Annotated in this window: 55 protein-coding genes (2 of these 55 cut by a window edge); 6 read left to right on the forward strand and 49 right to left on the reverse strand. The window is 46.2% G+C overall.

The window, feature by feature from the left end:
* The 5 genes from ACHA8N_RS08990 to ACHA8N_RS09010 form a co-directional block, all read right to left on the reverse strand.
* On the reverse strand, positions 1-147 hold the 5' end (the start) of the coding sequence (locus ACHA8N_RS08990) for an HNH endonuclease (protein WP_147511871.1). 480 nt of this gene lie to the left of the window's left edge; the window shows 147 of its 627 coding nt (coding positions 1-147); it begins with the start codon at positions 145-147; the stop codon falls past the left edge of the window.
* Between the two features lie 20 nt (positions 148-167).
* Positions 168-1067, reverse strand: coding sequence for a deoxyribonuclease IV (locus tag ACHA8N_RS08995; protein WP_393965474.1), 900 nt, complete (start codon positions 1065-1067; stop codon positions 168-170).
* A gap of 118 nt (positions 1068-1185) precedes the next feature.
* Positions 1186-2538 carry a DEAD/DEAH box helicase gene (locus tag ACHA8N_RS09000; protein WP_147511873.1) on the reverse strand — a complete coding sequence of 451 codons (1353 nt, stop codon included), beginning with the start codon at positions 2536-2538 and terminating at the stop codon, positions 1186-1188.
* Positions 2539-2606: 68 nt separating this feature from the next.
* Complete coding sequence (locus ACHA8N_RS09005) at positions 2607-3560, reverse strand: sugar ABC transporter substrate-binding protein (protein ID WP_147511874.1); 954 nt, start codon at positions 3558-3560, stop codon at positions 2607-2609.
* Positions 3557-5305 carry an ATP-binding protein gene (locus tag ACHA8N_RS09010; RefSeq protein ID WP_393965475.1) on the reverse strand — a complete coding sequence of 583 codons (1749 nt, stop codon included), beginning with the start codon at positions 5303-5305 and terminating at the stop codon, positions 3557-3559. Before ACHA8N_RS09010 ends, ACHA8N_RS09005 begins: the two co-directional genes overlap by 4 nt.
* 159 nt (positions 5306-5464) lie before the next feature.
* Here ACHA8N_RS09010 and ACHA8N_RS09015 point away from each other — a divergent pair, with 159 nt between their 5' ends.
* Positions 5465-6412 (forward strand): 4-hydroxy-3-methylbut-2-enyl diphosphate reductase, encoded by a 948-nt coding sequence (locus ACHA8N_RS09015; RefSeq protein ID WP_393965476.1) that lies wholly within the window; start codon positions 5465-5467, stop codon positions 6410-6412.
* Positions 6413-6455: 43 nt separating this feature from the next.
* Here the strand turns inward: ACHA8N_RS09015 and ACHA8N_RS09020 are convergent, their stop codons facing one another.
* The 21 genes from ACHA8N_RS09020 to rpsU form a co-directional block, all read right to left on the reverse strand.
* A complete protein-coding gene (locus ACHA8N_RS09020) occupies positions 6456-7568 on the reverse strand; it encodes a Nif3-like dinuclear metal center hexameric protein (RefSeq protein ID WP_393965477.1) in 1113 nt (370 codons plus the stop codon).
* Positions 7568-8284 (reverse strand): tRNA (adenine(22)-N(1))-methyltransferase, encoded by a 717-nt coding sequence (locus ACHA8N_RS09025; RefSeq protein ID WP_147511878.1) that lies wholly within the window; start codon positions 8282-8284, stop codon positions 7568-7570. The genes ACHA8N_RS09020 and ACHA8N_RS09025 overlap by 1 nt, the downstream gene beginning before the upstream one ends.
* 130 nt (positions 8285-8414) lie before the next feature.
* Positions 8415-8756: a cytochrome c550 gene (gene cccA / locus ACHA8N_RS09030; RefSeq protein ID WP_147511879.1), complete on the reverse strand. Its 342-nt coding sequence runs from the start codon at positions 8754-8756 to the stop codon at positions 8415-8417.
* A 153-nt stretch (positions 8757-8909) separates the two neighbouring features.
* The gene (gene rpoD / locus ACHA8N_RS09035) at positions 8910-9995 is read right to left on the reverse strand and encodes an RNA polymerase sigma factor RpoD (protein WP_012369736.1); all 1086 of its coding nucleotides are present in this window, start codon (positions 9993-9995) and stop codon (positions 8910-8912) included.
* A 31-nt stretch (positions 9996-10026) separates the two neighbouring features.
* On the reverse strand, positions 10027-11820 hold the full coding sequence (dnaG, locus tag ACHA8N_RS09040; RefSeq protein WP_393965478.1) for a DNA primase: 1794 nt from the start codon (positions 11818-11820) through the stop codon (positions 10027-10029).
* A 137-nt stretch (positions 11821-11957) separates the two neighbouring features.
* On the reverse strand, positions 11958-12767 hold the full coding sequence (locus tag ACHA8N_RS09045; RefSeq protein ID WP_147511881.1) for a pyruvate, water dikinase regulatory protein: 810 nt from the start codon (positions 12765-12767) through the stop codon (positions 11958-11960).
* A gap of 14 nt (positions 12768-12781) precedes the next feature.
* Positions 12782-13411, reverse strand: a complete 630-nt coding sequence (gene ccpN / locus ACHA8N_RS09050) for a transcriptional regulator CcpN (RefSeq protein ID WP_147511882.1) — start codon at positions 13409-13411, stop codon at positions 12782-12784.
* A gap of 19 nt (positions 13412-13430) precedes the next feature.
* Positions 13431-15491, reverse strand: coding sequence for a glycine--tRNA ligase subunit beta (glyS, locus tag ACHA8N_RS09055; RefSeq protein WP_393965479.1), 2061 nt, complete (start codon positions 15489-15491; stop codon positions 13431-13433).
* Entirely contained in the window at positions 15484-16374 is an 891-nt protein-coding gene (gene glyQ, locus ACHA8N_RS09060; protein WP_012369731.1) for a glycine--tRNA ligase subunit alpha, read from the reverse strand. The genes glyS and glyQ overlap by 8 nt, the downstream gene beginning before the upstream one ends.
* A gap of 286 nt (positions 16375-16660) precedes the next feature.
* The gene (gene recO / locus ACHA8N_RS09065; protein WP_147511884.1) at positions 16661-17410 is read right to left on the reverse strand and encodes a DNA repair protein RecO; all 750 of its coding nucleotides are present in this window, start codon (positions 17408-17410) and stop codon (positions 16661-16663) included.
* 3 nt (positions 17411-17413) lie between these two features.
* Complete coding sequence (gene era / locus ACHA8N_RS09070) at positions 17414-18322, reverse strand: GTPase Era (protein WP_026833632.1); 909 nt, start codon at positions 18320-18322, stop codon at positions 17414-17416.
* Positions 18315-18713, reverse strand: a complete 399-nt coding sequence (locus ACHA8N_RS09075; protein WP_147511885.1) for a cytidine deaminase — start codon at positions 18711-18713, stop codon at positions 18315-18317. Before ACHA8N_RS09075 ends, era begins: the two co-directional genes overlap by 8 nt.
* A 49-nt stretch (positions 18714-18762) precedes the next feature.
* Complete coding sequence (locus ACHA8N_RS09080; RefSeq protein WP_147511886.1) at positions 18763-19113, reverse strand: diacylglycerol kinase; 351 nt, start codon at positions 19111-19113, stop codon at positions 18763-18765.
* Positions 19110-19586, reverse strand: a complete 477-nt coding sequence (gene ybeY, locus ACHA8N_RS09085; RefSeq protein ID WP_147511887.1) for an rRNA maturation RNase YbeY — start codon at positions 19584-19586, stop codon at positions 19110-19112. Before ybeY ends, ACHA8N_RS09080 begins: the two co-directional genes overlap by 4 nt.
* On the reverse strand, positions 19583-21640 hold the full coding sequence (locus ACHA8N_RS09090; protein ID WP_393965480.1) for an HD family phosphohydrolase: 2058 nt from the start codon (positions 21638-21640) through the stop codon (positions 19583-19585). The genes ybeY and ACHA8N_RS09090 overlap by 4 nt, the downstream gene beginning before the upstream one ends.
* A 41-nt stretch (positions 21641-21681) precedes the next feature.
* Positions 21682-22644, reverse strand: a complete 963-nt coding sequence (locus ACHA8N_RS09095) for a PhoH family protein (RefSeq protein WP_147511889.1) — start codon at positions 22642-22644, stop codon at positions 21682-21684.
* A 226-nt stretch (positions 22645-22870) separates the two neighbouring features.
* On the reverse strand, positions 22871-23338 hold the full coding sequence (locus ACHA8N_RS09100; protein ID WP_147511890.1) for a hypothetical protein: 468 nt from the start codon (positions 23336-23338) through the stop codon (positions 22871-22873).
* Between the two features lie 13 nt (positions 23339-23351).
* The gene (gene floA / locus ACHA8N_RS09105; RefSeq protein ID WP_147511891.1) at positions 23352-24335 is read right to left on the reverse strand and encodes a flotillin-like protein FloA; all 984 of its coding nucleotides are present in this window, start codon (positions 24333-24335) and stop codon (positions 23352-23354) included.
* Positions 24332-24823, reverse strand: coding sequence for an NfeD family protein (locus tag ACHA8N_RS09110; RefSeq protein ID WP_393965481.1), 492 nt, complete (start codon positions 24821-24823; stop codon positions 24332-24334). The genes floA and ACHA8N_RS09110 overlap by 4 nt, the downstream gene beginning before the upstream one ends.
* Positions 24824-25030: 207 nt before the next feature.
* Complete coding sequence (locus tag ACHA8N_RS09115) at positions 25031-25477, reverse strand: GatB/YqeY domain-containing protein (protein WP_026828988.1); 447 nt, start codon at positions 25475-25477, stop codon at positions 25031-25033.
* A 21-nt stretch (positions 25478-25498) separates the two neighbouring features.
* A complete protein-coding gene (gene rpsU, locus ACHA8N_RS09120; RefSeq protein WP_012369719.1) occupies positions 25499-25672 on the reverse strand; it encodes a 30S ribosomal protein S21 in 174 nt (57 codons plus the stop codon).
* 309 nt (positions 25673-25981) lie between these two features.
* Between rpsU and ACHA8N_RS09125 the strand changes: the two genes are divergently transcribed.
* On the forward strand, positions 25982-27235 hold the full coding sequence (locus ACHA8N_RS09125) for a dicarboxylate/amino acid:cation symporter (RefSeq protein ID WP_393965482.1): 1254 nt from the start codon (positions 25982-25984) through the stop codon (positions 27233-27235).
* Between the two features lie 67 nt (positions 27236-27302).
* Here ACHA8N_RS09125 and pulA read toward each other — a convergent pair whose 3' ends face one another.
* From pulA to ACHA8N_RS09190, 13 genes are all read right to left on the reverse strand, one after another.
* The gene (gene pulA / locus ACHA8N_RS09130) at positions 27303-30215 is read right to left on the reverse strand and encodes a type I pullulanase (RefSeq protein ID WP_393965483.1); all 2913 of its coding nucleotides are present in this window, start codon (positions 30213-30215) and stop codon (positions 27303-27305) included.
* 179 nt (positions 30216-30394) lie between these two features.
* On the reverse strand, positions 30395-31318 hold the full coding sequence (locus ACHA8N_RS09135) for an LCP family protein (protein ID WP_393965484.1): 924 nt from the start codon (positions 31316-31318) through the stop codon (positions 30395-30397).
* A gap of 11 nt (positions 31319-31329) precedes the next feature.
* Positions 31330-32520, reverse strand: a complete 1191-nt coding sequence (locus ACHA8N_RS09140) for a DHHW family protein (RefSeq protein WP_393965485.1) — start codon at positions 32518-32520, stop codon at positions 31330-31332.
* 15 nt (positions 32521-32535) lie between these two features.
* Entirely contained in the window at positions 32536-33924 is a 1389-nt protein-coding gene (locus ACHA8N_RS09145; protein WP_393965486.1) for an MBOAT family O-acyltransferase, read from the reverse strand.
* Positions 33914-34408 (reverse strand): hypothetical protein, encoded by a 495-nt coding sequence (locus ACHA8N_RS09150; protein ID WP_393965487.1) that lies wholly within the window; start codon positions 34406-34408, stop codon positions 33914-33916. Before ACHA8N_RS09150 ends, ACHA8N_RS09145 begins: the two co-directional genes overlap by 11 nt.
* Positions 34405-35514, reverse strand: coding sequence for a non-hydrolyzing UDP-N-acetylglucosamine 2-epimerase (wecB, locus tag ACHA8N_RS09155; RefSeq protein WP_393965488.1), 1110 nt, complete (start codon positions 35512-35514; stop codon positions 34405-34407). Before wecB ends, ACHA8N_RS09150 begins: the two co-directional genes overlap by 4 nt.
* 14 nt (positions 35515-35528) lie before the next feature.
* A complete protein-coding gene (tagH, locus tag ACHA8N_RS09160; RefSeq protein ID WP_147511900.1) occupies positions 35529-36359 on the reverse strand; it encodes a teichoic acids export ABC transporter ATP-binding subunit TagH in 831 nt (276 codons plus the stop codon).
* A gap of 11 nt (positions 36360-36370) precedes the next feature.
* Entirely contained in the window at positions 36371-37171 is an 801-nt protein-coding gene (locus tag ACHA8N_RS09165) for an ABC transporter permease (protein ID WP_147511901.1), read from the reverse strand.
* A complete protein-coding gene (locus tag ACHA8N_RS09170) occupies positions 37168-38460 on the reverse strand; it encodes a nucleotide sugar dehydrogenase (protein ID WP_147511902.1) in 1293 nt (430 codons plus the stop codon). The genes ACHA8N_RS09165 and ACHA8N_RS09170 overlap by 4 nt, the downstream gene beginning before the upstream one ends.
* Before the next feature lie 302 nt (positions 38461-38762).
* On the reverse strand, positions 38763-40001 hold the full coding sequence (locus ACHA8N_RS09175) for a glycosyltransferase (RefSeq protein WP_393965489.1): 1239 nt from the start codon (positions 39999-40001) through the stop codon (positions 38763-38765).
* Positions 39998-41203: a glycosyltransferase family 4 protein gene (locus ACHA8N_RS09180; RefSeq protein ID WP_393965490.1), complete on the reverse strand. Its 1206-nt coding sequence runs from the start codon at positions 41201-41203 to the stop codon at positions 39998-40000. The genes ACHA8N_RS09175 and ACHA8N_RS09180 overlap by 4 nt, the downstream gene beginning before the upstream one ends.
* Positions 41204-41214: 11 nt before the next feature.
* Positions 41215-42216 (reverse strand): class I SAM-dependent methyltransferase, encoded by a 1002-nt coding sequence (locus ACHA8N_RS09185; protein WP_393965491.1) that lies wholly within the window; start codon positions 42214-42216, stop codon positions 41215-41217.
* Positions 42216-44858, reverse strand: coding sequence for a glycosyltransferase (locus ACHA8N_RS09190; protein ID WP_393965492.1), 2643 nt, complete (start codon positions 44856-44858; stop codon positions 42216-42218). Before ACHA8N_RS09190 ends, ACHA8N_RS09185 begins: the two co-directional genes overlap by 1 nt.
* 273 nt (positions 44859-45131) lie before the next feature.
* Here ACHA8N_RS09190 and ACHA8N_RS09195 point away from each other — a divergent pair, with 273 nt between their 5' ends.
* Positions 45132-45293: a hypothetical protein gene (locus tag ACHA8N_RS09195; RefSeq protein WP_393965493.1), complete on the forward strand. Its 162-nt coding sequence runs from the start codon at positions 45132-45134 to the stop codon at positions 45291-45293.
* A 67-nt stretch (positions 45294-45360) separates the two neighbouring features.
* Here the strand turns inward: ACHA8N_RS09195 and ACHA8N_RS09200 are convergent, their stop codons facing one another.
* Positions 45361-46359, reverse strand: a complete 999-nt coding sequence (locus tag ACHA8N_RS09200) for an NADP-dependent oxidoreductase (RefSeq protein ID WP_393965561.1) — start codon at positions 46357-46359, stop codon at positions 45361-45363.
* Positions 46360-46545: 186 nt separating this feature from the next.
* Between ACHA8N_RS09200 and ACHA8N_RS09205 the strand changes: the two genes are divergently transcribed.
* Entirely contained in the window at positions 46546-47607 is a 1062-nt protein-coding gene (locus ACHA8N_RS09205) for a PTS sugar transporter subunit IIC (RefSeq protein ID WP_393965494.1), read from the forward strand.
* Positions 47608-47652: 45 nt separating this feature from the next.
* On the opposite strand, the gene ACHA8N_RS09210 is transcribed toward ACHA8N_RS09205, so the two are convergent.
* The 3 genes from ACHA8N_RS09210 to ACHA8N_RS09220 all read right to left on the reverse strand — a co-directional run bounded on the left by ACHA8N_RS09210 (position 47653) and on the right by ACHA8N_RS09220 (position 49444).
* Positions 47653-48279: an HAD family hydrolase gene (locus ACHA8N_RS09210; protein ID WP_393965495.1), complete on the reverse strand. Its 627-nt coding sequence runs from the start codon at positions 48277-48279 to the stop codon at positions 47653-47655.
* Positions 48280-48291: 12 nt separating this feature from the next.
* Positions 48292-48876 carry a DedA family protein gene (locus ACHA8N_RS09215; protein ID WP_147511910.1) on the reverse strand — a complete coding sequence of 195 codons (585 nt, stop codon included), beginning with the start codon at positions 48874-48876 and terminating at the stop codon, positions 48292-48294.
* Positions 48877-49009: 133 nt separating this feature from the next.
* Positions 49010-49444 (reverse strand): YkvA family protein, encoded by a 435-nt coding sequence (locus ACHA8N_RS09220; protein ID WP_147511911.1) that lies wholly within the window; start codon positions 49442-49444, stop codon positions 49010-49012.
* Between the two features lie 172 nt (positions 49445-49616).
* Here ACHA8N_RS09220 and ACHA8N_RS09225 point away from each other — a divergent pair, with 172 nt between their 5' ends.
* Positions 49617-50366 carry an SDR family NAD(P)-dependent oxidoreductase gene (locus ACHA8N_RS09225; RefSeq protein ID WP_147511912.1) on the forward strand — a complete coding sequence of 250 codons (750 nt, stop codon included), beginning with the start codon at positions 49617-49619 and terminating at the stop codon, positions 50364-50366.
* Between the two features lie 322 nt (positions 50367-50688).
* A complete protein-coding gene (locus tag ACHA8N_RS09230) occupies positions 50689-51918 on the forward strand; it encodes a murein hydrolase activator EnvC family protein (RefSeq protein ID WP_393965496.1) in 1230 nt (409 codons plus the stop codon).
* A gap of 47 nt (positions 51919-51965) precedes the next feature.
* On the opposite strand, the gene ACHA8N_RS09235 is transcribed toward ACHA8N_RS09230, so the two are convergent.
* The 6 genes from ACHA8N_RS09235 to rluF all read right to left on the reverse strand — a co-directional run.
* On the reverse strand, positions 51966-53615 hold the full coding sequence (locus tag ACHA8N_RS09235; protein ID WP_147511914.1) for a methyl-accepting chemotaxis protein: 1650 nt from the start codon (positions 53613-53615) through the stop codon (positions 51966-51968).
* Complete coding sequence (locus ACHA8N_RS09240; RefSeq protein ID WP_393965497.1) at positions 53612-54589, reverse strand: BMP family lipoprotein; 978 nt, start codon at positions 54587-54589, stop codon at positions 53612-53614. The genes ACHA8N_RS09235 and ACHA8N_RS09240 overlap by 4 nt, the downstream gene beginning before the upstream one ends.
* A 154-nt stretch (positions 54590-54743) precedes the next feature.
* Positions 54744-55409: a deoxyribose-phosphate aldolase gene (deoC, locus tag ACHA8N_RS09245; RefSeq protein WP_026833666.1), complete on the reverse strand. Its 666-nt coding sequence runs from the start codon at positions 55407-55409 to the stop codon at positions 54744-54746.
* 75 nt (positions 55410-55484) lie between these two features.
* Positions 55485-56369, reverse strand: coding sequence for an EamA family transporter RarD (gene rarD / locus ACHA8N_RS09250; protein WP_393965498.1), 885 nt, complete (start codon positions 56367-56369; stop codon positions 55485-55487).
* A gap of 22 nt (positions 56370-56391) precedes the next feature.
* The gene (gene rarD, locus ACHA8N_RS09255) at positions 56392-57267 is read right to left on the reverse strand and encodes an EamA family transporter RarD (protein WP_393965499.1); all 876 of its coding nucleotides are present in this window, start codon (positions 57265-57267) and stop codon (positions 56392-56394) included.
* Between the two features lie 65 nt (positions 57268-57332).
* Positions 57333-57671, reverse strand: the final stretch of a protein-coding gene (gene rluF, locus ACHA8N_RS09260; protein WP_393965500.1) for a 23S rRNA pseudouridine(2604) synthase RluF. Its footprint extends 357 nt past the window's final position; only the last 339 of its 696 coding nucleotides appear in the window; the start codon falls outside the window, past its right edge; its stop codon occupies positions 57333-57335.

A 57671-nucleotide genomic window follows, 5' to 3' on the forward strand; every position in this document is an offset into this window, starting at 1 on the left:
GACGATTCCATCCGGGGTCGCCAAGAACACTTCTTCCCCCTCCGCTAATTCCGCCGGTAAATAAAACGGTTCTTTCGTTTCGTAATACAAGACGACCGCTTGACGTAAGGCAAACTCCGATTCATCAATGACTAGTAGATGACACACGCGGCAGACACCTCTCTCGTTTAAATGGATGTACCAATCAGCGGTAAACGCCACTCGGCATCAAAATTTCCAGAGCGTAACATCGCAATTTCTTCTTGATACGGGGCAACTTTCTTTTTCGGATCCAGTCCAATGTAGGGTGTCTCAAGGATTTTAGGCAAATGTGCCAAATCCCGGTGGTGCACAATCCGATGAAGCGGATCAAAACCGATTTCACCGAATCCAATGTTCTCATGACGGTCTTTTTTGGCTCCGCGGACGTTTTTGGAGTCATTGACATGAATGACACCGAGACGATCCAAACCGACAATCCGGTCAAACCGTTCCAAAACGCCATCCAAGTCATGGACCAAATCATAACCAGCATCATGGACGTGACACGTGTCCAAACAAACGGATAGACGATCGTTATGGATTACACCCGCGATGATTTCCGCAATCTCTTCAAACGTTTTTCCAATCTCCGATCCTTTACCGGCCATTGTCTCGAGAGCAATCTTAACCTGTTCATCACCGGTCAAGACCTCATTGAGTCCTTCGATGATTCGTTTAATTCCGACTTCTTCCCCGGCGCCGACATGCGCTCCTGGATGAAGAACAATATGCTTGGCTTTTTCGAGTGCTTCCGCACGGCGAATTTCTTCACCTAAAAATGAAACAGCCAGTTCGAACGTTTCCGGCTTCGTCGTATTGCCTAAATTGATGATATACGGCGCATGAACGACGATTTCTTCGATTCCATTTGCCTCCATGTGTAACAAAGCTTCTGGAATCCGTAAATCAGAAATCGGTTTTCGTCTTGTATTTTGGGGAGCACCCGTATAGACCATCATCGTCGTCGCTCCGTAGGACGCTGCTTCCTCACTTGCACCAAGCAACATCTTTTTTCCCGATAAGGACACATGTGAACCAATTTTCATTCTGTCTCTCCACCCTTCTTCTCACTACTAGTGTACCAAACACGAAAAAACAAAGTCCACGATGGATCGCGTGAACTTTGTTGAGAGAAATCCGTTTCGGTATCAAACCACAAATTCCTTATTTCGATTTACTTGCATTTGCTTTACGCTCAGCACGCCCGATTCCACGCTGTTCTTTGATTCGTTCGCGTTTCGCTGTTTCTTTCAACTTATACTGGTGTTTCTTTTTATAACCTGGTTTAACACGTTTTTTCGCTTTAGCCGCTTCACCTGATAGTCGACTGTGAGCTGTTTTCGAAACTGCCGTCTTCATGTGTGGTTTCGCGCGACGGCGTTCTTTGACTTCGCTGACTTGACCACTTTTGACATCCACGTTGATGAATGCAATGCCACGATCCTCGAGACGGTTGATGGAACCATTCTCGTGATCTTCAAACAATGTGTAGGCCAATCCGTCTTGATCGACACGACCCGTCCGACCGACACGGTGAACATAAAAGTCGAGATCTTTCGGAATCCCGTGGTTGATGACGTGGGAGACACCTGAAATATCGATACCGCGTGCAGCAAGATCCGTTACGATGACATACTGATATTTGGCTTCATTGATTTCTTTAATGGCTTGTTTCCGACGACGGGCCGGCAAGTCACCGTGAAGCGAACCGACGTTTAGTCCCGCTTCAAGGAAGAGAGCTTCGAGTTCGATGGCTTCTGTTTTCGTATTCGTAAAGACAAGACAGATATACGGGTTGAGGGCTTTCGCCAGCTTCAACGTCAAATCAGAACGATCGCGGTGTTTGACCGGAACCGTATGGTGTACGATTTTTTTCGCCGTCTGTTGTTTTGGATCCACATGCGCATAACGTGGATTGTTCATATATTTTTTCAAGAACGGTTGTAATTTTTCAGGAATCGTTGCAGAGAACACCATCATCTGTAACTTCTCAGGAAGCGCTTGAGCAATCCGGTCAACTTCCGGCAAGAATCCCATATCGAGCATTTGATCCGCTTCATCGATGATGTAATGTTTCACGAAATGCGGTTTCAATGCTTGTTCTTTAAAGAGATCCAAGATACGTCCAGGTGTTCCAATCACGATTTGTGGTGAGACTTTGACACGTCCGATTTGACGTTCACGATCCATTCCACCTGTGATCAGACTCGTCTTGATATAGTCCGGTTGTTTGACGAGGATTGATTTCAATTCCTCGTGAATCTGCCAAGCGAGTTCACGCGTCGGCGCAACGATGATGGCTTGCATTTCTTGAAGTTCCGGATTGACATTTTGAACGATCGGCAGGAGGAACGATAACGTTTTCCCAGTCCCTGTCTGTGATTGTCCGATGATATCCCGCCCTTTGAGCGCTGCAGGAATAATCCGGGATTGAATATCGGTTGGTTTTTTAATACGTGCGTCTTCGAGTGCTTCGACGACGAACGGGTGCAAATCAAAATGGCTGAATCCATTCATATTTGTCACCATCCTTTCTGTTTCTTTAACAATTAAAAGCGAATCGTCCGCCTTCACCATCTATTTCTTTAGTTCAACATGGGTATTGGTCTACTACCGTCATACAAATATGAATACGTATAGAATCGATCGGGAATTTTTTTGTTTTTCGTATGAAGCTTCAACGCGCTGAAGGCGACTTCCATCATCTCTTCAGCGGACTGGACGACCGTCGCGTCCATCGATTTCATGTCAACAGCTTCTAATATAGCACGATTCCCATCGATTCCGACAACTATTTTTCCGGAAATGTTTGCTTTTTTCAATGCTTCAAGCACGCCCATCGCAATATCGTCATTGTGACAGTAGACCGCATCAAAGGCGATCCCGGAATCAATGACCTGCCGCATGACACGTTCCGATGTCACCGGATCATAGTTTCCGCTGGCGGACGCGACGACCGACAGGCTTGCCTCATTTTCAATTCCGTTTACAAATCCACGATGGCGTTCATTTGTCGTATAAACATTTGCTGTGCCTGTAATCTCGACGATTCGTCCTGTGGACTGACCGGTACGTTTAATTAATTCGTTTTTTATATAAGAAGCCAGTTGTTCCCCGATCAACTGATTATTAGATGTCACAGAACTGACGACTGCATCGGACCGAATCATCCGATCAATCGCAAAGACGGGAATTCCGGCTCTTTTGGCTTCTTCGATCGCACTGCCGATATAGACATCGTCAAGTGTTGTAATGAAAATGGCATCCACTTTCAGTTGAATGAACTCGCGGATCTGCTCGCGTTCACTGATTCGTGAATTTTGTGACGTCGCTACCAGCGCTTCATACTTATTTGCTTTCGCTTGTTCTTTAAACGCATTGATCAGACGCTGTGCGAATTCATGTTTGTCATTAACGATCGTGAAGGCAACAACGTTTTGTTTCGGACTCGTCTCTGTTTGAACAAACATATTAGAAATGATGAGAACAGATGAAATCCAAACGATCAAGACGAACAGCCAGGACTTATTGAATCTCATGCTTTTTCCTCCCGTCTCGGGAAAAACAATTGAATCGTTGTTCCGACACCGACCTTACTGTCGACTTCGATACGCCCATTGTGCTGACGGATTACTTGACTCGACATAAATAACCCTAAGCCGTTTCCATCCATTTTTGATGTATTGAACGCTTGACCAATCAAACTGATTTGTTCTTCATTCATTCCAACTCCGTTGTCTTGAACGATAAACACAAATTGATCCGGATAGATATGCAGATGTACGTGACAAATCCCATCTGCTCCTTTCGATTCAACAGCATCCAGCGCGTTACCGATACAATTCGACAACACCTGTAATAAGCCGGCTTCAGATGCATAGAGTTGCGGCATGTGTGCGGGCGTGTATATTTTACAATCCGCCTTATACAGATGTGATTTTGATTCAAGAATGAACGTCAGTTTTTCCATCATTTTTTTCATATCAATCTGTGCCATCACTAGTAATGCTTTATCATTTTTAGGTAAATCAAGCATCGTCTGAATTAATTGATTGGCCCGGTCGAGTTCAGATAAGGCTGTCTCAATCATATCCGGATCGTTTTCCTTGTTTTCTGACAGCAGTTGTAATGCCATCTTGACCGGTGTCAATGGATTTCGAATCTCGTGGGCAATTCCTGCCGCCAGTTGTCCGAGAGATGCCAGTTTTTCTTGATGCAGGATGACTTGTTGCTGACTTAATTGTTCGACTCGGGAATGCTCCATTCGTTGGGCATATTCGTTGTATGCTGAAATCAATGTCTTGACTTCGTTGGAACCAGAACGTTCCAATGAAATGGGTTGTGGCGTCGTACTTTTTTCGATTTTTTGAACAAGCTCAAGCAATGGTGCTGTCAATTGACGCGACATTAAATAACCGACAATCAGACTAAGAACTAACGTCAATGCCGCAATGACGAGATATTGTTGACGTGTTGTATAAACAGGCTCATAAAAGACACTCCGCGGAGTTCTGACCAATATTTTCCAATCTGTCACTTTTAGATCCCGGGCAAAGTAGTACATATCTTTATTTGTACTAAAAATCTCATACGGTTTATTACTCTCAAAAGCACGGTCGACAACACTTCTCGTCAATAAACGCTCTTTATCCGTCACAAGGTTTCTTGATGTCGCAAGCGGCTCTCCCTGACTGTTAAAAAGGTACGCCATCGTATCATCGTCAAATGACTCCAATGAGTTACGAAATACGACGGAGTTCATTAAACTAAGTCCTCCACCAAATACGCCGACCCGCTCATTTCCGTTCCGAACAGAGACATACATATAACTTAAAGAGTCGTTTTCTATGTCGTACCGTTCGCTCATATGAAAATCTGTACTCGTTAACGCTTGCAGAAACGCATCATCTTGTCGAATCAGCGAATTTTCGACCCGACGATCTTCACTCGAGAACCAAGTAATCTTGTCCGTCTTCCGATCGTAATAAAAGAAACTTTTAAAACCGGTATCGATATCAAGTAAATTTGAATCTCGGATCGCCTGATCCAGATTTTTCATATTCGTCACATTAAGTTGTAAACCCATAATTTTTTCGTGTAGATTTCCGACACTGTCACGGAGCGCATTGCTTGATACTTCAACACTTTTCTCACTTTGCTTTTCCGTTTGTTGTTCGACCCGGGAAATCGTGACACGATCCGCTGTAAAGGCTAATGCCGAGATGACAAGACAAATGAGAATAAATAAAACAGCCGTGATTTGGAAAAAATAGGACCGCATCATCTTTTTCGCCTCCATCTTTTCACCTCTCCTTCATTTATTGGCAACTCAAACAGTATATCATGTTATCTGCTTCAGGCAGACTCCTCTATTTTCATTCAGCTGAAATCAATGGTACACTCTAAATAATCATTCTTTCTATACTAAAGGAGAATCCAGACTATGCTTGTTAAAAAAATTAGCCCCCGCGGATACTGTTACGGTGTCGTTGATGCCATGAAGCTCGCACAACAAGCGGCAATGAATGATAGTTTACCGCGCCCAATCCATATTCTTGGCATGATTGTTCACAATGCCCACGTTACCCGTGAATTTGAACGGATGGGTGTATTAACTGTTGACGGTCCCGATCGTCTTGAAGCCCTTGAAACCATCCAACAAGGAACTGTTATTTTTACAGCCCATGGTATTTCCCCTGCCGTCTACGCACGTGCCGCGGAAAAGAACTTAACGGTCGTTGACGCCACTTGCCCTGACGTCACACGGACGCATGATTTGATCCGTACGGTCGTCGCGGATGATTACGAAGTCATCTATGTCGGAAAACACGGACATCCAGAACCAGAAGGTGCTGTCGGTGTTGCACCGGAACATGTTCATTTAATTGAAAAGGTTGAAGACATCGATGCCCTTCCGGCTCATTTGGCTTCTAAAAAAATCATTGTCACGAACCAGACGACGATGAGTCAATGGGACGTTCAGGCGTTGATGGAACATGTCCGTAAAAAATATCCGCATGTCGAAGTGCATAATGAAATTTGTAATGCGACACAAGTTCGTCAAGAAGCCGTTGCCGAACAAGCCGGTGATTGTGATTTAGTCATCGTTGTTGGTGATCCGCGTTCGAACAACTCTAATCGCCTGGCTCAAGTATCCTTTGATATTGCTGAAACACCGGCTCATCGAATCGGTGATTTAACGGAACTCGATTTGAACTGGCTCAAAGGCGTTCAGCAAGTTGGTGTAACATCCGGTGCTTCAACACCAACACCTATTACTAAAAAAGTAATCGATTTCTTACAACAATATGATCCTGCTGACATCAGCACACACGATAAGACACCATTCCTCGAATTGCGTCGGATTTTACCAAAAGTCAAAATTCTTTAATCGTTAAAAAATCCCTGACTGCTTTATGCAGCCGGGGATTTTTTTAAAGAAAGTGAAACGGATTGGTATTTGCCGTGGAGATAAGCACGTCCACATCTATCTTTTGATCATGGAACCGTTTGGTCAAGAAATCAGCGACTCCTTGTTTCATGACAGATTCGACATGATGACCCGGATCAACGACCGCCAATCCGAGTGCCATCGCATCATGTGCGACATGGAAATACAAATCACCTGTCACTAAGACGTCCGCTCCTGCAAAAGCTGCCGTCGATACGTATTTGTTGCCGTCTCCACCTAATACGGCAACTTTTCGGACCATTTGCTTTTCATCTCCGACAAAACGCAGATTATCGACGGCAAAAACTGTCCGTACATGTTCTGCAAATGCTTTTAATGGCATTGCTTCTTTGAGATATCCAATTCGTCCGAGACCAAGGGAAGGCGCGTTGATTTCTTCGCGAATCAGGTCGTATGCTACTTCTTCGTAGGGGTGTGCTTTTTTCATCGCCCGAATGACTTGTTTTTGATTTAATTCCGTCACGACGGTTTCAATGCGTACTTCCGTCACACGCTCCAACTTTCCAGCCTGCCCAATATAAGGCGTTGTATCTATCGCTGCTTTAAATTGTCCTGTTCCCGTTGTGTGAAACTGACAATCGCTGTACGCGCCGATATGCCCTGCTCCTGCTCTGCTTAATGCTTCCGATACTTGTGCAACCGCTTCTTCCGGAACGAAGACTACCAGTTTATATACCGTGTTTTCAAACGAAGGAACCAAAACGGTCGTATCGGTCACACCCAATGCTTGTGCCATCAAATCATTGACACCACCTTCTGCCACATCCAAATTTGTGTGGGCAGCATAGACGGCAATATCATGTTTGATACACTTCATGACGATGCGCCCTGCTGCTGATTGATCTGTGACTTTTGGTAACTTACTGAAAATCGGTGGATGGTGGGCAATGATCAAGTCAATCTCTTTTTCAATCGCTTCATCGACGACAGATTCCAGTACATCCAGTGTGACGAGAACACGTTTGATCTCTTTATTAAGTGTTCCGATTTGCAAGCCGATTGGATCTCCTTCAAAGGCGAATTTTTTCGGAGCAAATGTCTCAAACTGCTCGATGACTTGTTGACCGTTTGCCATCAGTTCGTCACCTCTTCCATTTTTTGAATCAACCGTTCGATGTTCGCAATTTTTTCCTGTAAGACGTCCGAATCATTCCCACGCTGCATTTGTTCGAGGATGTATTGTCGTTTTTGTTTTTCAGTCTGCCATTTTTCAATGAATGCCGGCGCCTTTTCCCTTGCCAATTGCGGACCAAAATACAATTCCCATCCTCGTTGCTCGACATCATCCGAATATAACGATTCTTCTCCTTTTTCCGCAACCAGAATTTCATAAATCTTCTCATTTTCTTTGACAATCGCTTCCGACAATAAAGAATAGCCGTTAGCGAGCAACCACTTCCGAACATCGACTGCATCGACATTCGGTTGCAAAATCAATCGTTCTTCTCCCGATAAGTGATGTTTGCCCTCTTCTAGGATCGAAGCAATCAAGGTACCGCCCATTCCGGCAATTGTCACAGCCGTCACTTCACCCGGTGTCAGAACGGTCAGACCGCTTCCGAGGCGGACATCAATCTTGTCTTCTAATTGAACAAGCGCAACCTGTCCTTGGGCCGCTTCCATCGGTCCCACATTGACTTCACCAGCAATCGCTCGTTCGATTAAGTTTTGTTGGATACAGTAACAAGGCACAAAAGCATGATCGGATCCAATATCCGCGAGTACTGCTCCTTGTGGAATATAGGACACGACTTTTTGTAGACGTTGGTCGAGTATGACGTTCGTTTGCATGTATTTCATCCTTCCTGATTCATGTTCTCATTTAAAAATAGCGGACTTGACGTAAAAAAGAAACAGTCGTTTCTCTAAAATTCACTACAAAAAAACATCCATCTCGGAGAAGAGACGGATGTTGATTCACTTATTTCTTTGCAGCGAGCCATTTTGCTAACATAGTGGCTTCTTCATCATTCGCAAGACCGCCAGGCATTTGCCCTTTACCGTTGATTACGATTTCTTTAATTTCTTCTTCTTTCAGCTTCGCGCCGATCTTTGTTAAGTTCGGACCGACTCCACCTTCAAGATTTCCACCGTGGCATCCTGTACATCCTTTAGATGCAAACAGATCTTCCGGCTTCATTTCAGCTGTTGATGGACCTTTTTCAGCTTGTTTTACCTGATCGACCCCAAAGTATGACAATGAAATCATGGCGATGATGGCGATGATCGCAATCGATGCGAACGGTACTAACGGATTACGCATTTGGATTCCCCCCCATATTCTCTACCCAACCAAGTTGGTGACTGAATGGTATTCCCCGTTACTATTCTACTGTAAAAAAAACAGAGAAGGAAGAAAAAAACAAAACTTTTTCTTCCTTCCCACTAAAATTTCATATTTTCTTCACACTTTGAATTAATCGAGGAAATCTTTTAATCGTTTTGAACGACTTGGATGGCGTAATTTTCGTAACGCTTTCGCTTCAATCTGACGAATCCGCTCACGGGTAACACCAAATACTTTCCCTACTTCTTCGAGTGTCCGTGTCCGACCGTCGTCTAGTCCGAAGCGGAGACGCAACACATTTTCTTCGCGATCCGTCAACGTATCAAGGACGTCTTCCAACTGTTCTTTCAGCAATTCATAAGCAGCTGCATCTTGAGGAGCTGTCGCATCTTGGTCTTCGATGAAGTCTCCGAGATGTGAATCGTCTTCTTCCCCGATTGGTGTTTCAAGCGAAACTGGTTCTTGTGCAATCTTGAGGATTTCGCGAACTTTTTCCGGCGTGATCTCCATTTCTTTCGAAATCTCTTCCGGCGTCGGTTCACGTCCTAAATCTTGCAACAATTGACGCTGGACACGAATCAATTTATTGATGGTTTCGACCATATGAACCGGAATCCGGATCGTCCGTGCTTGGTCGGCAATCGCACGTGTAATCGCTTGACGAATCCACCACGTGGCGTACGTCGAGAATTTATAGCCCTTTGTATAGTCAAACTTTTCAACCGCTTTGATCAGTCCCATGTTTCCTTCTTGAATTAAATCAAGGAACAACATACCACGACCGACATAGCGTTTAGCAATCGATACAACGAGACGTAAGTTGGCTTCAGCAAGGCGTTTTTTCGCTTCTTCATCGTTTTGTTCGATTCGTTTTGCGAGTTCAACCTCGTCCTCTGCGTTCAGTAAGTCAACACGGCCGATTTCTTTTAAATACATACGGACAGGGTCATTAATTTTGACGCCAGGCGGAACAGACAAATCGTTTAAATCTGCTTCTTCTTTGTCGTCACCCGTTCCATCATTATTGACTTTGATGCCCTCGGTTTCAAGCAGTTGAAGAAACTCTTCAAATTGTTGTGCATCCATCGATTCGAACGAACTGAGTTTGTCCTCGATTTTTTGATGCGATAGTTCACCATTCTTGTGTCCGAGCGCGATGAGTTCATCCTTCGCGAGACGGAGTATTTCCGCTTCTGATCTTGCTTTTTCTGCCATCGAACCATACACTCCTTCCACATCATGCAGGTCACCGATCTTTCAAACGCCGTTTCCGTTCGATGATCGCCTGCATTAGTTCCGCTTGAGCGCGGATATCTGTTTGTTGACTCAATTGAGTTTTTTCTTCGTCCAACGTCCGTCGCTGTCGTTCGTTTCGAACGGCACGAATATAATGACTCAATAAATCCGGATCATATTCCGGCATTAACATAAACTCTAGATCTGCTACGATTCGCTGAAGCGATGCATCCTGCAACATCGTCAAAAATCGATCGGGGTCCGCTGTTGTATCTGTTCCGTAAAATTCATATAATTTACCTGCGATTAATTGATGTGCCGGGTCATTAAATGCGACACCGAGCTGATCACGTACCTCAAGCCCTACCTCTTCAGACCGGATCATATAGGCAAGTAAAAAACGTTCTGCTTTTTTCCAGTTCGAAAAAGTCCGGTCTTGCGGCGCGGAGAAGATTGCCTGCGTTTCTTGGCGTCGCTCCTGTTTCGGTTGCATTCCTTGCGTCAGCAACGGTTTAACTTGCGACAACAATGATTCTTTCGACAAATGAAACTCTTCCGCCAGTTTCCCTAAATAAATGTCACGTAACAACGGATTGGCCGTCCGGCCAATCTCCTCAAGCATAGTTTCAATATAACGAACCCGTTCTCCTTCTAATCGAAGGTTTTTTTCTTGCCGAAAATAAAAAGATTTAAATTCAAGGCTTGAAATTCGTTCTTGTTCGATCAAACGGAGGAAGGCTTCCTCTGAACGGGTACCGATAAAGGAGTCAGGATCTTCCTCGTCTGGTAAGCGAATTACGGAACAATCCACTGCTACATCTTCCAAAAGACGCAGTGCCTTTAATGTCGCGGCTCGTCCCGCCTTGTCTCCGTCATAACAAACAATGACTTCATCGACGATTCGTGCCAGATTTTGAGCATGAACGGGTGTCAAGGCGGTTCCTAAAGAAGCTACCGTATAGGGTATACCCGCTTGAGCGACACGTACAACATCTAAGTTTCCTTCTACCAATACAACTTGTTTACTCTTTCGCATGGCTCCCCGTGCTTGAGCAAAACCGAATAACAGTTCACTTTTATTAAAAAGTGGTGTTTCTGCCGTATTGACATATTTCGGATCTCTTCCATCAATGGAACGTCCACTGAATCCAACAATCGTGCCATCACGATCAGAAATGGGAAAGACCACTCTGCCATTAAACCGGTCGCGATAATCGCCATCCCGGCCAACAGAAATCAAGCCTGCCTCCACCATCTCATCTAAATCAAAATTTCTTCTTGCCAGAGAATCCACTGTGAAACGGTCTTGGTCAGGCGCATAGCCGAGTTTAAACTCCCGCATGGCGGATTCTTGAATCCCCCGTTGCTCCAGATACTCCCGTCCTGCGTCACCAGCCGCTGTCTGTAACATGACTTCATGATACAAATCTGCGACAATCCTGTGCGCTTCACGCATTCGGTATTTCTTTTCTTGATCCGGTGTAGACTCGGATTGATCAGACCGTTCAAACTCGGGTAATTGAATATCCGTTCGGTCTGCCAACTTTACGACAGCTTCAGGAAAGCTCATCCCTTCCGTTTCCATCACAAAAGTAATGGCATTTCCACCTGCTCCACAACCAAAACAATAATACATGCCTTTGTCCGGAGAAACAGAAAAAGAAGGGGATTTTTCAGAATGAAAAGGACACAGCCCTGAATAACGATTCCCTTGTTTTTTTAATTCTACACGTTCTGATATCAATTCTACGATATCCGTTGCTTGTCGAACTTGATCCACTAATTCGTCAGGAAGCCGTTTCAATCCGTCACCTCTCCTTTCGAACGTTTATATACATATACCCGCAATGAAACGGAACGAATACTCGTTCCGTTTCATTAGAAAAACTGCATCATCTCATTAGTCAGCTAGACTAGTATACTATGCAAAGCAGCACTTTACTAGTCATGCGATTTTCCTGAAATTCCGGTCAAAATCAAATTCGCTGTTTCTTCGACTGCTTTATTCGTCACATCAATGACTTGACAGCCGATCCGCTCATACAAATTTCTCGCATAGTCGAGTTCCCGATTGATCCGATCGATTTGTGCGTAAGCTGCTTCCGGCTTCAAGCCAAGTGAGCGTAACCGTTCCATCCGAATATCAATCAACTTTTCCGGGGAAATCAATAACCCGAAACATTTTTCTTTCGGGATATCAAATAGCTCCTCCGGTGGAATCGATTCCGGCACAAGCGGAACATTCGCTACTTTATAACGTTTCAAGGCGAGGTATTGAGAAAGAGGCGTCTTCGACGTCCGGGACACACCAATCAATACGATATCCGCCCGTTTAATGCCGCGCGGATCACGACCATCGTCATATTTCACCGCAAATTCAACGGCTTCGATTTTCCGGAAATATTCTTCGTCCAATCGATAAATCAAACCAGGCTCTTCCTTCGGTTGCAGACCAAGACGTCCTTCCATCGTATCGAGCAACGGTCCTAGTAAATCAATCGCTTTGACATCATGAGCCTGAGCTGTCTCAGCAAGAAGACGGCGATGCTTGGCATGGACGATGGTATAGACAATCGTCGCCTGTTCTTCTTTCGCATGTAATACCAAATCATAGATGACCTGGTCATCATCAACAAACGGAATCCGGACCGTTTCAATTGCTTGTTCCGGAAATTGAATCGCGGCTGCCCGCACGACCAGTTCACATGTTTCCCCGACCGAGTCACTCACTACATAAATACGTTGTCTCATCTGCGAACCTCCTCTTACAGTTCCTCGTCTCGCGCAAGCGCGACCAGTACTTTCGTCATGTTTGTCTTCGTCATCCGACCGACGACCTTTAAGATGCCGTCCACTTGTTCAACGACCGGCATCGAGTCAATCTGCTTTTCAATCAATTTCATACCAGCACCGATCAACGTTTCTGATTTTTCGCAAACCGTCAAATTCGGCATACGGGTCATAATGATGTTGACAGGTAACGAGTCGAGTTCTTGATTGCCGATTGCTGCCCGTAAAAAGTCTTTTCGTGACAGGACACCGACTAATGCATGATCTTTTCCGACGACAAACAGCGATCCGACGTCTTCGAGAAACAAGTGAACGATTGCATCATAGACGGTCATTCCCTCGTGAATGACTTTCGCTGAAGACATAAACTCCCCGACAGTCAACGTATCCAGTTTTTCGTGCAACATGGAGGCATTTTTTTTACCGACATACATATAACCGACACGTGGACGTGCTTCGAGCATTCCCGTCATCGTCAAAATGGATAAATCGGGTCGCAATGTCGCCCGTGTCAAGGAGAGCTCAGACGCAATTTGCTCTCCTGTGATCGGACCGTTTTCTTTGACGATTTGGAGTATTTTATTTTGCCGTTCATTTAACTTCATCGGCTCATCCGTCCTTTATTCACCCTAAAGTGAGAGCATTGAATCGTGCGACGTGTTCGATTGCCGTTGCAAATCGTTTCATTTCGCTGAGACGATTCGTCCGGACAGCTTCATCATCCGCCATGATCATCGTACCGTCGAAGTATGCAGTGATCGCAGGAACACTGGACTCAAGCACGTGAATCGCTTGGTCATAATCAGAGGCTTGAACTGCTGCTTCGACTTTTGGAATCAGCTGTTCGATTTGTTCATGCAGGGCACGTTCGGCTTCGTTTTCAAAGAGCACCGGATTTACCGCAACAACCGTCTCTGCTTTTTTCGAGATGTTCAAGACACGGCTGAGCTGCTCCACCGTTTTCTTAAAGGTTGGTTGCTGTGTCGCCTGCTCAAGCATCGATGCACGTTTTTCATTTGCTTCGACCGTCAATTTCGGATCAAGTGCCGCTTCAATGACATCATGGCGGTATCCTGTTTCCGACAAACGGAATTTCAAACGCTGATTGAAGAAGTCTTCCATCGCTGCTTTAACTGTTTCTGCATCCGCCTCGTAAAGACCTGCTTTTAATTGAGCCGATACGACGAAATCAATCAGTTCTGACAATGTCATCTCAATCTGGCGATCGGACAGAATCTGGACAATTCCTTGCGCTTGACGACGCAATGCATATGGATCAGCCGATCCGCTCGGAATCATTCCGACGCCGAAGAACCCTGCCACACTGTCCATTTTATCCAGTACAGCCAATACCGTACCTGTCGGTGTAGCCGGACTCTCATCGCCTGCGAAACGAGGCAAATAATGTTCCCGGATCGCAGCTGCGACTTCAGCGTCTTCACCTTTCATATTGGCGTAGCGTTCGCCCATCATACCTTGCAGTTCTGTAAATTCATATACCATTTGACTGACAAGATCGAATTTATAAATCGTTCCGGCACGTTCGACTTTCGTTTCATCCGCACTGAAACGTTCCGCTAATTGAAGCGCCATCTCACGTACACGACGCACTTTTTCGCCTGTCGTCCCAAGCTTTTCATGGAAGACGATTTTATCCAAACGTGCTGCTTGCGCATCGATATCCGCCTTTTTATCTTCTTCGTAGAAGAACTGGGCATCCGCAAGGCGGGCCCGGATGACTTTTTCGTTTCCGCGGGCCACGTTCTCGATGTGATGCGCGTTTCCGTTGCGGACCGTTACGAAATAGTGTAACAACGTTCCATTTTTCTTGACCGGGAAATACCGTTGATGTTCCTTCATCGTCGTGATCAAGACCTCTTCCGGAAGTTCAAGATAGGACTCGTCAAAAGCGCCGAACAAAGCAGTCGGGTATTCGACAAGATTCGTGACTTCTTCGAGCAGTGACGCATCGATTGGTACCTCGAACCCTTCTTGTTCACTCAATGCATGGATTTGATCTTCAATCAACGCCCGACGTTTGTCATAACTGACGATGACATGTTCTGCCGCGAGTGCCTCGACATAGGCGTTCGGGCGAAGAATCGTAATGTCTTGACCGAGGAAACGGTGTCCGCGTGACGTCCGTCCGGTTACGACATCTGCCACTTCAAACGGAATGACCTGATCGTCCAGCAAAGCAATCATCCAACGAATCGGACGCATGTAACGTAACGATTGTGTACTCCAGCGCATATTTTTCGGGAACGACATCGCTTCTACGATTTGTTTTAGCCCCGTCATGAGTGCCGCTGTTTCTTGTCCCGACTCTTTACGTACCGCAAAGATATATTCCTCGCCTTTTTCTTCTTGTAAGAATAAATCGTCCGTCGTCAACCCTTTTCCACGGGCAAATCCCTGGGCTGCTTTCGTCCAATTTCCGTCTGCATCCTGAGCAATCCGTTTAGCAGGTCCTTTTAACGTCTCTTCTAAATCAGTTTGACGTTCCGACATGCCTGTCACAAGAACAGCTAAACGACGAGGCGTCGAAAACGATTCAATCGTGTCGAATGTGATGCGTGCTTCGTTCAAAAATGTCGTCACACGTTCTTTTAATTGTGTCTCCGATTGCAGGACGAAACGGGCCGGCATTTCTTCAAGACCGATTTCAAGTAACAACTCATGCATGCGATTCACCAGCTTTCGATTTAATCAATGGGAAGCCTAAACGTTCCCGTTCTTCGATGAAACTTTGAGCGCAGCGGCGCGACATGTTCCGGACACGGTGAATGAATCCCGTTCGTTCCGTAACGGAAATCGCTCCTTTAGCATCCAACAGGTTAAACGTATGGGAACATTTCAAAATATAATCATATGCCGGAAAGACCAGGTTCTCGTCGAGTGCCCGGTTTGCTTCTTTCTCATACTGGTCAAACAATGTGAATAAAAGATCGACATCCGATGTTTCGAACGTGTATTTCGAATGTTCGAATTCCGGTTGATAGAAGATATCACCGTACTTGAATCCATCCGTCCAGACTAAATCAAAGACACTCTCGACATCTTGAATGTAGGAAGCAAGACGTTCGATCCCGTATGTGATTTCAACGGCAATCGGATTACATTCAATCCCACCGACTTGCTGGAAGTACGTAAACTGCGTGATTTCCATTCCGTTTAACCAGACTTCCCAACCGAGACCTGCCGCACCGAACGTCGGGTTTTCCCAGTTGTCTTCTACGAAACGAATATCATGTTCGAGCGGATTGATGCCGAGCAATTCAAGACTTTGTAAATAAAGCTCCTGAATATTGTCCGGTGACGGTTTCATGATGACTTGGAACTGGTGATGTTGATACAACCGGTTCGGGTTTTCTCCGTAACGTCCATCTGCTGGGCGACGGGATGGTTCTGTATAACAGACGTTCCATGGTTCTGGTCCAAGACTTCGTAAAAACGTCATCGGATTCATCGTCCCGGCGCCTTTCTCCACGTCATAGGCTTGCATCGTCAAGCATCCTTGCTCAGCCCAAAATTTTTGCAGTGTTAAGATCATTTCCTGTACTGTCATCTTCAAGACTTCCACCTCCAAATTTATGAGGGAACGCAAAAACGTCCCTATGTACAACAAGGTTGTACATAGGGACGAGACTAGCCCGCGGTTCCACCCTACTTGCATGACTCAGCATGCCACTCTTTGATCAGGAACACTCAAAAATGCCGTTCACACCTGCTTCATTTCCGGCTCGCACTATCCCGAAATCGCTTGACTGAACATCAGGTGTTACTCCTTTTTCTCATCGTGTTCGTTTAGTTAGTTCTTCCGCACTTATTCTACCGAACGTTCGACTAGTCTGTCAATCGTCTCCAAGATTGAGTAATTGATCAAGAACCCGTTTCGAACGGAGCCGGAGTCCGCTGTATCGCTCCATATAGGCATCCATGATTTGCCGTAACAATCGTTTTGTATCCGGCTTCACTTCAACCTTCCCAATCCGGGAAAAATCATAAACAGAAAAGACGTATAACATCTTAGCCACTGCTTCTGTTAAATACACAGCCTGCTCGTCTTCGTGCCGGTGACGTTTACACAGCAAACCACCGTGGTTCAATGAGAAAGCAAACGGAGCTTCAGCACTGCCGCAAATCGTACAGCCATTTAGGTGCGGGGCAATCCCTAAATGGCGTAATAACCGTAACTCGATGATAAAAGAAACGACGTCCGGATCAAGTCCTTCGTCCATCGCCTCGAGACCATCAACGAACAAGTCATACAGTGCCGGTTGCGGTACCCGCTCATCAAGCGCCTTATCGGCAAGTTCCAACACATACATGGCATACGCCATCAGGAAAACATCTTGGCGAATGTTCGAATAACCGGTGATGACGTCTGCTGATTTTAGTTGGCCGAGACCACGTGAGCGCGGATAGACGTAGACCGCTCGAATAAACGGCTGACTCGCTGCATTAAACCGGCTTCCTGGTTTTTTTGCACCCCGGGCCATGACGGCGAGCTTGCCATATTCACGTGTCAACAGCGTAATGATCTTATTCGATTCACCATACACGACCGTTCGTAGTACAAGCCCTTCCGCCTTATCAATCATCGTTTAATACTCGTCGTCGCGGAAGCCGAGTTCGCGCAATTGACCGGCCTTGTTGCGCCAGTCTTTTTGCACTTTCACCCAAAGGTTCAAGTAAACTTTTGTACCAAGTAACATCTCGATGTCCGTCCGGGCTTCTGAACCAATTTCTTTTAACAACGCCCCGCGTTTTCCGATGATGATACCTTTTTGTGAATCGCGCTCAATCATGATCGTCGCATGGATATCAACCATGTTCCCATCTTCCCGTGTCTTGATTTGATCAATCGCCACAGCAATCGAGTGCGGGACTTCGTCACGCGTCTTTTGCAGGACTTTTTCCCGAATCATTTCCGAGATGATGAATCGTTCCGGGTGATCGGTAATTTGATCGGCCGGATAGTACATCGGTCCTTCCGGAAGAATCTTGGCGATTTCTTGCAGAAGGGGTTCCACGTTATTCCCTTGCAATGCCGAGATCGGAACGACCGCAGCAAAGTTCAGTTCATTTTGATACGATTCGATGATTGGCGGAATGTCATTCGGGTGAATCAAATCCACCTTGTTCATGACGAGGATGATGGGTGTATCCAGTTCTTTCAGCTTCTCGATGATGAACTCGTCACCTTTTCCTTTTGGTTCCGTCACATTGATCATAAAGAGGATCGCATCAACTTCCCGTAAGGCATTGGTTGCGACTTTCATCATGAAATCGCCCAGTTTATGTTTTGGTTTGTGAATCCCCGGCGTATCGATAAAAATCGTTTGCAGATCTTCCGTCGTATAAACCCCTTGAATCTTATTCCGCGTCGTTTGCGGCTTATCCGACATGATGGCAATTTTCTGCCCGATGACGCGGTTGAGGAATGTCGATTTCCCGACGTTCGGACGACCGATGATCGAGACGAATCCCGATTTGAATCCTTCTTTAAACATGTAAATCCCCTTTCGTAAATGCTCCTGGCAAGAGGGCACCCACTGTTGTTTCCGTGACATCCCCTTTGAGGTTCGTCAAATAGATCGGCATATCGGCATCACACATTTCAGACAAAACTTGACGGCATTGTCCGCATGGTGCGACTGGTCCTTCTGTATCCGCTACAACTGCCATCGCCTTATACTCCCGTGCATCCTGAGCCCAAGCAGAAAAGATAGCCGTCCGCTCAGCACAGTTGCAGAGACCGTACGCTGCATTCTCAATGTTACAACCATGGAAAACTTGTCCGTCTTTTGTGAGCAGAGCTGCTCCGACCTGGAACTTCGAATATGGAACATACGCTTTTTCGCGTGCCAATTTAGCTTGTTCGAGTAATTGTTCTGTTTTCATGTCATTTTCCCCTTTTAGGAACGGTATTGGCCAAAAAAAGGCCGGATTCTTATTGTACCAAATATGGGACGAAGATGCATAGTGCAATCACAATCGATGTAAGCGCCAACACAAGAACTGCTCCACTGGCGATATCTTTCACCGCTTTTGCGAGCGGATGCCATTCTTGCGTGACGAGATCAACCGTCCGCTCAAAGGCGGTATTGAACATTTCTGCACTAAGGACGACACCAATCGTCAAACAAAGAACGGCGCGTTCGACTGAAGTAAGCGGCAAGTAAAAAGCAGCGACTAACACCATCAAACCAATCACGGCATGCACTTTCATATGCCGCTCTTCTTTAATGGCTTGACGTATCCCGTTCATCGCATGGACAAACGGTAACCACCATCTTTTCACAATTTTCCTCGATACAATTCGAAGTGATGTAAAATTTCCTCCTGGCGTTTCGTCATGATGTCTTCATCTGCTTTTTCGATATGATCATATCCGAGAAGATGCAGAAAACCGTGAACAGCCAAGAAACCAAGTTCGCGTTCAAAATGATTCCCGTATTCCGCCGCCTGTTCCCGGCAGCGTTCCACTGAAATGATCAGATCTCCAAGAATAACCGGTTCATCTTCCAGCAATTCAAAATCGATTTCATCTTCTCCCAGTTCATCCATCGCAAAGGAAATCACATCTGTCGCTTGATCTTTCCCCCGCCACTCGCGGTTAATCTGCTGGATTTCATCGTTTGTTACGAACGTGACCGATAATTCACTATTGTCTTCGATGTCCTCTTCTTTTGCCGTGTAGACTAAAATAGATTCCACCAGTTTCATTTGTTGTTCTGTTAATAAAGCACCTTCGTCTGTCATGTAAATGTTCATGTAAGTTCCTCTTTCTTTAATTCAGGATATTCGATTCGTTCATGGAATAACCCGGACAGTGTATGGCAGGCGCTTTCTCCGACCCGGTAAATATCACGTGTCGTCATCTCACATTCCGAAAATTGATCATCCATCAGTTTTTCCCGGATGATTTTTTTGACCAGTTCCTGAATACCGGCTTCTGTCGGAGATTTCATGGACCGGACAGCTGCCTCGATTGAATCTACAATCATGATGACGGCCGCTTCTCGTGTTTGCGGCTTTGGACCCGTATACCGGAAATCCTTTTCGTCAACCTCCCCTTGCTCTGTCGCCTTAACATAAAAGTACCGTAATAATGACGTGCCGTGATGTTCCCGGCAAATATCGACGATAACATTTGGTAATTTGGCTTCTTCGAGCAGTTCGACCCCGTCGTCGGTGTGCGCGAGAATGACCCGTGCGGATTCTTTCGGTGTCAGACGGTCATGAGGATTCAGACCATGTTGATTTTCAATAAAATAGAGCGGTCGCCGCGTTTTCCCTAAATCATGGTAGTAAGCACCCACCCGTGCGAGCAACCCGTCGGCTCCAATCGCTTCACAAGCTGTCTCGGCAAGATTTGCGACCATCATACTGTGGTGATACGTCCCCGGTGCTTCAACCAATAATTTTTTTAACAGCGGATGCGTCGGGTTTAATAACTCCAAAAGACGGGTCGGAGCTAATATACCGAACGTCATTTCAAGAAACGGCAACAGGCCAATCGAAAGAATCGCACTTAAAACCCCGCTGGCAACCGCAAATCCGACCAAAATGGAAGTTTCTTTGACTTCCACTTGTCCGCTGCGCATGAAAAGAAATGCAAAGAAAACGGCCACATTCGCCAATGCAATCGTTAAACTACTGACAAAGATACGCCGCCGTGACAAACTCGAACGCAAGAAATACGTTGCAACGAGTCCTCCGGCCAGTAAATAGATCGCAATGTTAAAACTAAAGTTCTGATTGGTACTGTAAAAGAACGTACCTGCTAAAGCCGTAAACAAAGTACTCAACAACGCAATTCGTTCGTTCAATAAATTCCGCAAAACCAATGCAGAAAATGCTGTTGGTGTAAGTAAATAGAGGGCAGGGTTAATATCATCTGCCAAAAAGGCCATTCCATATATTACGACTAGCTGTAAAATGACGACTAAATATACTAGACTGAACAATTTCACTTTCCCCATCTTTGCATAACGCAGATTGGAACGGCTGATAAAACCGAACAACAAGAAAGTCATCAAGGCGCTTAAAATCAAAGTTCCCATCAACGGTTTAAATGACTGACGATCAGAAATCAGCCCTACGAGTTGTAATTGACGATACGCATCTTGAGAAATGACCTCTCCCCGTTTGACGATGACTTCTCCTTCGGAAATCAACACCGGTTCCACCTTATCGCTCGTTTGCTTACGCAATTGATCGGTTTTTTCCGGATCATATACATAGTTGGTCACGATTAACTGATCGGTCAATGTTTTTCCGACTGTTTTCATTGCAAAGGACAAAGCAGACCGTTCAATATCAAGCCGTGCCTCTTCCCGTGCTTCTGCCACTTCACCACCATCGGAAGAAATCCGTTGTCGCATCGCCTCTTCGACAGCCGTAATGACGACATCGCGTGCCGTAGTCCGCATAGCGGTGGAGGCAGTCGCAAGCAGTCGTAGTTCATCGTCTTGCAGTAAATCTGCTGCTTCTGTTCCCCTGAGACGCTGTTTGATGCGACCGATATCTTCTGCTGTTTTAACCCCTTTCAAACTTGCGAATAATTGCTCTGCTTTTTCAATTTGCTGGGTAGCATATTCTTGTTTGATTGTATATTGACTGTCAATTGCGGCTACAGTATTTTCCTTGAGCAACCGGGTGGCTTCCCGATCTTCGATCGTTAATGGCGATCGGATGTCTTCTTCCGCTATCGAAAACGGATCTGCCGACAATGCTTCAGGTCGGACACTGACATACATCATCGTTGAGATGATGACATAAAATCCGATTGTCAGCAGACTGACCCATACACCTACTTTTCGCATCCGTTCGTCTCCTTTCCACTCCAAGACTCACCTGTTGCGTTTTAGTCGAGTTCTTGACTGTAGGCATCAATGATTTTCCGGACTAGTGGATGTCGTACGACATCGGCTGAACTGAAATGCTCAAAATGAATACCACGGACATTTCCAAGCAAGTTCAACGCTTCTTGTAGTCCTGAAGCTTTCCCGCGTGGCAGATCCACTTGCGTCAAGTCTCCGGTAACGATCATTTTCGAATGGAATCCAAGACGTGTTAAAAACATCTTCATTTGCTCTCTTGTTGTATTCTGAGCTTCATCCAAAATAACAAAAGCATGTTCAAGTGTCCGTCCCCGCATATACGCAAGTGGTGCAATCTCAATGACACCTCGCTCTAATAAACGGGCTGTATGTTCCACACCGAGCACATCATGTAACGCATCGTACAGCGGACGTAAATAAGGATCGACTTTTTCCTTTAAGTCTCCCGGTAAGAATCCGAGATTTTCCCCCGCTTCAACTGCAGGTCGCGTGAGGACAAGCCGTTTGACATAACCTTCTTTTAACGCTTTTGCCGCCATGACGACCGCCAGATATGTTTTCCCTGTGCCCGCCGGTCCGATTCCGAACGTCAAATCACATTTCTCGATTCCACGGACGTAACGTGCTTGACCCAGCGTTTTTGCCCGGAGCGGCTTTCCTTTATGATTCGTATGGATGACCGTATCATAAAGTTCCAACAACTCGTCAACCCGGTCTTGTCGTGCCAGTTGAATCGCGCTCGTCGCATCACGTTCCGTTAAGACGGCTCCTCGATCGACCAGTTGCTTCAAGACACTGACGACCTGTTTCGCTAAAACGACGGATCGTTCTTCTTCTGCCTGCGCAAGCAATTCATCGCCCCGGTGCGTGAGTTGGACTTCAAGCTCCGCTTCCATCGTTTTTAGTACGGCATCGTTCGGTCCTACAAATGCTTGAATCTGTTCTGAATTCGAAAAAGCGAATGGGATTCTTTCATTGAATATCACGTTATGATTGGCCTCCTAATGATGGATAACAGTACGTCATCTCTATAAATCTGTTCTAGTCCACTTTATCATTTTCAAAGAATGGATGGAAAGAAAAACCCACCTCGGATGCTTGTTTTCCTCATTTTAACTAGTTCTGTCCAAAGTCTGTCCTACCCGTATGACTTCCTCGACTTTCGCTCATCAAAAAAAGCTGACTCCCATTTCGATGAGAGTCAACCTTGTCTTAACGATGAGGTGATTTAGACGTTCGTTTCGAAACGGGTGGACCTAGGACTTCGCTCCAGATGATCGCCTGTCGGATTTCCTCTTGCGTTGTCTGCATCCCTTTTTTCCCGTCCCGTCTTTTTCCAATCTCATCACTTGATATACTTCCCGTGATCTTGCCAAGATTCGATCGTGCTTGTTTTTGAGCTTTCACACGATCCCGCTCGTCTAAGCGCTGTTGCAATTCGGTCCGCTGATGCTTGACCGGTTGTGTTTGTTTTTGTTGTTTCCGTTTGATCGGAGGCGGAACCTCTCGACTTTCAGGAAGCTTCGTTTCCACTTGATCGACCATTTTCTTGACATAGTCGCCAAATTCTTTAGAAGGAACACGTGTTGAAGAACTGGTCTTCTTCTGATCGGCTGCTTTTGAGATAACCGAGATGACACCAAAGGCAATCATCAAACCGACCCAAATTAAGCTTTCCATCCTAGATCACCCTTTATTGTGAGTCGTTCGGCGAAGACTGCCCACCAATGGCTTGACGCATTTTTGTATCCGCCGTCACGTTCAAGTAGTTGGCATAATCCATTACACTGAAGTTTCCGTCACGCAATGCTTCTGCGATTGCTAGTGGAACTTCGGCTTCTGCCGCAACAACTTTGGCACGCATTTCTTCGACACGTGATTTCATTTCTTGTTCGCTCGCAATCGCCATTGCCCGACGTTCTTCGGCCTTTGCTTGGGCGATGTTTTTGTCGGCTTCCGCCTGATCCGTTTGAAGAACCGCACCAATGTTTTTACCGATATCGATGTCCGCGATATCGATCGACAGAATTTCAAATGCCGTGCCTGAATCTAGACCTTTCGCAAGAACTGTCCGCGAAATCATTTCCGGGTTTTCAAGCACTTCTTTTTGATCTTGACATGAACCGATTGTCGAAATGACACCTTCGCCGACACGCGCGATAACGGTTTCTTCACCCGCACCACCGACGAGACGATCGATATTGGCACGTACGGTAATCCGTGCTTTTGCTTTTACTTCAATCCCGTTCATCGCGACACCTGCGATGAATGGTGTTTCAATGACTTTTGGGTTAACAGACATCTGAACGGCTTCAAGTACGTTTCGACCTGCTAAATCAATCGCTGCCGCTCGTTCGAAACTGAGTTCGATGTTGGCGCGGTGCGCTGCAATCAAGGCGTTGACGACACGGTCAACGTTACCACCGGCAAGGAAGTGACTTTCCAGTTGGTTCGTATTGAGGTTGATCCCGGCTTTGACGGCCTTGATCAATGGATTGACGATTTTTGACGGTGTAACGCGACGGAGTCTCATCCCGACGAGCGTAAAGATCGAGATCCGGACACCGGCTGCAAGTGAGCTGATCCAGAGCGGAATCGGAACGAGTGTAAAGAAGATCGCGAGGAAAATAAGTATTCCTCCTGATATGAGTAGAACGGTCAATAATTCAGGTGTCATGTGAGTGACTCCTCCTTCGTTTTTTGGACTCGAACGATGACTCGTCCGTGTGTGACGTCTTGAACGACAACTTGTTCGCCAGAATTGATGAAGCTACCTTCCGTGACCGCATCGACCCGATTTCCGTCGATTTCAATCGTTCCTGCCGGACGGAGCTGTGTTAAACTGATCCCGATTTTGCCACGCAGTTGTTCTTTATCTTGATGAGAAAGATATCCTCTTTCAGACGATGTGGAATCCGTCAAAATCAATCCTCTCCATAACAAGGACTGATTGGACTTAATGCGACGATATGCCCAAAATCCGGCAGCCAGTGATAGAAAGACAGCTAACCCGACAGCTAATCCGACTTGCCCGACCGTCGCTCCCGCCATAATCAAGCTGGCAAGGACAGCACCGATGCCAAGGACACCGAATATACCGAATCCTGTCACGAATATTTCGACCAGCAACATGATAACACCAATCATGAAGACCGCTAAAATCATCCCTAAGCTAAAAGACATTACTTCATTCACCCCTTTTTCATCAGAATCAGACAGCAACATTTTTCCTCTTTCTGAACATGGCTCATTGTTACTATTATTATATACGCTTTCATCTTTAAAAAGGTTTCATAACTTTTACCAAGTTTTGAATTTTCCGAATTTATTACATGAAAAAAAGGCATCCCGAAGGATACCTTTCAAAACGGGTTAATGCAGTTGTTGTTTAACAAGGCGATTAATTAAAGCACCGTCCGCTTTACCCTTGAGTTGCGGCATGACGACACCCATTACTTTCCCCATATCAGAAGGAGCCGAAGCACCCGTCTGCGCAATTGCTGCGTTGACGATTTCTTGAACTTCTTCTTCCGAAAGTTGTTTTGGCATATAAGCTTCGAGCACGATTATCTCTGCTTGAATCTTCTCGACAAGGTCGTGACGATCAGCGCGTTCGAATTCTCGGAGGGAGTCGTTGCGCTGTTTCATCTCACGTGAGAGTATAGTTAGCTCTTCCTCATCAGTTAATTCTTGCTTACCGAGTTTAATCGCTTCATTTTGCAGGGACGACTTCACCATCCGAATCGTCGTAAGACGATCTTTCTCACGCGAACGCATGGCTTCCTTCATATCCACTGTCAAACGCTCTTGAAGACTCATGAGGATACACCCTCTCTTACGTTAGAACTTCTTACGCTTACGCGCAGCCTCCGATTTAAGCTTACGTTTTACACTTGGCTTTTCGTAGTGTTTACGTTTACGAACTTCAGCAAGCGTACCATCTTTTGAAACACCACGTTTGAAGCGACGAAGTGCGTCTTCAAGTGATTCATTTTTACGTACACGAGTTTCCACTAGTTTTCCCTCCCTCCGATATTACCGACTAAAGGAAACGTGTCAGACACGTCATACAACATTATAGTAGGAATATACAAAATGGTCAATAGTTGATTAACCGCTTTTGCCTGATTCCTGAGATGTTCCTTTTTGTTCTTTTCTATCCTCTCATGTCACCCCATTATTTACAACAGATTCATGATTTTTTACTGAAAAAAACCAAAATATTTTGTAAGCGTTTTCGTAATATTTTTGAAATGTTTTGTCAAAATGGTGAATAATGTGTCAAAATAGACACAGTTATCTGAAAAAGGAGTTGTTCTCATTATGAAAGAAGCCAAACGAATCATTTGGGGGCTGATTCTCGGGATCATTCTCGGAATCATTCTCGCGACGTTACCTGACAAATCAATCTATGAAGGATTGAATAAGTATGCGCTCCAACCGATTGGAACAATATTCTTGAACTTGATTAAGATGCTCGTCGTACCGATCGTCTTCTTCTCGATTTCCCTTGGTGTCATGGGACTCGGTAATCCAAAAGAACTTGGACGGGTCGGCGGTAAAGCCATTACGTATTTCATGACGACGACGGCTGTTGCCATCGTCATCGCACTTGGTTTGTCGTTACTGATCAAGCCGGGTACGTTCGGCAACTTTGCGACAGACAATTTGAAATATGATCAAGGAAACCTACCGGATACAAGCTTAATCAATACGATTGTCGGGATGTTCCCGACGAATCCAATTGCCTCGATGGCTGAAGGCAATATGCTGCAACTGATCGTCTTCAGTGTCTTCATCGGTTTCGGAATCACTTTCCTCGGCAGCAAAGCGTCCACATTACGCTCGTTCATCGAACAAGGAAATGACTTGATGACGTATTTGATTAGTCTTGTCATGAAGATGGCCCCGCTCGGCGCATTTGCTTTGATTGCCTCAGCCGTCGGTGCACAAGGGTTTGATTCCTTGAAAGCGATGGGTCTCTATATGGGCGTCGTCATCCTGGCATTGATTGTCCATTCCCTGTTGACGTACGGTTCGACCGTCTCGTTGCTCGGAAAGATGAATCCGTTTTTCTTCTTTAAAAAATTTGCGCCGGTTATGCTTTTCGCCTTCTCGACTTCATCATCGAATGCGACGTTGCCGGTTGCCATGCAAACCGCACAACGTGAATTAAAAGTGCCACGTTCGGTGTCGAGTTTCGTCCAACCGCTTGGTGCAACGATCAACATGGATGGAACGGCCATCATGCAAGGGGTTGCCACCGTCTTTATCGCTCAAGTATATGGAATTGATTTAACTCCTGCTCAACTCGCAACCGTTGTCTTGACAGCCGTTCTCGCGTCTGTCGGAACAGCCGGTGTACCGGGTGTCGGTCTCGTCATGCTGACGATGGTTCTCCAATCGGTCAACCTGCCTGTTGAAGGGATCGCCTTAATCATCGGTGTCGACCGTCTGCTCGATATGATGCGGACAGCTGTCAACATCACAGGTGACGCTGCTTGTGCCGTCATCGTTGCAAAATCGGAAGAAGGTAACTTGAACGAAGAAGAGGAAGAAGACGAGCGTTACGCTTAATTTTTCCTCATAAAAAAACGTGTCGCCTCTGTGATTCATTCACAGAGGCGACACGTTTTTTGCTTGTTTATTTTTTTAACACGTAAGAGCTGAGCGGATCGACCGTCAGGCTGCCTGATACTTTTTTAAGTGTTTTCGTTCCAGCGGTTTTACCATCCACGATTACGTTCCACGTCCCTTTTGGCAACGTCATTTTGACAGGCTCGCGTTTCGCATTATGGACAACATACAGCTCGTTTTTTTGTCGGGGTGCTTGATCTGCCAACTGATAAGCAACGACTTGTTCCGGTGCGTCCTTGAACGTCAAGTAGCGTCGGATATCTTTTGCTGAATCAAGATGTAAGGCAGGGTTCGCTTTCCGGACTTGAATCAATCCTTTCATGTAGTCGACATCAGCTTGACGATCCATTTTTAATTTCCAATCCAGTTGATTGACGGAATCCGGTGACTTGTACGAGTTGTGGTCGCCACCTTTTGTCCGCATGAAATCTTGACCGGCATGGATGAACGTTGTTCCTTGCGACGTCAGCAGGATGCTTGACGCCAAGCGATGCATTTTTGTCTTCGTCACATCGCTATCGGTTGGATTCGTTAAGTTCAATTTGTCCCACAATGTGTGGTTATCATGGGCTTCGACGTACGTAATCGCTTGATTCGGCTCTGCCGCAAATCCCGTGATATCCGTGTTATAAGCAATCTCACCGACGATTCCACGTTTGATGCGTGTCTCAAGACCCATTTTGCCGTTGATGAAACCGGCATCCGTGTCTTCGAAGACACTTCCTTTAAGTGCATCCCGCAAGTTATCGTTGAAATGTGCGATACCCGGCATCTGTTTCGCATTTGTTTGATTGGCTTTTTCTGCTTCCGGAAGCGGCGTCCCGAGACTCCAGCCTTCCCCGAAGACAAGAATCGATGGATCAATTTTAGTTGTCGTCCGTTTGACGGCATTCATTGTCTTGACATCATGAATCCCCATCAGATCAAATCGGAATCCATCCCAATGGTATTCTTTTGCCCAGTAGTCAACTGAATCGACAATCAATTTGTGCATCATTTTGCGTTCAGAAGCTGTATCGTTCCCGACACCTGTCCCGTTCGCGAGATCTCCGCCTTCAGTATAGCGGTAGTAATAACCCGGAACGATTTTATCCAAATTCGAAGCTTTTGCATCAAACATATGATTGTAGACAACATCCATGACGGCGCGGAGTCCGTTGTCGTGTAGTCCTTGAATCATCTGTTTCATCTCTTTGATACGGACTTTTGGATCGTACGGATTAGTGGCATATGACCCTTCCGGTGCATTGTAGTTTTTCGGATCATATCCCCAGTTATATGTTTTGAGCGGATTTGTCTCGTCGACCGAAGCCGTATTGAAATCATAGACCGGAATGAACTGAACATGCGTGATGCCAAGCTCTTTTAAGTGATCAAGTCCTGTTTTCGTTTTTGTTTTTTTACCGTCTTTCAGCAGACGTGTTCCCGGTTCGATGACACCGAGATACTTCCCTTTTTGTTTGATGCCTGAATCGTATGTTGTACCTGTGACATCAAACATCGACAAGTCACGGACGTGCGTTTCGTAAATGATGGCGTCCGTCGCTTTTTTCAGCGGCATTTTTGTTTTTGTCCAACGTTTTGGATTCGTTTCGTTTAAATCAACAACGACACCTTGATCTCCGTTGACAGCTACGGCTGTCGCATAGGGATCTACTGCCCGTGTCGTTTCCTTCGCATGTTTGACTTCGTATGTGTATCCTGTTCCGTCAAGGTCGCCTTTGAGCGTCACACTGAAGACACCGCGGTCGCCGCGGATCATCTTCACTTCGCGGACGATATCCTTTGTTGTTGCCGCTTGTTTTTTCGGAAGTTTGTACAGTTCGAGTTCAACCGTTTGAGCAGTCGGTGCCCAGACGCGGAACGTCGTTTTGTCTTTTTGATAGACCGTACCGAGTTTACCATCGTACGCATACTTTTGATCAAAGGCATCGGAACGCAGGACTTTTCCAGCTTCTAACACACCTTCGCCAAAGACCGGATGTGATACGGTGACGACATTTGCCAGCTCAATGTCCGATGTAACCGTCACTTGTAATGTCTTTGCATCCACTTGCGTGACAACCGGATTGACAAGTCCATTGAATGTCAGCGTTTTCAACTCCTCCGCCGTGATCGGCGAGTTCGTTTTCAGCGTCATCGTTTTAAAGTCATCTGCCAAGAAACTTGTGAACTTCGGCGTCCGATCGATATCCGGTTTGCTGTAATAAATGGTTTGATCGCCTTCGATCAACCAAATATCTTTGGCTCCCGCATAATAAAAACGATCCGCCCCGTCTTTCTCAGACCATCCTTCGACGTGGGGAATGATTCCGACAAGACGTTCCTTTGTCGAATTCGTCAGTGTGACGTTTGCAACAGCTCCAAACTCATCTTGTCCATCAAATTCAAATCGTTTTCCGTCCTGGGCATTCGGAAATGCCCATACGCCGTACTTCTCATAGTCATTGTCATAACGGTAATAATGAACGTTCGTGTTGACAGACTCGACGTCACTGCCACCTGTTGGATTGACAGGCGATACTTCTTTACTGCCCGATTCGATCCAAACTTCTGCGACCCCGTCCTTGATCATATCTTTTGTGATGAAACGGTCGTTTTCCGAACCAGGATCTTTGTTCCACGAATCATCGCGGACGATAAAACCGATTTTTTCCGGTTGATCCACTGGAAATTCATAAGCTGCGATTTTTCCATAAGCATCTTCACCGTTAAAGGCATGTGCCTTGTCCGGGAAATAATCCGGTCCGTTCGCCCATAACCAAAGATTCCAATCTTTTTCTGACGTTTTATCTTCTTTGTAGTGAATGATGACGAGTGTCGATTTGCCTTTTTCCAGTGCCAAGCTGTTTACTGGAAACAAACTAAACATCAGTGCAAACGTTAGCACAACTGCACAGACTGATTTCCATCGATTCATGCCGTATCCTCCTTGGATTTATGTAATCGTTTTCATTTTCATTCTCCATTCGTTCATCCGGTCTGTCAAAGCTTATTTTAGCTGACTAAAGAAAATAAGACTTTTGGACCAACAAGCGAATCCGCAAAAAAACTGCATAAAAGGGACTCCCTTTTACACAGCCTTTGTCGGCGATTGAATTAACTTTTCACCAATTCATCGATTGCTTGTTTGGTTTCTTGCATCGATTGATCCGACGCAAAAAAGTACCAGACGCCATCACTCGCGATATATCCTTCACCGTCCAGTTTGAGCGGTTTCAGACGTTCAAACCCGGTTTGATTTTCTTGCGCCAGTTGTGCCGCTTCTGAAAACGTGATATTCGTGCTGAAGTTGTTTTTCAGGACACGACTGACGTCTTCCAAGTTCGCCAAGACATTGGGACCAGCCAGTTTCATGCCGACCGCTTCCAAAACCTGACGTTGACGGATTTGACGTCCCATATCGCCGAGGGGATCTTGTTTGCGCATACGGGCATATCCACTCGCCTCAAGCCCGTCCAGTTGGATTTTCCCTTCCGCGTAGTCTTTTTGAAGACGGCGATCGTTCCAACTGAAAGCAGATGGATTGTCAACCGTCACCCCACCAACTGCATCAACGAGTTCAATCAATCCATCCATATTGATTTTGGCATAGTACGGGACTTTGGTCTCAAACGTCTGCTCGACTGTCTCAATCGTCTCTTCTACACCGCCGTAAGCATACGTATGGTTGATTTTTGTTTTTTCACCATTTCCAATTGTCACTTGCATGTCACGCGGAATCGAGAGGGAAGTCGCTTGTTTCGTTTTTGGATTAAACGATAACAACATGATGGCATCCGCTCGCCCTGAATCATTTTTTCGTTCATCGACTCCAATCAATAGAACATTGACTGGTTGCATCACTTCAAGTGGAAGCTTTTTTTGCCCTTTTAGCGGAGTAATGAAACCGTCCGCCGTATGTTGCAACTTTAAGAAGGCATACCCGGTCGTAGCGCTGACAAGCAAGATGCATGCTAATGACAATGCACTGATTATACGCCACCCGATCCAAGGTTGCCTCTTTCGCAAACGTGATTTCACAGCGGGACCTCCTATAATTTCTGCTGATACGTCTTCATTAGTCCGGCGATATTCGCATTGTGTAAAAAGACGACGGCATCTACGTTTTTTTGCTTCGCAAATTCAGATGCATCAAAGTCTTTGTTGACATAACGAATATCGACGACCTCCAAATTGGCACTGTTTGCGAGAAACGGAAGAACAGGATTCGCAAACGAGTCTTTGAGGACAAGCAGCTTTGGTCCTTTCGTCTTCGACGTCATCGATAAAATACCGTGATTGCCGCGCATGAACACTTCGTACCGATCGGCATAATCGCCCTCTTCCTTGATGAATTGCTCATCAATCAGCGGCTGACCACATTTGTTGTCGTAACAGACATCGATGCCGTTAAATTGATTGGCATCATAGTATTCCATCTTGTCTCCTGCGCTCGCATACGCGAGTGTTGTCTTACGGGCGAGTGAACCAAAGTAAGGATGTTCCGATGACCGTTTTGCCTGAGGATCCATTGCGACTTTTTTTAAGGTCGGTTCTGTTTTCTCAACCGTTCGGATAATCTCATCATACGCTTGATAGGCACCATCTATGTTCCAGTGATGGTCTGTCTTAAAGTAATCCGTTAACTTTAACGCATCAAGGGGAATCGATGTCATTCCTGCTTTCGTAAAACCGCCTTGCATCGTTTTGTACCGTTGCTCGGCGTTTGATGCGACGTAGTCCGGAATGATTCCATCCCGTTCCGCAATAACGGTTTTGGATGGTGCAAGGGCAAAGTAGACCGGACGGTCAACATCTTGCGTGAACTGTTGGAAAGCGTCCGGGACGATCGGCTGCGCCGCTTGACTCGGTTCAATCAAGTAACCGTCTTCTGCCGTATAAATGCCATTACGGAACGGTTGACGTAGGACACTTTTTGATAATCGGGCCTGCATTTCAACAAGAGTTCCACGCAACACCAATTGATCGGTGAAATAACTTTCCATCTTCACCATATCGTCACCCGAAATCACGCCTTGGACGGTCGGTTTGACAGACTGTGCAAGGGTTCGATTTTCTAGTTGGGAACTGACGCGGTCTTCCCGAAGAATCGTCCCTACGCCAATCACCATCAAGATGACGAAAAAACTGATCGTCGTCAGCCACATCATCTTCCGTTCAAAGGATGAGGACGGTTGAGCGTCCGCTTTTGGCTTTAATTTGCGTTCAATTGGTTGTGCCATGTCGTCTTCTCCTTTCTAGAAACGAAAGTAAATAAAGGGATTAAACGTACTTGCGACGAGTGCCGATGTCGAGAGGAACAACAAGACCATCGCGTATCCGTATTGGATCGTCTGTCCGATTTTTCCCGAGGATTCGACAAATCGTTCACCAATCCGTTTTGGAATCGGGGTCGCAGCAAGACATGCCAGCGCTAAAATAACACCATTTTGGACGAGTTGATAACTCGCGCGGTCATCCCACAGCACATCCGGTAAGAACATCGCTTGAATGTACGTGATCGCTTCCGGGAACGTTTCCGCCCGGAAAAAGACCCATCCGACCAAAACGAGCACCAGCGTCCACACCGTCGCGAACACGGGAACCCGCGCCAACAGTTTTCCGAGGAAAGCTTTTTCGAGCATGATCCAAATTCCGTAGTAGACTCCCCAGGCAACAAACGTCCAGCTTGCGCCGTGCCAAAGTCCGGTCAACATCCAGACGATTCCGAGATTGCGGTACTGTTTCCACGGCGACACCCGGTTTCCTCCAAGAGGAATGTAGACATAGTCCCGGAACCAAGAGCCTAATGAAATATGCCACCGGCGCCAAAATTCAGAGACTGATTTTGAGATATACGGATAGTTAAAGTTTTCAAGAAAATGAAAACCGAACATCAACCCCAGTCCAATCGCCATGTCACTGTAGCCGGAAAAGTCAAAATAAATTTGTAAGGCATAGGCGATGATTCCAATCCAAGCGAGACCCATCGATAAATCCTTCATATTGAAAATCGTATCCGCGACTTGCCCGCATCCGTTCGCTAAAATCAATTTTTTGGATAAGCCGATGATAAAGCGACGGACGCCTTGTGCAAATTCAGGCAAGGTTTCCCGCCGGTGATTGATTTCGTCCGCAACCGTCTCATACCGGACAATCGGACCGGCAATCAACTGCGGAAACAATGCGATGTACAAAGCGAGATCGAGCGGGTTTTTTTGGACCTGTCCCGCTTGACGGTACACATCGATGACGTAACTCATCGCCTGGAAAGTAAAAAATGAAATCCCAATCGGTAAAACGACTTCCGGGACAAACAACGTCGTTTGAAATGTGTCGTTGATTGACGTCACAAAAAATCCGCTGTATTTAAACCAACCGAGCAATCCCAGGTTGACGGCGATCATACTGAACATGATCCACTTGACACCGATTCGCGTCCGGTACGTGTGTACAGCCAATGCAAACAGATAGTTGATCAAAATACTGGTCAACATCAATAGGACGAATCTTGGTTCACCCCAGGCATAAAAGAAAAGGCTCGCTACAAGGAGCCAGCCGTTCCGAAACGTGCGTGGCAACAAGTGGTAGACAAGCAACACGATCGGTAAGAATAGAAATAAAAAAATCGTCGAACTAAATAACATGATAGGATTCCTCCTGCTTGATTGGAACAAGCCGGTTGACGTGTAACGCTGTCAACCGAACCCGCATGTTCCCTTCGAGTAAAAACTTGAATGCAACTTTGAAATAGTCGGCGCCCTTGACTCGTTTCAGTTGTAAGGAACATGTCGTTTTTCCGTCTACTGTCAGCCATTCTGTCTCGGAATGCATCCGTTTTTTTTGTCCGTATTGCATCTTGAACATCTGGACGTCGCACGACGATTCCGCTTCCAGCTCGCACGTCAGTGTGACGGACTCGGCCTGTCCAAAAGAGGCGTCGGCACGATACAACTTCGAGGGAGGATATTGAAATCCCTGATCAAATAATTGGATGTACAGCTTATCGGTCGGATCCGCCTGTTGAAAATCGAACCAAACACCATCCGCATCTTCTTCGAGCAGAATTTTATCGCGGTTCCCTTGCGGAAAAAACTGATAACTTGCCAGTTCCAGTGGACGTACATTCATACCGGTACCTCGCTTAAAATCGCGTCAACAATACGTTCTGCCGCATGACCGTCTCCGTATGGATTCGCTGCCTGCGCCATCGCGTCATAGGCAGCTTGATCCGTCAGTAACAGATGACCCGTTTCATAGATACGTTCCGGATCTGTCCCAACAAGCTTCAATGTACCTGCCGCGACACCTTCCGGACGTTCGGTCGTATCACGCAAGACGAGAACCGGCACACCAAGCGAAGGTGCTTCTTCTTGGATACCGCCAGAATCCGTCAAAATCAAGGTTGCCCGGGCTGCCAGGTTATGAAAATCAAAGACATCGAGCGGTTCAATCAATCGAATGCGCGGATGGTGTTTCAATTGTTCCGCCGCCTCGAGGACAATCGGGTTCGGATGGACTGGATAAACGATTTCGATGTCCGGATGACTGTCCGCCAATCGTTCGACAGCATCAAAAATTTGCGATAATTGCAGGTGATTTTCCCGTCGGTGAACGGTCAACAACACCAACTTCCGTCCGTTTGCTGTAAGATCTGTCAACACCGGATGCGTGTAGTCCTTCGAAACCGTTGTTTTTAACGCGTCGATGACCGTATTTCCCGTCACGATGATCGGAGTCTGTTTATTTTCCAACCGTAGATTTTCTGCCGCCTGATCAGTCGGAGCAAAATGATAATCAGCGAGTATACCCGTTAATTGACGGTTCATCTCTTCCGGAAATGGCGCATACTTCTGATACGTCCGTAAACCGGCTTCGACATGACCAACCGGAATCTGTTGATAAAAAGCCGCGAGCGAAGCCGCGAATGTCGTTGTCGTATCCCCATGGACCAACACCAAATCCGGTTGCTCTTTTTCCAGAACACGACGCATCGCATTTAAAATTCGTGCCGTCATCTCTTCGAGTGTCTGACGTGGACGCATCAAGTCTAAATCATGGTCCGGAACGATTTGGAACAGTTCAAGGACTTGATCGAGCATTTCCCGGTGTTGTGCCGTCACGACGACAATCGGTTCGACTCCTTCTCGTTTTTCCAATGCTTTGACGACAGGCGCCATCTTGATTGCTTCCGGTCTCGTTCCGAACACTAACATGACTCGTTTCATTCGTTCCATCCCCTATCCGTTATTCATGACGACAATTCAATCGTTTCACCGCGTGCCGAACGCTCGATTTCATCACTTCGTCCTGTTCTTTTTTTCATGACATAATGTGCAGCTTGTTTTTTCGTCAGTTGCTTGTACCAGTATAAATATTTGTTATACTCCGCCATCGTTTCCGCTGTCGGTCCAAACATCCGAACTTCTCCATACTCGAGCCAAAGGATTTTTGTACAAAAACTTTTGACTTGATTCAAGGAATGGCTGACAAAAAAGATCGTTTTACCTTGGTCGCGAAACTCCCGCATCTTATCGAGACATTTTTCCGTAAATGTCTGGTCACCAACCGACAGCGCCTCATCGATGATCAGGATATCTGGATTGATGTTGATGGAAATGGCAAAACCAAGCCGCGCCCGCATCCCGCTTGAATACGTTTTGACGGGTTGATCGATGAAATCCCCGATATCCGCAAACTCCAGAATTTCCGGCGTAATCTCCTGAATCTGTTTTTTGGTCAGTCCCATCATCAATCCTTTTAGTTCGATGTTGTCCCGTCCGGTCAGCTGATTGTTGAGACCACTGGAAATCGCGATCAATGCCGATTTGCCGCCAAGCGTCACACGACCATATGTCGGTGGCGTGACGTTGGCGAGCAGATGCGACAAGGTCGACTTTCCACTTCCGTTGATTCCGACCACGCCGACGATTTCGCCTTGTTCGACGGAAAAGGAGATATTTTTTAAAGCATAAAATGGTTTGCCGCTGATTTTACCGAACAACACTTCTTTTAATTTATCAATCGGTCGGGCATACAAGACGTAACGTTTTGAAACATTCTCGAATACGACGTGACTCATGTTTTTTCCTCCTAGACATAATCAATGAAGTACCGCCGGAACCGCAGATGAACGGCAGCTCCCACTATTAACAAAACGGACGTCACAGTCCAGAAGTAAACTCCATACCAAACGTGATCGAGCAGATAACCAGTCCCGATTAACGCCGAACGGTATCCTTCGATCAAATAGACGAGAGGATTGATCATCAACAACGTCTTAAACAGACTGTGGTCAGGCGGAATCCACATGATAGGCGTCAAATACATTAACATCCGGATTGCCGAAGTTACCATATTTTGCACATCCCGAATCATTGTCGCCAGTGCGGATAACAACAGTGAAACGGCATACAGAAAAATCACACCTGCCGGGACAATGTAAAGCAATTCAAACGTGTGCCAACCTGGAAAATAACCAAATGCCATACCGAGAACAATCGTTAAGGCGATCATTGCGAGGTGGCGATAGAACTGAGCCAAGATGACATACGCCGGGATCGTGCTGAGTGGAAAATGCATTTTCGAAACAAGTGCAACCCGACCGTAAATCGACCGAGAGCCGCTCGGAATCGTACTGCCGATGAAAAACCAGGCAATCAATCCACTGACCAACCAAAAGACGAATGGAATCCCATCGACCGGATTGCCGCCACGAATACCAAAACCAAATACGACCCAGTAGACACCAATCTGTAAGAGCGGCGTCATGATTTCCCAGAACCATCCGAGGTATTGCATACTGTACTGACTTTTTGTTTCATAAAGCGAAAGGCGAAAGATCAGGTAAAAATGATCTTTCAGCTCTTTCCCGATTGTACCGACCCCGTTCATATTGCCTTCGCATCCACTTCCATCGTTTGATACGTATGCAAGTTACCGAAATTCAGTACAGTGATGTCCTCAAGTGGTTGGACGATTCCTTTTGTATCAAACAAGACTGGTGTCCGCATATGATTCGCAAGACGCCGTGAATCAAACTGTTTGAATTCGTCATGATCGACGAGTACAAGTGCAAGGTCCGCACCTTGAATTGCTTCAATCTCATCAACGAGCTCAAAGCGTGACGAAATCGAACGTTCGACGTGTGGATCACAGACTGACACATCCAGTCCGCGATCAATCAGTTGCTCGATGACATCGACAGCCGGACTTTCGCGCATGTCATCGACGTTGCCTTTGTAGGTGACGCCGAACACTGCGATTTTTGGTCGGACGTGAGAAGAAACAAGGCGTTCTGCCTGTTCAGCAACGAAGTGCGGCATGTTGACGTTCGTTTCCCGTGCCGTATGAATGATCCGTGCAAGGGACGGTGCTTTTGCGACGATAAAGTACGGATCGACCGCCAGACAGTGTCCGCCGACTCCTGGTCCCGGATGATGTAGATTGACACGTGGATGCATGTTCGCCATCTCGATCACATCAAGCACGTTAATCTCGAGTTTATGGCAGACTTGCGTCAGTTCGTTGGCTAAAGCGATATTGACATCCCGGAACGTGTTTTCCATCAGCTTCGACATCTCTGCCGTCTTCGCGTCCGTCTTAACAATCTCACCTTGAACGAATGTTTCATATACCGCTGCTCCGGCATCAGCACAAGCCGGTGTCAATCCACCGACAATCCGGTTATTGTGAATGAGTTCATGTAAGATTTGTCCCGGAAGTACACGTTCCGGACAATGAACGACGAAGACGTCTTGACCGATGACGAAACCGGCTGCTTCAATCAATGGTCGGACATGATCATCCATCGTCCGCGGAGCAATCGTTGATTCAACGATGATGACATTGCCTTTTTGAACGTGTGGCAACATGTTCCGAACGGCTGCGAGGACGTATTTCAAGTCACACGATTTGTACATATCATTCAAATTAGGTGTTGGAACAGCAATCAAAAAGACATCTGCCGGTTCCGGTGTCAGTGTTGCCCGAAACTTTCCGTTTGCGACGACACGTTTGATGACCTCTTCAAGTCCCGGTTCTTCGATATGAATGTCTCCCGCATTCAACATCTGGACGATGCGTGGGTCGATGTCGACCCCGACGACGTCCGTTCCGTGATCTGCAAACATGGCTGAAGAAGGTAATCCAATATATCCGAGTCCGATTGTACAAAGTTTCATTTTGTCATTCCTCCATCTAGTTACGAGTTAGTCCTTCACGCCAGCACATCGCTGACTGTGTCGTGGCTGTAACTAGACCATAACGACAATTGCTTGTGTTTCCAATGGTTCTAACCATCTCTTAAACCATTCTTCACAGACCTTACATTCAAGGTGTTTCCTGTACTTTTTGTAAAGCTTGTAAATAATCAACGAACATTCATCGTAATCGGTAAACAAACAACCAAATCCGGTTCTTTTCGTTGTTTTCTGCCATGGATTTGCCTGTATCTATCTTGTTTCCCTCTTCGTTCTCCACTTGTTTACATCGTCACTTCACGGTAGACGTCCAACAAATGGTGTTTTTCTTTATCCCAGTTGTATTTCCGGCGCGCCTGCTTTGTCTGTTCTTTCATCGCCTGACGCAAGCCGTCTTCCTCGACGATTTGGTTCACGGCAACGGCAATCTCTTTCGGAGACTCGACATTAACGAGTAAACCGACACCTTCCGTCTCGACGACACGACGGATTTCCGGTAAATCTGCTGCAACGACTGGCACAAGCGCCGCCATATACTCAAACAACTTGTTGGAAGAAGCTGAATAATGATTAAAACAAACGTTTTGCAATACTTGAAAACCAACTGTCGCAGCCGCCGTATAACTTGGCAGCTGATCAAGCGGTACTTTGTCAACAAAACGAATGCGCTCTCGTTCCGGTGATTGATCGGCTGACTGTTGGAGCTCTGTCTTGATTTTTCCATCTCCGATAAACACTAATGTCCCGCGCTCGATAAACGGCATCGCTTCAATCAGCCGGTTAAGCCCCCGTCCTTCCTGAATACCACCTTGATACAGTAATATCGGTTCACCTTCAGCAATACCGAGCTCTTGATGCAGAGGTCGTGCTTTCGGTAACGTCTCTTGATAAAACGGATAATTGTGTAGGACAGCCGGTCGTTTCCCGTAAAGTGACGTATGATAATCAGCACGGGTGGCATTTTCGACCATCGTCTGATCGACAAATCGTAACAAATGACGTTCCAACTTGCCCTGCCCCTTTCCGTATCCTGTCCGGTCCGTCTGCACCTCGTGTGAATCGTAAATAATCTTCGCTCCTCTTGCGGCAAAAATCGCTTGAGGTAACGTGTTTAAGTCATTCGCATGCATGATATCGTACGGATGCTTGCGAGCCGCCCGTGTCATGCGGACAATACCGAAACTGTTGTACAGGGCATAGCGGACAAACCGGCTTTTCTGTACTAGATACAACAGCACTAATAAGGGAATTAGCCAAGGAAATAACAACAATAATCCTGCACCAATCATCAGCGTAAAAGGATTACGCTTTCCGATTCGGCGCAGGATGTTGTCAAACGGGGGTGTCCGGTCAATCCGAAGAATCTGAAAACCTGACGGATGTCGCTCCACCTCAGGTAAAGTCCCATCATTGAGGCAATACAAATCAACTTGATATCCTGCTTCCGCGAGCGCCGTACATTCCCGCAAAACACGTGCATCATTCGTAAACGTATTCCAAACAAACATGCCGACCCGTTTCATTTACTCACCCCTGCTACTCGAAAATCGGTTTGACGAATCGCTTCAAACAACCGTTCCTGGTTTTGTTCCCAGTCAAAATGCGTCTGGACGTAGGAAACACCCGATTGCCCCATTGCATTGCGTGCTTCCGGATGTTCCGCAAGGTAGCGGATCTGTCCGACAATCGTATCGCGGCACCTTTCGCGCGAAACAAATCCTGCCCCGGCGTCTTCGATTACTTTTGCCGCATGTCCCGAGACGGCTCCGACAATCGCACACCCCATCGCCATATAGTCGATGATTTTCCCCGGCGTCACCGTATCAAACGCCGTACTCTCGACCAACGTCGCAAAAGCGATATCACTTTTGGCAAGTTGCTTGAGTGCATCCCAACGCGGCATCGCATCCATGAAATGAATGTTCGTCAGTCCGCGCTCCAAGACATGTGTTTCGAATTTCTCCTTATGATATCCATAACCAACGACGTGAAATTCAATTTTTTCATCTTGTTTTAACTGTTCTGCTACATCGAGTAATAAGAAGACATCCTGCGCCAATCCGATGTTGCCGGTATAGACGACACGCACCTGTTCTGACACTTTCCGACGTTTGATCAACCACTCGTTCTCCTCAATTGAATTCGGAATGTAGTGGATCTTCTCCGCCTCAATGCCTTTGCTTTCGATATACGAACGGAATCCTTCACTGTTGATGACAATTTGGTCCGCTTGGTGGTACATCCATTTTTCAAGCCAATAAAGTGGAGCGAGTAAGAGACGTGATTTTGTAATGCCCACGCCAATCAATGATTCCGGCCACAGGTCACGAACGTCTAAAACAAGTGGTGCTTTTTTTATGAACTTGGCAACGACTCCGACTAATCCCATAAAGATGGAAGGTGTCGTCGCGTAAATGTAGGCATAGTTTTTTTTATCCCGCCGTACTTCCTGGACGGCTAAAACAAACTGTTCTAAGAACAAACGAAGCCGTCGCCATAAATTCGTCGTCGCCCGGAGATCGCGAGGTTGAATCCTGGTGATGTTGGCAGCGTCTAAACTCGGTTCATCCCAAAACATCGCATCCGTATACAGTTCAGCCGTCGGATACAACGGTTCGGATGTCAGCACATGGACTTCGCTTCCTTGTTGTTCCATCCGCTTGAAGATGTTTTTCATCCGATTCGCAGCACTTCCGATTTCAGGATAAAAATTTTGACAAATCATCAAGACGTTCTTCATTTCAGGTCCCGTCTTCGTTTGAGTTTTCGTCTGAACTTCCAATAATGGACGGCGACTTTCCCGAGCTTTGAACTTGCGAGTGACCGGTATTTTGATTTCCATTGTGCATTCGCCTCCAAGACATCTAAATTTGATACAAGTGCGCCTTCGTATCGTTCGAGTACCAGTTGATACTGTTGCGTCAACAACTCAATCGCTTCTTCTTTCTCCAGGAGTTCTCGTCTGAGTTGATCTTGCCCTAACATCAACTCCGCTCGTTCCTGCTCGATGTTCTGCTGTTTTTGCTGCTTTTGTTCCCATTTTTTATTCAGTTGTTTCAAACGGATGATTTCAGTAAGATGCAACCGTTCAATCGCTTCGAAGGCTGTTTCGAGCCAGCTGACTTCTTGTTCGGTGACGGGACGGGACGGTTGTTTTTTCGGATGAAGCGTCAACGCCACACCGAGCCATTTATCGATGCGCTCCAGTTGCTCAATCGTCCCGTATGGTGTCAACTGTTCCAGCAGATGCCGCAAATAATACGTCCGTTTATGGTCGGCATAATCGTTCACTCCGAATGGAACCGTCACGACGAGCCGACCACCGGGTTTTAAGAAGGAACACGCTTTTTCCACGAATCGTTCCGGTTCCCCGATATGTTCTAAGACCTCGGTCATCAATACCGTATCGAATCGTTGAGACGTTTGGAAGGTCATCAGATTGGCCTCTTCCAATTGAATCAATTCTTGAACGGAATGCGCTTCTTCTCTCAATGCCGCCGCCGCTTCCTCGATCGCTTCTGGCGAGACATCGATACCGACCACCTGCTTGCCTTCGCGCCCGAGCAAAATCGGGACCAGTCCACCGGAACAGCCGATATCGAGAATTTGACTCCCTTTTGTTTCCCGGATGATCCAGTGGACCCGAGACCGGACCTTTTTCCCGAATGCGACTCCGAGTTGATCATAATAGGCGGCCCGAATTTCATCTTTCGGTCGCATCATCTGTTTTGTCTGCATCATCTGACCTCCTCCAGTAACAATGTTTGAATCGCATCCGTCCGTTTCATGTCCGCCAACTCCACGAATTGACGAATCAGCGGATTCGTTAAGTTCATTGGTTCATAAAAAGCAACAATCATGCGCAGTAATGCGACACTTGGGGCAAAATCCTTGTCGCTGCAATACCGAAGCTTCACTAAATACCAATGTTCAAAGAAATGTTCAAAACGTGTTGTCTTATACGCATCGAGCACACCGTAACGGGCAAATTTCTCTGCCCGCGCCTTTTCCCGGACGACACTTCGTTCGAAGAAACGAACCGTTAAGGAGTTGACGGTCGAACCGGCAACCGCGGCATAGTAATAATGGATGACACGATTGACGAGCAGGACACGGTTCGCGTGCAGCATCATCTCTTGGAAAAACAGGGAATCTTGTCCGACGGCACCGACCACCTGCTCCAGTTGATGCTCCTGCAGAAACTGACGGTTGACGACCAACGCTTGGATACTTTGGACAGCAAAGCGATTTTCCAATAAGTAAGCTTTTGGTTGATCACATACCGTCCGCCCTTGTTTACGGATCTTCGGCAACGCGATGATGCTTGTTTTTTCTGCCAGTTTCTTCATATGTCCGACAGCAAAGTCGAGTGTCGGATCTTGGTCCAACTCTGCCAACAATTCAGCATACCGATCACTCAAAACCTCATTATCAGGATCAAGGAAAGCGATCCGTTCCGAGCGGGCCAGTTCGACCCCTTTATTGCGCGGACGCGAGGCACTGCCGCTGCCGCCTGTCGGAAACAGATGGGTCACGATGTTCCCATGCCGGCGAGCCAGTCGGTCAATTGCTTGGCGGGTGAAGCGATCCGTCGACCCATCGTCGACCAAGATGATTTCCGTCTCCTCGAACCGGTCCATCCGTTTGAGGCTGGCAAAACATTTATACGTCAAATGCCTGCCATTGTTGAAGATGGGGACGACGACAGATAGCACCGGCGATTCGACCCTTGCAGTACCGACACCTTCGTTCCACTCCAGCGCATCGAGGAACAACGTCTCTCCCTCAATCTTTCCTTCGGTGAACTGTTCATACGGGAACGCCTCACGCCAAATCATGGCGTTCGCTGTCGACCCTTCCGCTTCCTGGATTACGAAATGAGCTTCGTCAGTCCGCGTTTTGCGGGTGATCGATACATCACTGTATTTGAACCCGTTCACCAAGTCTTCCAGGTAGTATTCTCCGTATGATTCAGCTCCGTCGAGTACAGTGACGAGATCGGCTGAGGCATAAAGCGCTCCGGTCAACTCTGATTCGTGACAGATTACATCAGCGGTGATCGATTGACGTGCGAGCATCTGTTCAAGTTCCGGCGTCGCATTGCGCAAGACAACGAGAAGCGTCCGTTTGACCGGCGGCATGTCCAGCTGCAGAAGCCGCGTCAATTGATCAATCCGGTCATAGACCGTATGCGACGACATGACAGAACGAATACCTTCCGCCCGGAGTCGATCAATCTCCTCTTGTGTCGTCCGCTCAAGAATCGCCTGTACTTCTTGGTGGTCATGGATGGTAAAGACGTTCGGGAAATCGTTATTGACCGCAATGCTGTAATTCGACAAAATCAGATTCCCGAGTGCTTGTGATTCATAGACACGACGCGCACACATCGTCTTGCTGTACTTGATACTGTTTAAATTCAACACCCAGTCATAACATTTACTGACTTGTTGTAACGTCTCATAGGGAATGGCCGGCGCGACCCGCGACACGTAGCGTTCCGGAAAATGATAGTCCGGTAAATTCAACTGATAATTGCGATCCACGATATCAAGTGTGTGATTGGAACGTAACACCCCATCAAATAACATTTCCGTATCTTTGACACGTTCCGGATACTTCGCCATCCAACTTCCTGCAAACAGGACATGTTTTTTTCGACTCCGCGTCGCCCCGACTGGATTATGAATGATTGGATTGACGCCAAATGAAGTGGCTTCAATCCGGTCATGTCCGCATAAAACACGGTATTCTGGAATCATCGCTTCGTCGGATGTCAAAATGTAATCCGCTTCTTTCGCCACATCACTAAACCGTTCAAAGTTACTTGGATCTTCCGTTGATTGAAAGACAACCGGAATTCCTTTTGCTTTCACCTGTTTCATCATATCCAGCAAACGCTGTCGATTTTTTGAGGTGGGTGTCGCAATACCTTTCCAGTCATCTCCGTTCAGACCCTTCCAAGAAGTGACGACAAGAAATAAATCAATCGGCTCTTGAAAAACGTCTGTAAACGTGGCCGGATTAACATAATGTAAATCTAAAGCATCCTGATAATAGGCATGCATAAATTCTGAACACACAATGGCGACTTTCAGCGGCCGACGTTCAAAATAACGTGATCCACTCGTCACCGGTATTTCCGAGTATGCGATTTCCTCTAGCAAGTCACTGTTACTTTCCTGATGATAACGCTTTGTTTGCGGTTCAAGCCGTGATCGGTTAGTGCGAACCGTCGTTTTCATGCGTAAAACCTCAAACTGCTTTAATCCAGCGACGGAAGCTTGATTTGCAGCGGGTTCGGATTTGATCCGCTTCTGTTCCATTCGCACCCAGTTCAGTTGTTCGACGATGCTGTTCTTCCACTTTTGTTCACTCACGCCTATACACCCTTCCTTGTTTCATCTCCCTTTCAGTCTACGAGTCCAGTTCAAAGGAGACTTAAAGGATGTGCAAGGTTTTTGTAAAGAGTTGGTGAAGCGTTTGACGGTTTCCCTTACATTCATCATGAAAAGGGGATGCGATGGTGTGGAGTCCAGTTGGTTCACCACGTATTTCAAGCAAAACATCCATCTCAAACGTGTGGTTTTTTGTTTCAGAATAATCGTTCGGGGTACAAATAAGAATATCGAGGATAGGGAGATGAATGAATCATGACGAATAAAAAACAAGATGTACCAAACGAAACAGCTGATGTCGGTTTACATCCGGATCCAGAACCGGCGGAAACATCTGATCCCGGTATTAAACCGGCCGAAACACAACATCCGGATCCAGATGTCGAGGAACTACAAACAGATCCTGCTGATCAATAAGCGTGTTTTTTTCAAAAAAAAGGTTTTGCTCTCCAACGAAGGAAAGCAAAACCTTTTTGACATTTTCTTATAGCTTCACTAATAATTTTCCGGTATTTGAGCCGTCGAACAAACCAAGAAATGCGCTTGGCACTTGATCAAATCCTTCAAAAATAGTCTCTTCATACTTTAATTCGCCTCGACTGACCCACTGACCGAGTTGTTCAGCCGCTTCTTTAAAGCGATTGCCGTAATCCCCGACCAAAAAGCCTTGCATCCGGGCCCGGGCAATGATGAGTTTCGACTGAACACGCGGACCGACATCTGCCTGTTCATTATAGCCGGAAATCGCACCGCAAACCGGTATCCGGGCAAATGGATTCAGTCGATCGAGAACCGCATCTCCAATTTCACCGCCGACATTTTCAAAGTAGACATCGATCCCGTCCGGGCAAGCACGGTCCAAGGCTTCACCAATTGATTCAGTTTTATAATTAATAACCTCATCAAAACCAAGTTCATCTTTGAGATACTGAATTTTTTCGGCACTTCCGGCAATACCGACGACACGTGCTCCTTTAATTTTAGCGATTTGACCGACAATCGAACCGACTGCACCGGCCGCTGCCGAGACGACCACCGTTTCTCCCGGTTGTGGATTCCCGATATCGAGCAATCCGAAGTACGCCGTCATGCCGGTCATTCCGAGTACACCAAGTGCTGTCGAAACAGGTGCCAGTGATTCATCGATTTTCCGGACTTGCTTTGCATTCACTACCAGTTTCGTTGCCCAATCGAGCATTCCGACGACGATGTCACCCACTGCCAATGATTCACTTTGGGATTCGATGACCCGCGCGACAACACCGCCTTGAATCGGCGCATCCAGTTCAAAAGGTTGCGAGTAAGAGCGTGAGTCGTTCATGCGACCACGCATATACGGGTCCACTGAGATGTATAGTGTCTGCAACAGCACATGATCGGCTTCGAGCGGTTTCAACTCGATGGTCTCATACCGAAACGTTTCTTCTGTAGGACGTCCTTTGGGTCTGCTTGCTAATACAATCTGTTGTTCTGACATAACGATTCCCTCCCCGACTTTTTACCTCTCCACTCTAGCAGTCTGATTCGCTAAGTGCGAATACTTTGCTTTTGTTTTTTCAGAAAATTCCATTTTTGTATTGACGTATTCGTAAGACTTCCGTATGATTGAAAACAATTCATCGCTTTTATACTTTTATGCATAAAAGCAGTACATAAGGAGTGATTTTTTATGCCTACGTCTTCCATCAGGTTAAACCGCCAGTTTGGTCTTCATGTCTTGAACGGTCTTAGCATCGGCATCTTAGTGGCACTTATTCCCGGCGCCTTGCTCAGCGAACTTGCCAAAGCCCTGCTTCCTTATTTTTCAGCAGCTCAACATATCATTGACTCAACCGCTATAGCCATGCGGTTATTACCAATGGTAATCGGTGTCGCTGTCGCCATGCAATTCAAGACGAATCCCATTGAAACGACCTCTATTGGTCTTGCAACCGTCGTTGGATCAGGTGTTGCGAGCCGCACTGAAACGGCAGGTTACTTATTTATCGGAACCGGTGATGTCATCAATGCCGGATTAACGGCAGCGGTCGCGACCGCTCTTGTCCTTTGGCTCGGTAATCGGTTCAAGACCTATACAGTCCTCGTCATTCCAACCATAATCATTGTCGGAGCAGGCGGAGTCGGTGTGCTTACATACCCTTACGTCACAAAAATCACTGCATACATCGGTCAGTGGATTACGCATCTCACTGTTCTTCAACCGGTATGGATGGGCATCACTTTAGCTGTTACATTTTCTGTTTTGATTGTTTCACCGCTCTCAACGGTCGGTATCGCCACTGCCATCAGCTTGTCCGGTGTCGCGGCGGGTGCTGCTAACCTTGGTGTCTGTGCTGCCGGTTTCGGACTGGCAATCGCCGGATGGCAGGCGAATTCACGCGGTACATCCATTGCTCATTTTTTAGGATCACCAAAAATTCAGATGGCGAACTTCGTCCGAAATCCAATCATGATTCTACCGGTTATGTGCAGTGCTGCCGTTTTGGGCGGACTGGCAGGTGTTCTTGGTATTGAAGGAACACCGTTCAGTGCTGGATTCGGTATGTCGGGTTTGATCGGTCCAATCAACGCCTTGCATTTAATGTCGGGTGGCTGGACTTGGATGAATGTTTCACTTGTACTTGGTCTTTTCATTATCCTCCCGATCATTCTGTGCCTCCTGTTTCATCAACTGTTCCGTCGTTTCCGTCCCTGGACGAATCATGATCAATATCGTCTTGATTTTGACTAAACAGAAAAAAGCAACGCAGCCCGCGTTGCTTTTTTCTGTTTCTCTTTACACGTGTTTTAGTACGTCAAGCGGAGTATCCAGTTGATAATCTGCCGTCGACCATTCTTCTTCCGTCCCAAATCCAAAACGGCAAATCGCGACCGGCATCCGTTGTAATCGCGCTGCTTCAACGTCTGAGTAACGGTCTCCTACCATCAAATACGGAACGTCACCGAACTCTTCCCGGTGTGCGGCTAAAATATCTGCTTTTTGTGTTCCGTTAACGGATTCGAGGCATTTTGGGCTCGTGAAATACGAACGGATGTCTTGACTGTCAAGAACCAGATTCAGGTAATGCACACCACAGTTACTCGCTGTCGAGACGATATGTCCCTCTGTCGTCAATTGCTCAAGCATCTTACGAATACCGGCGAATAAAACATCCTGATCCTGCATTGTCTGCTCCAAGTGATGATGACGCTTTTGACGAATTTCACGGATATCTTCTTCAGAGGCATCCGGAATCGCCTTTCTCCAAAAAGCATTTCCGGCTAAACCGTAACTGGATTGAACACTTGCCTTAGACGGTTTCGTTAAGTGAGGCATATCCTCCATCGCTAAATGAATCGCTTCCGTCATCTGATCCGTCGAGTCGATTAATGTTCCGTCAATATCAAATAAAACAACTGCCATGTCAACACTCCTCTATTTTCTTGAGATCTTCTGTTTTTTCAACAATGTTCTTTTTCTAAAATAGACATATCCCGCACCAAAAATAACCAGTCCGATGAACCACGGCATATAGTGGTGCACTTCGTGTGGTCGCCCCATCATTCCGTGACCTAATTTTTTCCCGCCCCAAATAAAAAAAGCCGACCAGACAAAAAATGAGATTGTTGTGGCAATCGTAAAGGTCAAACGCGATACACCGGTTAATCCTGCACCAATCGCGAAACCCATCCGCCACATCGGTGACAACAACAGAATAAATCGTCCTCGGGTATCCATTTGACGCTGAAACTGGACCATCTTGGTCTCTGAAATCCGAAACCACTTGAACACCCGGGACAGTAATCGATCACTGCCAAGTCGACCAATCGTAAAAAATATATTTTGACTGATTACAAAACTCAAAACGGCAACTACTAACATGATCACTAAATTAAACTCCGTAGTATGAACGAGATACCCCGCATAGGCCAACGGGACTTCACTCGGTAAAAATGGAAACATCAACGTCAGCATTATTCCGAAATATCCATATGACTCAATCCATGCATGCCAAGCCATTACATACCTCCTTCGTAGCAAACTCTGCTTGGTTTTAGTGTAACGAACTTTTCGGACAGCGTACAGGAATGACGTTCCGTTACAGAATCAAAAATCCCTGTGGCTGATTTCATGTCAGCTACAGGGAGGAATTTTAATACGCGTCTTCGCTTTGAAGCGGTTGCGTTTGTGCTTTTTGTTGTTCATCCTGCCAGTCACTGAAACGTGTCAATTCTTCAAAAACTGTTTTTGTGACAAACAGTATGATCGCGATGTCATCAGCGAATCCAAAACCAAGCACAAAATCAGGCACAAGATCAATCGGTGATACGAGATAAATCAAGGCACCGATTACTTTTAAGATGGTCGTTCGGCGGATATTCCGGTATTCACCTGCTTGATACGCACGAACCATATCAACAAACAGTCGGACCGGTGAAAAAACAACGGATAAACTGCTGTTATTGTTTATTTTATCAAGTGCACGTCTCAGCATCGAGTTGGTTTTTTTAGGTTGGTTAATGTACGCTTTAGCTTGATCAGCATATTTTTCTTGTTCTGTCTCAAGCTTTTGATTTGATAAATCCATCAAAAATCCCCCATTCAATATAGTAGTAACTGTTTCTAATTTTTATCTTCCCTAAAGCCCCTTTACATAATCCTCTCTTTCTAGGGACGATACGTTTTAATCCTATCGTTTTCGGCTAATGGATTAAAGCAGTCACCTCAGACTCATGATTTTCATATTAGGAGTGATTCAGATGAACCATGTCAACCATACTGTCATCATTACCGGCGCTGCCAACGGAATCGGTGCGACGCTTGCAAAAACATACGCCAAAGAAGGTGCGACAGTCATTCTTGCAGACATTGACCAAATGACGGGAGATGACATCGCAGCAGAAATCGAAGCAGATGGTGGAACAGCTTATTTTTATCATTTGGATGTCCAAGTCGCACAAGATGTCGATCTTTTGATTCAAAAAGCTGTGGAACATACAGGTCGTATTGATATCGTCATCAACAATGCGGGAATCATCGTCCGTAAACCGCTTCTCGAATTATCGATTGAGGAATGGGACCGTGTACAACACACTAATCTCCGAAGTATTTTCTTGACGACCAAAGCAGCAGCTCCTTACCTGAAGAAGAATCCTGCCGGCGGTCGCATCATCAATCTTGCTTCGACCCGCGCCTTCATGTCGGAACCCGACACCGAATCCTACGCGGCGACAAAAGGAGGTATCGTCGCTTTGACCCATGCCTTAGCCGTCTCTCTAGGTCCGGATCGAATTTTTGTTAACGCCGTTGCTCCCGGTTGGATCGAAACCGGAAACTATCAAGAACTGTCGCCGGAAGATCACAGTCAGCATCCTGCCGGTCGCGTCGGAAAACCGGAAGACGTTGCACGGGCTGCTTTGTTTTTGACAAATCCCGAAAATGACTTTATTACGGGCGAAACGTTGGTTCTTGACGGTGGGATGACCCGGAAGATGATCTACGAGGAATAAAACAACTATTATTGCCTTTTCCGAGAAAAATGAAACTTCTTGTCTAATCTCTTACTCAATGTTACAAAAATATATCAACGTATTTTTTAAAGTGAATGGAAGCATTCACTTTTTTGTTTTGTCATTTTTTCTTTATTCTCACGTTGTTTTTTTGAAAATGAACCCATCTTCTCCGTATAAAAAAGTGATAAATCCTGATAATTTCCATATAATATTTTTAAAGAGATTGTAACGTAGATGCATCGTATTTCTTGTTAAAGTAGAACAGGTATATTATTTAAAAAGTTCTACGTATGTACAGGAAGGAATGAATGATTCAACTATGAAATCTTCTTTTAAACAGATGTTTGGTCTTTCGTTTATAACGATGACATTACTCATTACCCCCCTTGCGCACCCTGTCAGTGCCGCAAGTTCTTATAAAGAAAAACAACAGCAAAACCAACAGCAACAATCCAAACAAAAGCGTGCACTTTCCGATAAAAAAAATCAGTTATCAAAGGCGCAGCAAGAAGTCTATGCCCTTGATCAACAAATCAACGGACTGACCTTACAAGTCGTAGAAAATCAACAAAAGATAGACCGTAATCAAAAGCAAATTCAGTTACTCGAGAGAAAAATCGAGACGTTACGAAAAAAAATCGATAAGCAGGAAAAAATGTTGGGTGACCGGTTAGCTGTCCGCCAATCAAAAGCGGATCAAGATCCGCTCCTTGAAGCCGTTTTTGGTGCGAAGGATGTCGGGGATATGATCAGTCGGTTCAATGCCTTTAATACAATCGCTGAAAGTGATGCTTCTTTATTAAAAGATTACGAACAAAACAAACAGCAATTAGCTGTTGCTCAAAAAGACTTGGAGCAAACCCGTGCTGATTTAATACACGACCGTGCCCTTTTAAAAAAGAAACAACGGGAATTAAAAGCTGAAAAAACAAAGCGGACTGCTTTGTTGAAGCGATTGAAGTCAGAAAAACATACCATTGAAACGACTATTTTAAGCTTAAAAGACGCGGCCAATCAGCTGAAAGCACAGGAAGCTGCAGCACGTGCCGCTAGAATCGCCGAAGAACAAGCAGTCGCGCAATCGAAAACATCTGCTTCTGTTACGAAAGCGAGTACGAAAGTCCTCTCACAAGCAAAAGGAAAGTTCATCAAACCCGCTGCCGGTTCTATTTCGCAAGGAATGGGGGCAGCTAGTGGAAGTAACGGCTATGCGTATCATAATGGGATTGATTTAGCAGGACCTGTCAATTCACCAATCGTTGCTTCTGCCGGTGGAACTGTCATTCAAGCGAGTTCCGGCGGTCCTTATGGCAATCATGTCTACCTTTCGCACAGCATTGGCGGAAAAACCTTTACGACCGTTTATGCGCATATGAATTCTCTGACCGTCAAACAAGGTCAACAAGTCAAGCAGGGTCAACAAATCGGTAATCTCGGAAGTACCGGCAATTCAACAGGACCTCACCTTCATTTTGAAATCCACGATGGCGGTTATCAATACAATGCCAATGGACGAACCAATGAATTGAATCCGAGTGACTTTTTCTGAAAATCGATAAAAACCTCACCGCATTATGGTGAGGTTTTTATGTAGGATCATAATGTAAACTGATTGGTTTGATGATCAAGTGAGGTCGTCGTCTGTTCCAGTTCTTGCATCAGCTGATGAATTTGTTCAAACGATGCCTGCTGATCCCGCATCGAAGCTGCCACTTCTTCATTACCGGCGGCTAACTCTTCCATCACACCACTGACCGAACTGACTTGATTCACAACTTGATTAGCCTGCTCTTTTGATTGAAGCAATTGCATCGTCATGAAGCGGACGGCTTCCGTTACGTCCGTCACATGTTGACGTGTCTCTTCAAAAGCAGATTGGACTTCTGCAAAATTCTGAACTTGGTGTTCCTGTTCTTTTTCCGAGCGAAGCAACGCTTCTTGTAACACTGCACCATCCGCACGAATCGAACGGACAAGTGAGAAGATAGAACGGGTCGCTTGATGGGTCTCATCCGCTAACTTCTTCACTTCACTCGCAACGACGGCGAATCCTCGTCCGGCTTCCCCGGCACGCGCCGCTTCGATTGCCGCGTTTAACGACAATAAATTAGTTTGCGCGGAGACACTCGAAACCAATTGTGCCATCTGTTCAATTTGTTGTGTTTGTTGCAAGAATCCTGCTAGTTTATGGCCCAATTCTTGATTTTGAAGAGCCGCCGTCTCGAGTGACTTCGCCTGTTCATGCATGACTGCAACACTTTTCCCCATCGTTGTATCCGCAAGTTGCCCTTGGCTTAACGCTTGTTGTGCCCGCTGCTCACTTTGCTCAAACAGTGTGCTCATATCTGTGATGGTACTGACTGTCGTCTGTAAATCATCTGAGACGGTCTGGGTTCCACTCGCCATTTCATTGATTGCATGTGTCATGTTTCCGGATACCTCGACGATATTCGCATTTTCTCCGGTCGCCTGTTCACTCATCTGATTGATGGTTGTCGATGTTTGGCTGATGGTTCCGATAACGCCGTGAAGCGTTCCTTGCATTTGGGCAATCGCCGACTCGAGTCGCCCGATTTCATCCGTGCGTCCTGAGACTTGCAGCTGTTGCGAAACGTCACCCTGTGAAATTTGCTCCGCTGTTTGAACGACACGGCTGATTGGGCGGGTGATGCTGCGAGCAAAGTACCAGTTATAGAGTGCCAAAGCAATGAGAAGAACAAATGTTGCAATCAAGACAGAACGTGTCAGATTCAACGTCTTGTCTTTCGCCTCTTGTTGCAAGACATCATAAAATTCGCCGTTTTTTGTATGTAGTGTATACAAATCACTCAATACGCCTTCAATACGGGCCGCATACGAACGGATCGTGATGGGGTTGAGTTCACTGAGAACGCTGTCTCGTTCAGTCGCTAATCCTGTATATTTCATTTGTGCGCGGTCTAAATCTTGCTTGAAACGATCAATTAAGTACGCTTTTTGAAGCGTATTCAATGCCGCTTCATTTTTCTGACTGAGTGCGAGTGCTTGTTCTTTTTGATTTTTTGAAGGCTGGCTCGCCAGACGGTTCCATGCGGCTTGCTCATACAATAATTTTGTTTCAAGTTCAGAGATCTCGACCAGCTGTTTTCCATAATCTTCATTGTAGGATTGAATTTGACGAAGCTCAAACAACGTCCAGCCCATCAAGGCGACGACACTGACGATTGTCACGAGCGTCGAAATCAAAAATCGTTTTCGTAACGTCATTGTACCTTCACCTTTCCTTCCAACACATCTTGTTTCAGTTGTTCCAGCTGTTTCAGTTCTTTTGGTGTGAAGTTAGCATTTCGAATCGGTGCCAGTTGAATCGCTCCGTCCTTTACCCCTAACACAATTTGACCGGATTGAAGATCGGGTGCTTTAACGGCATCACCGATTTTCGTAATCGCAAGATCGACCTGCTTCAGCATGGATGTCATGACCGCGTCTGGCGCAATCGTCGTCTGGTCACTGTCGACGCCGATGGCTTTTTTGCCGTTGTCTTCTGCGGCTTCAAGAACACCGCTGCCTGTTAAACCTGCTGCTGCAAACAACACATCCGCGTCTTTTTTCATTTGAGCATTCGCCAGTTCCCGTCCTTTATCCGGTGCGGCAAAGTCTTCCGCGTAATCCACGAGGACACGGATATCCGGATTAACGGCTGTTGCGCCTGCCCGGTATCCTTTTTCAAATTTTTCGATGAGTGGTGATTTCATGCCGCCAATAAAACCGATCGTTTCACTGTCGGACTGAATGGCTGCCGCCGCTCCTGCCAAATAGCTTCCCTCATCTTCTTTGAATGTAACGGATAAGACATTCGGCAACTCAGATACTGCATCAATTAAGGCAAACTGTTGTTTTGGATGTTGTTTGGCAACCTTTTCTAAATCCGCTTGTCCCATGAATCCAAGACCAACGATAACAGTCGGCTTTTGTTTTGCCAAAGTCTCAAATGCTACTTTATATGATTTTGTTTCATTCAATTCCCGGTAATCGATAAACCAGTCTTCTTTTTCACGAAGTAAGGACATGCCACTCATCGCTGCGTCGCTGAACGACTGATCCCCTAATCCGACGTCCGATAAGACGACCGCCATCTCCCGGCGCTCCTTCACTGCTTGTTGTGGGTCATCAATGACGCTGCCACACCCCGCTAGACCAACTGTCAGCGCAAGTAAGGATAAACCAATTTGTTTTGACATTTTTCCACTTCCCCTCCCTGTTCTACACTGGATTATCGGAAAGGTTGTCTGACTTCTTAACCTTAAAAACCAAATTCAGAATTGTTTTAAAACAAAAAGCGTGCCCTTCTCGCAACAAACGTTGCAAAAAGGACACGCCGTACATCAAATTAAATTAATAATCGCTGTCAGAAGAACCGCCTGTGACGATTGCGATTCCGGCAGAAGCACCGATGCGCGTTGCGCCTGCATCGATCATCGCTTTTGCTCCTTCGAAATCACGGACACCACCTGATGCTTTCACACCGATGTCAGGTCCGACCGTCTCACGCATGAGACGAATGTCTTCTACTGTTGCGCCGCCTGTTGAGAAACCAGTTGACGTCTTAACGAAATCTGCTCCTGCTTTGACTGATAATTCAGCAGCTGTTTTGATTTCTTCTTTTGTTAAGAGACAGTTTTCGAAGATGACTTTAACAAGTGTACCGTTTGCCGCTTCGACAACCGCACGGATATCGCGTTCGACGAGTGAAAGATCGCCGTCTTTTAACGCACCGATGTTTAAGACCATATCGATTTCTGTTGCGCCGTTTTTGATTGCATCTTGTGTTTCAAATGCTTTCACTTCTGGTGTGTTCGCACCAAGTGGGAAGCCGATGACTGTACATACTTTGACAGCATCATCTGATTTTAAAAGTTCTGCTGCGAGTGCAACGTTTGTCGGGTTAACACAAACGCTTGCAAATTTGTATTCGAGTGCTTCTTTACAAAGTGTTTCGATTTGGGCACGTGACGTTTCTGCTTTTAAAGCCGTGTGGTCGATCATTGCTGCTAAATTCATGATTAGTTCCTCCTTAAGGGTATCCCTTATACTCTGTTTCCATTCTATCACGCAAGAGGTCAGACTTCTATCTTTTTACGCTACTTTCCGCAGTTGTTTTTTTCGAATCAACAAACCGTTTAGTGTAAAGACGAAAGCAGCCGACCAAATGAATGTAAACGCAACCAAGTGAGTTCTCGTAAAGGGTTCACCATATAAGAGAACTCCGATCGCAAGCGACAATGTCGGAGCGACGAACTGCAGAAAACCGACGACCGTAAACGGGATCCGTTGGGCGCCAAATCCGAACAATAACAACGGAACGGCCGTGATGATACCGGTCAATACAAGTCCAGTCGTCACAAAACCGGACGACGTAAACGTTTCTTGTCCACTGACACCCATGTAGCCGAGGAACAAGAGAGCAATAGGTAACGGCGCGAGCGTCTCAATCGTCAAACTGACCGTTGATTCTAAAGGACGTTGTTTTTTGACGACACCGTAAAAGCCAAAACTGAAGGCAAGCGCCAGTGAAATCCACGGAAACTTTCCGTAACCAATCGTCAAAATCAAGACCCCAATTGTCGCGAGCAAAATCGCAAGCCATTCGATCCGCGATAGTTTTTCCCGGAAAAAGAACACGCCGAAGATGATGCTAACGATCGGATTGATGTAATAGCCGAGCGAGGCCTCGACGATGAAATTATGATTGACCGCCCAGATGTAGATGAACCAGTTCATGCTGATGATCAGCCCGTTCAGGAAAAAAAGTCTTCGGGTAAAAGGATTTTTCAAGGCTCCGGTAAACTTTGGCAACGCCTTTTGAACATATAATAACAGTAGTAAAAAAATGAACGACCAAACAATCCGGTGTGCTAAAATTTCTTCGCTCGAGACACTGGCGAGCAACTTCCAGTAAATCGGCAACAACCCCCAAATGACGTAGGCAGCTAATGTCGCAAACAAACCCGATTTATTCATTGTTAGTTCCCTCTTTTCTGGATCACGATACTTTTTTCATCTTCATCCGACCATTGGAGATCCCGCTGATTGTAAAGACAGCGACAGCCAACCAAATGAACAAGAACGCGATGAAGTGAATCGGTGTAAAGATGTCATTGAATAAAAAAACACCGAGAATCAAGGTCAAGGTTGGTGCGATATATTGTAAAATTCCGACGTAGACAAACGGAATTTTCGGCATTCCGTATCCGAACAGCATCAATTGCACCGCAGTCGCTACACCAAGCATGACGACGGCGAACAAGGCTTCTGTCGGAAGAGCAATCGGGTTCGCTCCTGTAATGCCGAGCGTCAACATGGCAAACGGCAACGTGATAAGCGTCTCGAGAAACAGACCCGATAACGGCTCGGCGGCCGCCTTTTTTTTGAGGACACCATAAAAAGCAAACGAGATGGCAAGTGAAAACGCGATGATCGGAAACTTTCCGTAGCCAAACGTTAAAATCAGGACACCAGTGATGGCGCTCGCCATCGCAAGTAGCTGGGCCCGGTTCAGACGTTCACCAAAAAACAATAGGCCGAACAAGACACTGACGAGTGGATTGATGTAATAGCCGAGCGAGGACTCGACGATGTATCCTTCGCCAATCGCGTACAGGTACAAGGTCCAGTTTCCCCCAAGGACAAGTCCTGCCGCTAAAACAGTATTCCGTTGACGTTTACTTCGCCAGAGTTGCTTGACGTGCTTAAACTTCCCTGTCAGTCGCAGTAACAACGTAACAAAGATAAAGGCACTGATGATTCGGATTGAGACGACTGTCCACGCCGGTACCTCATCCGCAAACAGTTTGTAGATCGGCAGCAATCCGCCGATTACGTAGGCGACGAACGTCGCACTCATTCCCCGTTTATCCACGATGAACCCCCTTTTCCTTATATGTATACAAGTAAAGCCGCCATCATCATGGCGACTTTTTCAGCTTATTGTTGATCGAGAATCTGGAACAATGTCTTCATTTCCGACTCCGTCAAGTCGCGCCATTCCCCAATCGGTAAATCACCGAGTTCGACGTTCATGATCCGGACACGTTGCAGACGTTTGACCCGGTAACCGAATTCTTTGCACATCCGGCGAATTTGTCGGTTCAACCCTTGTGTCAAAACGATTCGGAACGTCCGCGACTCGAGCTGTTCAACGACACATTCCTTCGTCGTCGTTCCAAGAATGTCGACGCCGCTCGCCATACCTTCGATAAACGTTTCCGTAATCGGTGCGTCGACCGTTACGATGTACTCTTTATCGTGGTTGTTTTCCGCACG

Origin of the sequence: Exiguobacterium sp. S22-S28, from assembly GCF_043359615.1 — a bacterium.
Classification (GTDB): domain Bacteria; phylum Bacillota; class Bacilli; order Exiguobacteriales; family Exiguobacteriaceae; genus Exiguobacterium_A.

Excerpts from the sequence above, each read along its gene's own strand:
- ACHA8N_RS08995 (WP_393965474.1), bottom strand. The coding sequence starts at position 1,067 with ATGAAAATTGGTTCACATGTGTCCTTATCGGGAAAAAAGATGTTGCTT.
- ACHA8N_RS09000 (WP_147511873.1), bottom strand. The coding sequence starts at position 2,538 with ATGAATGGATTCAGCCATTTTGATTTGCACCCGTTCGTCGTCGAAGCA.
- ACHA8N_RS09005 (WP_147511874.1), bottom strand. The coding sequence starts at position 3,560 with ATGAGATTCAATAAGTCCTGGCTGTTCGTCTTGATCGTTTGGATTTCA.
- ACHA8N_RS09010 (WP_393965475.1), bottom strand. The coding sequence starts at position 5,305 with ATGATGCGGTCCTATTTTTTCCAAATCACGGCTGTTTTATTTATTCTC.
- ACHA8N_RS09015 (WP_393965476.1), top strand. The coding sequence starts at position 5,465 with ATGCTTGTTAAAAAAATTAGCCCCCGCGGATACTGTTACGGTGTCGTT.
- ACHA8N_RS09020 (WP_393965477.1), bottom strand. The coding sequence starts at position 7,568 with ATGGCAAACGGTCAACAAGTCATCGAGCAGTTTGAGACATTTGCTCCG.
- ACHA8N_RS09025 (WP_147511878.1), bottom strand. The coding sequence starts at position 8,284 with ATGCAAACGAACGTCATACTCGACCAACGTCTACAAAAAGTCGTGTCC.
- cccA (WP_147511879.1), bottom strand. The coding sequence starts at position 8,756 with ATGCGTAATCCGTTAGTACCGTTCGCATCGATTGCGATCATCGCCATC.
- rpoD (WP_012369736.1), bottom strand. The coding sequence starts at position 9,995 with ATGGCAGAAAAAGCAAGATCAGAAGCGGAAATACTCCGTCTCGCGAAG.
- ACHA8N_RS09045 (WP_147511881.1), bottom strand. The coding sequence starts at position 12,767 with ATGAGACAACGTATTTATGTAGTGAGTGACTCGGTCGGGGAAACATGT.
- ccpN (WP_147511882.1), bottom strand. The coding sequence starts at position 13,411 with ATGAAGTTAAATGAACGGCAAAATAAAATACTCCAAATCGTCAAAGAA.
- glyS (WP_393965479.1), bottom strand. The coding sequence starts at position 15,491 with ATGCATGAGTTGTTACTTGAAATCGGTCTTGAAGAAATGCCGGCCCGT.
- glyQ (WP_012369731.1), bottom strand. The coding sequence starts at position 16,374 with ATGACAGTACAGGAAATGATCTTAACACTGCAAAAATTTTGGGCTGAG.
- recO (WP_147511884.1), bottom strand. The coding sequence starts at position 17,410 with ATGATTGATAAGGCGGAAGGGCTTGTACTACGAACGGTCGTGTATGGT.
- era (WP_026833632.1), bottom strand. The coding sequence starts at position 18,322 with ATGTTTAAAGAAGGATTCAAATCGGGATTCGTCTCGATCATCGGTCGT.
- ACHA8N_RS09075 (WP_147511885.1), bottom strand. The coding sequence starts at position 18,713 with ATGAAAACAGAACAATTACTCGAACAAGCTAAATTGGCACGCGAAAAA.
- ybeY (WP_147511887.1), bottom strand. The coding sequence starts at position 19,586 with ATGAACATTTACATGACAGACGAAGGTGCTTTATTAACAGAACAACAA.
- ACHA8N_RS09090 (WP_393965480.1), bottom strand. The coding sequence starts at position 21,640 with ATGCGAAAAGTAGGTGTATGGGTCAGTCTGCTGACAATCGGATTTTAT.
- ACHA8N_RS09100 (WP_147511890.1), bottom strand. The coding sequence starts at position 23,338 with ATGGAAAGCTTAATTTGGGTCGGTTTGATGATTGCCTTTGGTGTCATC.
- floA (WP_147511891.1), bottom strand. The coding sequence starts at position 24,335 with ATGACACCTGAATTATTGACCGTTCTACTCATATCAGGAGGAATACTT.
- ACHA8N_RS09110 (WP_393965481.1), bottom strand. The coding sequence starts at position 24,823 with ATGATTTTAGCGGTCTTCATGATTGGTGTTATCATGTTGCTGGTCGAA.
- ACHA8N_RS09115 (WP_026828988.1), bottom strand. The coding sequence starts at position 25,477 with ATGAGTCTTCAAGAGCGTTTGACAGTGGATATGAAGGAAGCCATGCGT.
- ACHA8N_RS09125 (WP_393965482.1), top strand. The coding sequence starts at position 25,982 with ATGAAAGAAGCCAAACGAATCATTTGGGGGCTGATTCTCGGGATCATT.
- pulA (WP_393965483.1), bottom strand. The coding sequence starts at position 30,215 with ATGAATCGATGGAAATCAGTCTGTGCAGTTGTGCTAACGTTTGCACTG.
- ACHA8N_RS09140 (WP_393965485.1), bottom strand. The coding sequence starts at position 32,520 with ATGGCACAACCAATTGAACGCAAATTAAAGCCAAAAGCGGACGCTCAA.
- ACHA8N_RS09145 (WP_393965486.1), bottom strand. The coding sequence starts at position 33,924 with ATGTTATTTAGTTCGACGATTTTTTTATTTCTATTCTTACCGATCGTG.
- ACHA8N_RS09150 (WP_393965487.1), bottom strand. The coding sequence starts at position 34,408 with ATGAATGTACGTCCACTGGAACTGGCAAGTTATCAGTTTTTTCCGCAA.
- wecB (WP_393965488.1), bottom strand. The coding sequence starts at position 35,514 with ATGGAACGAATGAAACGAGTCATGTTAGTGTTCGGAACGAGACCGGAA.
- tagH (WP_147511900.1), bottom strand. The coding sequence starts at position 36,359 with ATGAGTCACGTCGTATTCGAGAATGTTTCAAAACGTTACGTCTTGTAT.
- ACHA8N_RS09165 (WP_147511901.1), bottom strand. The coding sequence starts at position 37,171 with ATGAACGGGGTCGGTACAATCGGGAAAGAGCTGAAAGATCATTTTTAC.
- ACHA8N_RS09170 (WP_147511902.1), bottom strand. The coding sequence starts at position 38,460 with ATGAAACTTTGTACAATCGGACTCGGATATATTGGATTACCTTCTTCA.
- ACHA8N_RS09175 (WP_393965489.1), bottom strand. The coding sequence starts at position 40,001 with ATGAAACGGGTCGGCATGTTTGTTTGGAATACGTTTACGAATGATGCA.
- ACHA8N_RS09180 (WP_393965490.1), bottom strand. The coding sequence starts at position 41,203 with ATGATTTGTCAAAATTTTTATCCTGAAATCGGAAGTGCTGCGAATCGG.
- ACHA8N_RS09185 (WP_393965491.1), bottom strand. The coding sequence starts at position 42,216 with ATGCAGACAAAACAGATGATGCGACCGAAAGATGAAATTCGGGCCGCC.
- ACHA8N_RS09195 (WP_393965493.1), top strand. The coding sequence starts at position 45,132 with ATGACGAATAAAAAACAAGATGTACCAAACGAAACAGCTGATGTCGGT.
- ACHA8N_RS09205 (WP_393965494.1), top strand. The coding sequence starts at position 46,546 with ATGCCTACGTCTTCCATCAGGTTAAACCGCCAGTTTGGTCTTCATGTC.
- ACHA8N_RS09210 (WP_393965495.1), bottom strand. The coding sequence starts at position 48,279 with ATGGCAGTTGTTTTATTTGATATTGACGGAACATTAATCGACTCGACG.
- ACHA8N_RS09215 (WP_147511910.1), bottom strand. The coding sequence starts at position 48,876 with ATGGCTTGGCATGCATGGATTGAGTCATATGGATATTTCGGAATAATG.
- ACHA8N_RS09220 (WP_147511911.1), bottom strand. The coding sequence starts at position 49,444 with ATGGATTTATCAAATCAAAAGCTTGAGACAGAACAAGAAAAATATGCT.
- ACHA8N_RS09225 (WP_147511912.1), top strand. The coding sequence starts at position 49,617 with ATGAACCATGTCAACCATACTGTCATCATTACCGGCGCTGCCAACGGA.
- ACHA8N_RS09230 (WP_393965496.1), top strand. The coding sequence starts at position 50,689 with ATGAAATCTTCTTTTAAACAGATGTTTGGTCTTTCGTTTATAACGATG.
- ACHA8N_RS09235 (WP_147511914.1), bottom strand. The coding sequence starts at position 53,615 with ATGACGTTACGAAAACGATTTTTGATTTCGACGCTCGTGACAATCGTC.
- ACHA8N_RS09240 (WP_393965497.1), bottom strand. The coding sequence starts at position 54,589 with ATGTCAAAACAAATTGGTTTATCCTTACTTGCGCTGACAGTTGGTCTA.
- deoC (WP_026833666.1), bottom strand. The coding sequence starts at position 55,409 with ATGAATTTAGCAGCAATGATCGACCACACGGCTTTAAAAGCAGAAACG.
- rarD (WP_393965498.1), bottom strand. The coding sequence starts at position 56,369 with ATGAATAAATCGGGTTTGTTTGCGACATTAGCTGCCTACGTCATTTGG.